Annotated in this window: 42 protein-coding genes (1 of these 42 running past the window's edge); 30 read left to right on the top strand and 12 right to left on the bottom strand. The window is 69.2% G+C overall.

Features of this window, described 5'->3' with window-relative positions; translation table 11 throughout:
- The 6 genes from F3H10_RS16370 to F3H10_RS10475 all read left to right on the top strand — a co-directional run.
- Window positions 1-182, top strand: a 182-nt coding sequence (locus tag F3H10_RS16370) for a hypothetical protein (protein ID WP_223174298.1), incomplete at its 5' end; no start/stop codon positions are given.
- A 204-nt stretch (window positions 183-386) separates the two neighbouring features.
- Window positions 387-2,381, top strand: coding sequence for an acetate--CoA ligase (gene acs / locus F3H10_RS10495; RefSeq protein WP_149784713.1), 1,995 nt, complete (start codon window positions 387-389; stop codon window positions 2,379-2,381).
- A gap of 112 nt (window positions 2,382-2,493) precedes the next feature.
- Window positions 2,494-2,931: a DUF4212 domain-containing protein gene (locus F3H10_RS10490; protein WP_149784712.1), complete on the top strand. Its 438-nt coding sequence runs from the start codon at window positions 2,494-2,496 to the stop codon at window positions 2,929-2,931.
- Window positions 2,928-4,682, top strand: coding sequence for a VC_2705 family sodium/solute symporter (locus F3H10_RS10485; RefSeq protein ID WP_149784711.1), 1,755 nt, complete (start codon window positions 2,928-2,930; stop codon window positions 4,680-4,682). Before F3H10_RS10490 ends, F3H10_RS10485 begins: the two co-directional genes overlap by 4 nt.
- 3 nt (window positions 4,683-4,685) lie before the next feature.
- A complete protein-coding gene (locus F3H10_RS10480; RefSeq protein ID WP_149784710.1) occupies window positions 4,686-5,147 on the top strand; it encodes a universal stress protein in 462 nt (153 codons plus the stop codon).
- Window positions 5,148-5,245: 98 nt separating this feature from the next.
- A complete protein-coding gene (locus tag F3H10_RS10475; RefSeq protein WP_149784709.1) occupies window positions 5,246-5,527 on the top strand; it encodes a hypothetical protein in 282 nt (93 codons plus the stop codon).
- A gap of 100 nt (window positions 5,528-5,627) precedes the next feature.
- Here F3H10_RS10475 and F3H10_RS10470 read toward each other — a convergent pair whose 3' ends face one another.
- The gene (locus F3H10_RS10470) at window positions 5,628-7,076 is read right to left on the bottom strand and encodes an MATE family efflux transporter (protein WP_149784723.1); all 1,449 of its coding nucleotides are present in this window, start codon (window positions 7,074-7,076) and stop codon (window positions 5,628-5,630) included.
- Window positions 7,077-7,421: 345 nt separating this feature from the next.
- Here F3H10_RS10470 and F3H10_RS10465 point away from each other — a divergent pair, with 345 nt between their 5' ends.
- Window positions 7,422-8,828 (top strand): M20/M25/M40 family metallo-hydrolase, encoded by a 1,407-nt coding sequence (locus F3H10_RS10465; protein WP_149784708.1) that lies wholly within the window; start codon window positions 7,422-7,424, stop codon window positions 8,826-8,828.
- Window positions 8,829-8,870: 42 nt separating this feature from the next.
- On the opposite strand, the gene F3H10_RS10460 is transcribed toward F3H10_RS10465, so the two are convergent.
- Complete coding sequence (locus F3H10_RS10460; protein WP_149784707.1) at window positions 8,871-11,597, bottom strand: heavy metal translocating P-type ATPase; 2,727 nt, start codon at window positions 11,595-11,597, stop codon at window positions 8,871-8,873.
- 311 nt (window positions 11,598-11,908) lie between these two features.
- Between F3H10_RS10460 and F3H10_RS10455 the strand changes: the two genes are divergently transcribed.
- Complete coding sequence (locus F3H10_RS10455) at window positions 11,909-12,103, top strand: cold-shock protein (RefSeq protein ID WP_095635894.1); 195 nt, start codon at window positions 11,909-11,911, stop codon at window positions 12,101-12,103.
- Window positions 12,104-12,192: 89 nt separating this feature from the next.
- On the opposite strand, the gene F3H10_RS10450 is transcribed toward F3H10_RS10455, so the two are convergent.
- Window positions 12,193-13,221: an SDR family NAD(P)-dependent oxidoreductase gene (locus F3H10_RS10450; protein ID WP_149784706.1), complete on the bottom strand. Its 1,029-nt coding sequence runs from the start codon at window positions 13,219-13,221 to the stop codon at window positions 12,193-12,195.
- Between the two features lie 128 nt (window positions 13,222-13,349).
- On the opposite strand from F3H10_RS10450, the gene F3H10_RS10445 reads away from it, so the two are divergent.
- Both F3H10_RS10445 and F3H10_RS10440 read left to right on the top strand, forming a co-directional pair.
- The gene (locus tag F3H10_RS10445) at window positions 13,350-13,940 is read left to right on the top strand and encodes a DJ-1/PfpI family protein (protein WP_149784705.1); all 591 of its coding nucleotides are present in this window, start codon (window positions 13,350-13,352) and stop codon (window positions 13,938-13,940) included.
- Between the two features lie 95 nt (window positions 13,941-14,035).
- Window positions 14,036-14,758, top strand: coding sequence for a type 1 glutamine amidotransferase (locus F3H10_RS10440; protein ID WP_149784704.1), 723 nt, complete (start codon window positions 14,036-14,038; stop codon window positions 14,756-14,758).
- 51 nt (window positions 14,759-14,809) lie between these two features.
- On the opposite strand, the gene F3H10_RS16365 is transcribed toward F3H10_RS10440, so the two are convergent.
- The 5 genes from F3H10_RS16365 to speB all read right to left on the bottom strand — a co-directional run bounded on the left by F3H10_RS16365 (window position 14,810) and on the right by speB (window position 20,134).
- Window positions 14,810-15,724: a sensor histidine kinase gene (locus tag F3H10_RS16365; protein WP_223174297.1), complete on the bottom strand. Its 915-nt coding sequence runs from the start codon at window positions 15,722-15,724 to the stop codon at window positions 14,810-14,812.
- A complete protein-coding gene (locus F3H10_RS10435) occupies window positions 15,619-17,751 on the bottom strand; it encodes a PAS domain-containing response regulator (RefSeq protein WP_223174296.1) in 2,133 nt (710 codons plus the stop codon). The genes F3H10_RS16365 and F3H10_RS10435 overlap by 106 nt, the downstream gene beginning before the upstream one ends.
- 71 nt (window positions 17,752-17,822) lie before the next feature.
- Window positions 17,823-18,359, bottom strand: coding sequence for a thiol-disulfide oxidoreductase DCC family protein (locus F3H10_RS10430; RefSeq protein WP_149784703.1), 537 nt, complete (start codon window positions 18,357-18,359; stop codon window positions 17,823-17,825).
- Window positions 18,360-18,361: 2 nt separating this feature from the next.
- A complete protein-coding gene (locus F3H10_RS10425) occupies window positions 18,362-19,063 on the bottom strand; it encodes a YqjF family protein (protein WP_149784702.1) in 702 nt (233 codons plus the stop codon).
- A gap of 63 nt (window positions 19,064-19,126) precedes the next feature.
- Window positions 19,127-20,134 (bottom strand): agmatinase, encoded by a 1,008-nt coding sequence (gene speB / locus F3H10_RS10420; protein WP_149784701.1) that lies wholly within the window; start codon window positions 20,132-20,134, stop codon window positions 19,127-19,129.
- Between the two features lie 246 nt (window positions 20,135-20,380).
- Between speB and F3H10_RS10415 the strand changes: the two genes are divergently transcribed.
- Window positions 20,381-21,496 carry a mandelate racemase/muconate lactonizing enzyme family protein gene (locus F3H10_RS10415; protein WP_188127923.1) on the top strand — a complete coding sequence of 372 codons (1,116 nt, stop codon included), beginning with the start codon at window positions 20,381-20,383 and terminating at the stop codon, window positions 21,494-21,496.
- A 9-nt stretch (window positions 21,497-21,505) separates the two neighbouring features.
- Here F3H10_RS10415 and F3H10_RS10410 read toward each other — a convergent pair whose 3' ends face one another.
- Both F3H10_RS10410 and F3H10_RS10405 read right to left on the bottom strand, forming a co-directional pair.
- A complete protein-coding gene (locus F3H10_RS10410; RefSeq protein ID WP_149784700.1) occupies window positions 21,506-22,309 on the bottom strand; it encodes a creatininase family protein in 804 nt (267 codons plus the stop codon).
- Between the two features lie 94 nt (window positions 22,310-22,403).
- Window positions 22,404-22,859, bottom strand: a complete 456-nt coding sequence (locus tag F3H10_RS10405; RefSeq protein WP_149784721.1) for a desampylase — start codon at window positions 22,857-22,859, stop codon at window positions 22,404-22,406.
- Window positions 22,860-22,995: 136 nt separating this feature from the next.
- Between F3H10_RS10405 and F3H10_RS10400 the strand changes: the two genes are divergently transcribed.
- The 13 genes from F3H10_RS10400 to F3H10_RS10340 all read left to right on the top strand — a co-directional run bounded on the left by F3H10_RS10400 (window position 22,996) and on the right by F3H10_RS10340 (window position 37,961).
- On the top strand, window positions 22,996-25,476 hold the full coding sequence (locus F3H10_RS10400; protein ID WP_149784699.1) for a DNA topoisomerase VI subunit B: 2,481 nt from the start codon (window positions 22,996-22,998) through the stop codon (window positions 25,474-25,476).
- Window positions 25,473-26,558, top strand: a complete 1,086-nt coding sequence (locus tag F3H10_RS10395; protein ID WP_149784698.1) for a DNA topoisomerase IV subunit A — start codon at window positions 25,473-25,475, stop codon at window positions 26,556-26,558. The genes F3H10_RS10400 and F3H10_RS10395 overlap by 4 nt, the downstream gene beginning before the upstream one ends.
- A 25-nt stretch (window positions 26,559-26,583) precedes the next feature.
- The gene (gene coaBC, locus F3H10_RS10390) at window positions 26,584-27,753 is read left to right on the top strand and encodes a bifunctional phosphopantothenoylcysteine decarboxylase/phosphopantothenate--cysteine ligase CoaBC (protein WP_149784697.1); all 1,170 of its coding nucleotides are present in this window, start codon (window positions 26,584-26,586) and stop codon (window positions 27,751-27,753) included.
- Between the two features lie 224 nt (window positions 27,754-27,977).
- Window positions 27,978-29,195 carry a monovalent cation/H+ antiporter subunit E gene (locus tag F3H10_RS10385; protein WP_223174295.1) on the top strand — a complete coding sequence of 406 codons (1,218 nt, stop codon included), beginning with the start codon at window positions 27,978-27,980 and terminating at the stop codon, window positions 29,193-29,195.
- Entirely contained in the window at window positions 29,192-29,497 is a 306-nt protein-coding gene (locus tag F3H10_RS10380) for a cation:proton antiporter (RefSeq protein ID WP_149784695.1), read from the top strand. The genes F3H10_RS10385 and F3H10_RS10380 overlap by 4 nt, the downstream gene beginning before the upstream one ends.
- Window positions 29,497-29,823, top strand: coding sequence for a monovalent cation/H(+) antiporter subunit G (gene mnhG, locus F3H10_RS10375; protein WP_149784720.1), 327 nt, complete (start codon window positions 29,497-29,499; stop codon window positions 29,821-29,823). The genes F3H10_RS10380 and mnhG overlap by 1 nt, the downstream gene beginning before the upstream one ends.
- Window positions 29,820-30,389, top strand: coding sequence for a DUF4040 domain-containing protein (locus F3H10_RS10370; protein WP_149784694.1), 570 nt, complete (start codon window positions 29,820-29,822; stop codon window positions 30,387-30,389). Before mnhG ends, F3H10_RS10370 begins: the two co-directional genes overlap by 4 nt.
- Window positions 30,386-31,081 carry an MnhB domain-containing protein gene (locus F3H10_RS10365; protein WP_223174294.1) on the top strand — a complete coding sequence of 232 codons (696 nt, stop codon included), beginning with the start codon at window positions 30,386-30,388 and terminating at the stop codon, window positions 31,079-31,081. The genes F3H10_RS10370 and F3H10_RS10365 overlap by 4 nt, the downstream gene beginning before the upstream one ends.
- A complete protein-coding gene (locus F3H10_RS10360; RefSeq protein ID WP_149784693.1) occupies window positions 31,078-31,587 on the top strand; it encodes a cation:proton antiporter subunit C in 510 nt (169 codons plus the stop codon). The genes F3H10_RS10365 and F3H10_RS10360 overlap by 4 nt, the downstream gene beginning before the upstream one ends.
- Window positions 31,580-33,166 carry a proton-conducting transporter transmembrane domain-containing protein gene (locus tag F3H10_RS10355; protein ID WP_149784692.1) on the top strand — a complete coding sequence of 529 codons (1,587 nt, stop codon included), beginning with the start codon at window positions 31,580-31,582 and terminating at the stop codon, window positions 33,164-33,166. Before F3H10_RS10360 ends, F3H10_RS10355 begins: the two co-directional genes overlap by 8 nt.
- Complete coding sequence (locus F3H10_RS10350; RefSeq protein ID WP_149784691.1) at window positions 33,163-35,301, top strand: cation:proton antiporter; 2,139 nt, start codon at window positions 33,163-33,165, stop codon at window positions 35,299-35,301. The genes F3H10_RS10355 and F3H10_RS10350 overlap by 4 nt, the downstream gene beginning before the upstream one ends.
- Window positions 35,298-37,076, top strand: a complete 1,779-nt coding sequence (locus F3H10_RS10345) for a Na(+)/H(+) antiporter subunit D (RefSeq protein ID WP_149784690.1) — start codon at window positions 35,298-35,300, stop codon at window positions 37,074-37,076. The genes F3H10_RS10350 and F3H10_RS10345 overlap by 4 nt, the downstream gene beginning before the upstream one ends.
- A gap of 9 nt (window positions 37,077-37,085) precedes the next feature.
- A complete protein-coding gene (locus F3H10_RS10340) occupies window positions 37,086-37,961 on the top strand; it encodes a phosphorylase family protein (protein ID WP_149784689.1) in 876 nt (291 codons plus the stop codon).
- A 48-nt stretch (window positions 37,962-38,009) separates the two neighbouring features.
- On the opposite strand, the gene F3H10_RS10335 is transcribed toward F3H10_RS10340, so the two are convergent.
- Both F3H10_RS10335 and F3H10_RS10330 read right to left on the bottom strand, forming a co-directional pair.
- Window positions 38,010-38,363: a helix-turn-helix transcriptional regulator gene (locus tag F3H10_RS10335; RefSeq protein WP_149784688.1), complete on the bottom strand. Its 354-nt coding sequence runs from the start codon at window positions 38,361-38,363 to the stop codon at window positions 38,010-38,012.
- Between the two features lie 25 nt (window positions 38,364-38,388).
- Window positions 38,389-39,162 carry an NRDE family protein gene (locus F3H10_RS10330; RefSeq protein WP_149784687.1) on the bottom strand — a complete coding sequence of 258 codons (774 nt, stop codon included), beginning with the start codon at window positions 39,160-39,162 and terminating at the stop codon, window positions 38,389-38,391.
- A 128-nt stretch (window positions 39,163-39,290) separates the two neighbouring features.
- On the opposite strand from F3H10_RS10330, the gene F3H10_RS10325 reads away from it, so the two are divergent.
- The 6 genes from F3H10_RS10325 to F3H10_RS10300 form a co-directional block, all read left to right on the top strand.
- Entirely contained in the window at window positions 39,291-40,361 is a 1,071-nt protein-coding gene (locus tag F3H10_RS10325) for a glucose 1-dehydrogenase (protein WP_149784686.1), read from the top strand.
- Complete coding sequence (gene gfcR / locus F3H10_RS10320; protein ID WP_149784685.1) at window positions 40,348-40,980, top strand: transcriptional regulator GfcR; 633 nt, start codon at window positions 40,348-40,350, stop codon at window positions 40,978-40,980. Before F3H10_RS10325 ends, gfcR begins: the two co-directional genes overlap by 14 nt.
- A gap of 43 nt (window positions 40,981-41,023) precedes the next feature.
- Window positions 41,024-41,368, top strand: coding sequence for a glutaredoxin family protein (locus F3H10_RS10315; RefSeq protein WP_149784684.1), 345 nt, complete (start codon window positions 41,024-41,026; stop codon window positions 41,366-41,368).
- 150 nt (window positions 41,369-41,518) lie between these two features.
- Entirely contained in the window at window positions 41,519-42,088 is a 570-nt protein-coding gene (locus tag F3H10_RS10310; RefSeq protein WP_149784683.1) for a DUF7110 family protein, read from the top strand.
- Between the two features lie 133 nt (window positions 42,089-42,221).
- Entirely contained in the window at window positions 42,222-42,938 is a 717-nt protein-coding gene (locus F3H10_RS10305) for a diphthine--ammonia ligase (protein WP_149784682.1), read from the top strand.
- A gap of 103 nt (window positions 42,939-43,041) precedes the next feature.
- On the top strand, window positions 43,042-43,364 hold the 5' portion of the coding sequence (locus F3H10_RS10300) for a hypothetical protein (RefSeq protein WP_149784681.1). 145 nt of this gene lie beyond the right edge of the window; only the first 323 of its 468 coding nucleotides appear in the window; its start codon is at window positions 43,042-43,044; its stop codon lies off the right edge, out of view.

Raw genomic sequence — 43,364 nt, 5'->3', positions numbered from 1 at the left:
CGACGTTCCACAACCACCTCCGGAAGGCGGAGCGAGCCCTGCTCGAGACCCTGTTCGAGGAACGCGACGCGCGGCGTTCGGCGGACGGGAGGAGTCCGTCGACCCAGGGGGTCTCGGCGGACGAGGGGGAACGGAACGGGACGGCGCCGTCGGCGTCCGCGACGCGGAGAGATCGGTCGTAGCGACTCCCCAACCCCGGCCGTAGCGACTCCCCAACCCCGGCCGTAGCGACTCCCTAACCCCGGCCGTAGCGACTCCCCAACCCCGGCCGTAGCGACTCCCTAACCCCGACCGTAGCGACGCCCGTTTCCGACGGAATCGTTCATGGTTTTTCCTATTTAGCGTGGTTGTTTATGTAGGGGTGTTCGGTGTATACGATCGTACCCATGACGGAGGAAGACGGACAACTGGAAGCGCGACTACAGGAACAGGAGGTGTTCGAGCCGTCCGACTCGTTCGTATCGGGGGCCAACGTGAGCGACCCCGAGATATACGAGGAGTTCGAGGAGAACTGGCCGGAGTGTTGGGAGGGGGCTGCGGACCTCCTCGACTGGGAATCCGACTACGACCAGGTGCTCGACGACAGTAACCCGCCCTTCTACGAGTGGTTCACCGACGGGAAGCTGAACGCCTCGGCGAACTGTCTCGATCGACACCTCGAGGAGCGCGGCGACGAGGCCGCGATCGAGTGGGTCGGCGAGCCCGTCGACGAGGAGAACCGCACGTACACCTACGAGGAGCTCCACCGCGAGGTCAACGAGTTCGCGGCCGCGCTCCGGGAGATGGGCGTCGAGGAGGACGACGTCGTCACGATGTACATGCCGATGATCCCGGAGCTGCCGGTCGCGATGCTGGCGTGTGCCCGCATCGGTGCGCCCCACAGCGTCGTCTTCGCCGGGTTCTCGGCGGAGGCGCTCGCGACCCGGATGAACTCGGCGGACTCCGAGTACCTCGTCACGTGTGACGGCTACTACCGCCGCGGCGACCCGCTCGACCACCTCGAGAAGGCCAACGAGGGGCTCGCGGACGTCGACCACGACACGACGACCGTCGTCGTCGACCGGCTCGGTCCCAACGACGACGACTTCGGCCACGACCTGACCGACGACCAGCTCGATTACGGCGACCTCGTGGCCGAGCACGCCGGTGCCGAGGTCGAGCCCGTGACCCGGGACGCCGAGGACATGCTGTTCCTGATGTACACCTCGGGGACGACGGGGAAGCCGAAGGGGGTGAAACACACCACCGGCGGCTACCTCTCGTGGGTGTCCTGGACCTCCCAGGCGGTACTGGACGTCAAGCCCGAGGACACCTACTTCTGTTCGGCCGACATCGGCTGGATCACGGGCCACTCCTACATCGTGTACGGGCCGCTCGCGCTCGGCACGACGACGATGATGTACGAAGGGACGCCCGACCACCCCGACCGCGACCGCCTCTGGGAGATAGTCGAGGAGTACGAGGCGACCCAGCTGTACACCGCGCCCACCGCGATCCGCGCGTTCATGAAGTGGGGTGAGGAGTACCCCGCCGCCCACGACCTCTCCTCGCTGCGGCTGCTCGGGACCGTCGGCGAGCCGATCAACCCGCGCGCCTGGAAGTGGTACTACAAGCACATCGGCGACGAGGAGTGTCCCGTCGTCGACACGTGGTGGCAGACGGAGACCGGCGGGATGATGATCACCACGCTGCCGGGCGTCAAGGACATGAAGCCCGGCTCTGCGGGACCGCCGCTGCCGGGCGTCGACGTGGAGATACTCGACACGAGAGGCGAGGAGATCGAGCCCGGACAGGCCGGCTACCTCACGGTCCAGAAGCCGTGGCCGGGGATGTTGCGGACGCTGTACAACAACGACGAGCGGTTCATCGATGAGTACTGGGCCGAGTACTCCGACACGGAGAGCGACGACCCCGCGGACTGGGTGTACTTCCCCGAGGACGGCGCGAAGATCGACGAGGACGGCTACATCACCGTGCTCGGCCGCGTCGACGACGTGATCAACGTCTCCGGCCACCGGCTCGGCACGATGGAGATCGAGTCCGCCATCGTCGGCGTCGAGGGCGTCGCCGAGGCCGCCGTCGTCGGCGGGAACCACGACATCAAGGGTGAGGCCGTCTACGCGTACGTGATAACCGAGGACGGCTACGAGGGGAACGACGACCTCCGCGAGCGGATCGTCACGGGCGTCGAGGACGCGATCGGCCCGATCGCCCGCCCCGAGCGGATCGTGTTCAGTCCGGACCTCCCGAAGACGCGATCCGGGAAGATCATGCGTCGCCTGCTCGAGAACATCGCCGACGGCGAGGAGATCGGCAACACGAGCACCCTCCGAAACCCCGAGATCGTCGAGGAGATCCAGGCCAAGGCGAACGACGACTGACGCGCGCTTCTCCGGTCCGGCTCCGTCCGGACCGGTTCGCGATCGACGACCACCGATCCACGACGACCACCGATTCACGAAGACTACACGCCGAAACCCCGCGGACCACGCCATGACAGATAACGACACGCACGACAGAGCGAACGCCGCCGAGACCGACGGGGGCGTCGCGACCGGAGCCGCACAGGCACATCAGGAAACCGACTACCTCGGCTCGGAGGTGAACATCCTCGACCCGAGCACGCCGTACATGCGCGATCACCTCCGCATCGTCTGGTCGGGGTTCGCCGTCTGGGTCCTCGCGGTGTGGGGGCCAGTGACGCTGACGCGGCTCGCGCCCGGCCCGATGACGAGCCAGATGCCGATCCTCGGGTTCCCGCTCCACTACTTCCTCGTCGCGTTCGGCGCGCCGACGGGCGCGCTGATCTTAGCGTTCTGGTACTCGCGCAAGCGGGACGCGCTCGACGAGAAGTACGGGATCGATCACGCCACCACGGAGACGGAGACCGGTCCTGAGGTCGCAGCGGCGGACGGAGGGTCGGAGGAATGACGGGAAGCTCCCTCCTCCTCCAGAGCGACCTCCTTCCGGAGGCCCTCGACATCTCGTTCAAGCTGGCGCCGTCGATCCTCGTGGTCGCGATGTTGGGACTGTTCCTCACGATCGGCTTCGTCTTCCGCGTCGCCGACACCGAGAACATGTGGGTCGCCGGCCGTTCCATCGGGAACGTCGAGAACGGGATGGCGATCGGGGCGAACTGGATGTCGGCCGCCTCGTACCTCGGCATGGCGGCGTCGATCGCGCTCGCGGGGTTCTACGGGCTCGTGTACGTCGTCGGCTGGACGACGGGATATTTCATCCTGCTCATCTTCCTCGCCGCGCAGCTGCGCCGGTTCGGGAAGTACACGGCGCCGGACTTCGTCGGCGACCGGTTCAACTCCGACACCGCGCGCGCCATCGCGGCGGTGACGACGTTCCTCATCGGCTTCGTCTACGCCATCGGGCAGGCGAAGGGGATGGCGCTCGTCGGCCTGTACATCTTCGGAGACTACGGGGGGCTCATCCCCGGCCTGGACGGGTACCAGGTGATGGTCGTCGCCATGATGGTCGTCACCGTCGGCTACCTGACGCTGTCCGGCATGCTGGGCGCCACGAAGAACCAGGCGGTCCAGTACGTCATCCTCATCCTCGCGTTCGTCGTCGGGCTGTTCGTCGTCGGGTACACGAACGGCTACTCCACGGTGTTGCCCCAGCTCGAGTACGGAATGTTGATCAGCGAGCTCGGCAGCGAGTTCTCCGAGCCGTTCGCCTCGTCGAGCTACTACCTCTGGGTCGCCACGACGTTCTCGCTGATCGTCGGTACCTGCGGGCTCCCGCACGTACTCGTCCGGTTCTACACGGTCGAGAGCGAGCGGACGGCCCGCTGGTCGACGGTCTGGGGGCTCTTCTTCATCTGTATCCTCTACTGGAGTGCCCCGGCGTTCGCGGCGTTCGGTACGGACCTCTACACGCAGAACGTCGGTGCGACCTACGGTGACCCCGGAATGACGAGCGCGGCCAGCGAGGTCATCGTCGTGCTGGCGGCACAGCTGTCGGGGCTCCCGGACTGGTTCGTCGGCATCGTCGCCGCGGGCGGTATCGCGGCGGCCATCGCGACGGTCGCCGGGCTGTTCATCGCCGGCTCGTCGGCCATCAGCCACGACATCTACACGAACATCATCAACGAGGACGCGACGCAGCGCCAGCAGATCCTCGTCGGCCGCCTCTCGATCGTCGCGCTGGGCGCGCTGACGACGCTGGCCGCGCTCAATCCCGCATCGTCGATCGCCGCGCTCGTGGGGTACGCGTTCTCGCTCGCCGGCTCCGTCCTGTTCCCGATGTTCTTCCTCGGGATGTGGTGGGAGAACGCCAACCGTGAGGGCGCGCTCGCCGGCATGACGACCGGACTGACCCTCTGGTCCCTCCCGATGATCAACCAGATCGTCCCCACGTACGTCGGCTCGCTCGAGGCGCCGCTGTCGGCGGGGCTGGCGACGTGGATGCCCGCCATCGGCTCGGCGCTCATCACCCTCCCGATCGTGTTCGTCGTCACCATCGTCGTCTCGATGGCGACCGACGAGCCGTCTCTGGAAACGAAGCGGATCGTCCGGCAGTGTCACAGCCCCGAGCCGATGGGCCAACAGGAGACTGCCGAGGACGTCGTCGCCGACGGCGGCGAGGAGGTAGCCACTGACGGCGGCCGTACGGTCGACGACGCGGTCGCCGACGCGGACCACGTTGACGACGCGGCCACGGAGGAGTGATCCATGTACGAACGCATCCTGATCCCGACCGACGGAAGCGACGTCGCGGAGGCCGCCGTCGACCACGCGCTCGACCTCGCTGAGAAGTACGACGCCGAGGTCCACGCGCTGTACGTGGTCGACATCGACTCCGTGAACTTCGGCCTCGGAACCGAACAGGTCGACCGGCTCAAACAGGGCCGGTTCGACGAGATGGAGGAGCTGAAGGAGAAGGCGGACGAGGCGACCGGTACCGTCGCCGAGCGCGGCGCGGAGCGCGACATCGACGTCGTGGAACACGTCGCCGGCGGCCGCCCACACAAGGTGATCGCCGACTACGCCGAGGACCACGAGATGGACCTCATCGTCATGGGAAGCCACGGCCGCGCCGGCGTCCGGCGTGCGCTCCTCGGGAGCGTCACCGAACGCACGCTGCGTTCGACGCACGTGCCCGTCCTCGTCGTCGACTACCTCGACGAGGACTGAAACCGCAACCGCGCCGGACGGTCCGGCGCACCGTCGTCACGACGCCGCTACCGTTTCGCTACCGGAACGCCGACGTACTCCGACTCACACGCTCACCCATGACCGAGACCGACCCGACTGACCCGACCGACCCGACTGACCCGACCGACCCGGACGAGGAGCGCCTCGTCGACCGCGTCCGATCGAACGTCAGCGAGAACCGGACGGGAATGCTCCAGGACCTGCTGTTCGCGGTCGTGTGGGTGACGACCGTGTCGCTTCTGTACGACTTCGCGTTCGCGAGCGCCCCGCAGTGGGTGCTGTACATGTTCATGCTCGCCGGGATCCCGGCGTACTTCGGCTTTTTCGCCTCGCTCGCGTTCGCGAAACGGGCCCAGTGAGTTCTCGGGCCCGACGGTCGATCGTCGGAGCGGATGGTTAGTCGTCGGAGTCGATGGTTAGTCGTCGGAGTCGATGGTTAGTCGTCGGCGGACCACGCGGTCAGTCGTCGGTCGGCTCCGGGGCGGGTCCGTCGGCGGATCCCTCGATGACGCCCTCCGTCCACGTCCCGCGGCGGAACCACGCCGCCCCGAGGAGGAAGGAGACGACCGCGGCCGCGGTGTACGCCCACCAGAGTCCCTCGACGCCCCAGTCGAGTCCCGTGTAGCCGATCTCGACGGCGGGAACGGTGAGCGGGCCGACCGCGAATCCGCCGAGCGTGACGCTCACGGCTCCGAACGCCAGGACCGCGGCGACGGGGATCCGGAATATCCATCGCGAGAGCATCGACAGCGCCATCGCCGCCTTGGTGTGGCCCGCGCCGCGGAACCCGCCTTGGATCACCATGAGGCCGCCGAAGAAGGCCCACGAGAGCGCGACGATCCGCAGGAAGCCGATCCCCTCGGCGATCGTCGCCGGGTCGTCGACGAAGACGCCCATCGCGACCCCCGGGAAGGTCCAGACGAGCCCGCCGGCCACCGCGAGCAGTCCCATCGTGCCCGCGGTGGCCGCGCGCGTCACCGCGGCCGCACGGTCGGGGGTCCCCGCGCCGAGGTTCTGTCCCACGCCAGTCGCGGTCGCCTGGCCGACCGCGCCGGCGACGCCCCACGAGATCGACATCAGCCGGACGCCGATGCCGTACGCGGCCGTGGCGGCCGGGCCGAACCGGGCGACGAGCGCCGCCATCGCGACCGCCGCGAACGACCGTGCCCAGCCGTCGAGCGTCCCCGGGTAGCCCACGTCGATCAGCTTCCGAAGGATCTCCGGGTTCGGCCGGAGGTCGCGGACGTACAGCTTCACGCCCCAGTCGCCCCGGATCAGGATCCAGATCCCGACCGCGGTCGCGAACAGGCGGGCGATGAGCGTCGCGATCGCGGCTCCCTGGGTGCCGAGCGCGGGGACCGGCCCCCATCCGAGGATGAAGACGGGGTCGATGACGATGTTGAGCGCGGCTGAGATGGCGACGAGCCACATCGCGGTCCGCGTGTCGCCCGCGCCCTGAAGCGACGCGCGGAACGCGAAGAACAGGAAGGTGAGCGGCAGCGTGAGGAAGATCACCTCGATGTACGCGAGCGACTCCGTGAACACCGCATCCCGCGCGCCGATCCAGTAGAGCAGCCAGTGGCGCGCGGCGAAGCCGATCGCCGCGAGGACGACGGAGACGAGCACCGCCAGCAACACGGTCTGGCCGACGACCTCGTCCGCGCGCCGGTCCTCGCCCGCGCCGACGTGTTGGGAGACCAAGGCGATGGTCGCGGCGGTGAGTCCCATCGCGGTGGAGACGAACAGCCACGAGAGCGGGAACATGAGCGAGACGGCGGCGACGGCGTCGGTGCTCACACGACCCACCCAGAACATGTCCGCGAGGTTGTACAGCGTCTGGAGGAGGTTACCGAGCACCAGCGGCCACGCGAGGTCGAACAGCTTCGGGGAGATCGCTCCCGTCGTCATGTCGACCCGGGTGTCGTCGTTTCCCACGGGAATCCTGTCCGGTCTCAGGGCCCCTTCGGACCTAACCTTTCGGGAGGCGGCGGGAAGCGAGGCCGAGGGAGCGAAGCGACGAGGCCTCGTAGCGGAGCGGGGAGGAACGACCCGCGAAGCAGGGCGGTTCGGAGAGGAAGCGAAGCGACGAGGCCTCGAAGCGGAGCGGGGAGCGAAGCGACCCGCGGAGCAGGGCGGTTCATATGAACGAAACGACCGAGGCTTCGTTCGCTTCGCTCACTCAGCCTCGCTCACCTCCCGGAGACGGGTGCCGCGACCACAAGGACGAGGACCCGTCCCGGCATCGGGGTCGGTATGGACGCGATCGCGACGACGATAGACGACCGGATCGGGGCGTATCAGGACCGCCTGTTCGAGCTACTCTCTCAGCCGAGCGTCTCAACGACCGGCGAGGGGATGGACGCCGCCGCGGACCTCGTGGTCGAGACCCTCGACGGCTCCGGACTCGACGCCGAGCGGATCGAGACGGAGCGCCACCCGCTCGTGTACGCCGAGCGAGGGCCCGGATCCGACGGAGACGAGGCGGACGGGACCGACGGGGACGGGCCGACCGTCCTCTTTTACGGCCACTACGACGTCCAGCCGCCGGGCGACGTCGACGCCTGGGAGTCGCCGGCGTTCGAGCCGACGGTCCGGAACGGCTCCATCTACGCCCGCGGCGCGGGCGACAACAAGGGGCAGTTCGCGGCCCACGCGTTCGCGGTCGACGCGCTCCTCGAGGCCGACGCCTTCCCGGACGCCACGGTGAAGCTGCTGATCGAGGGCGGCGAGGAGAGCGGGAGCGCCGGCCTCCGCGAGTACCTCGACGGCCAGCCGGCGGCGCTTTCCGACGTGGACCTCGTGTACGTCGCCGACGGTCCGCGCCACGCGGTCGCCGGCGAGGACGGCGTCCGTTCGGGCGTCCCGACGCTGATGTACGGCAACCGCGGGGTCCTCTCGGTCCAGGTCGACCTGCGGACCGCGAACACCGACCTCCACTCCGGCAACTTCGGCGGGCCGGTGCCGGGCGCGACGAACCGGCTCGTCGAACTCCTCGCGTCCATGCGCGCGGACGACGGCGACGGAATCGCGGTCGACGGCTTTCACGACGGGACCGCGATCACCGACGCGGACCGCGAGCTCGTCGCCGCGATCCCCGACGACAGCGAGGCGATCCGCGAGGAGCTGGACGTCGACCGCTTCGTCACGGACGACCCCTACTACGAGCGGCTGTTGACCCGGCCGAGCATGACGGTCAACGGGCTCTCCGGCGGGTATCAGGGCGAGGGGATGAAGACCGTCCTCCCGGCGAGGGCGTCGGCGAAGCTCGACTTCCGGCTCGTCCCGAACCAGGACCCCGACGCGGTCTTCGAGGCGGTGCGGAGCCACCTCCGCGAGCGCGAGCCGCGGGTCGAGGTGGCGAAACACGGCACGTTCCCGCCGATGAAGACGCCGGTCGACACGCCGATGGCGGAGCCGGTGTTGGACGCTTTAGCGACCGTCTGGGACGAGGAACCGGTCGAACTGCCCGTGCTGGGTGGGAGCCTGCCGGCGGCCTACTTCCGCGACGTGGAGGCGCTCGCGGACGTGCCCGTGCTCGTCGTTCCCTACGCCAACCACGACCAGGGGAACCACTCGCCGAACGAGCACCTCGACGTCGACTGCTTCGAGAACGGGATCCGGACGAGCGCGCGCGTCATCCGGTCGCTCGGCGGCGAATAAGCGAGAACGAGGCGGACGAAGGAGGGCGGCGACGACTCCGGCTCACCCGAGCAGCCGGCGGATCGGCCGCATGGGGAGGAACCGGTAGTCGTGGTCGGGGGTAAAGCGACGGAACGCCAGACTGTTCGTCATCACCGAGACCGACGAGCCGGCCATCGCGAAGCCGGCGAGCGCCGGATTCAACAGGCCGAGCGAGGCCACCGGGATCAGCGTCGCGTTGTACGCGAGCGCCCAGAACAGGTTCTGTCGGACCTTGGCGATCGTCGCCTCGGAGACCCGCAGCGCCTTGAGCACGTCGCGGGGGTCGTCGCGCATCAGCGTCACGTCGGCCGCCTCGATCGCCACGTCGGTGCCGGATCCGATGGCGATCCCGACGTAGGCGGTCGTGAGCGCGGGCGCGTCGTTGACGCCGTCGCCGACCATGGCTGCGCGGCTCCCGTCCGCCTGGATCGCCTCCACCGCGTCCGCCTTGTCCTCGGGGAGGACCTCGGCGCGGACCCGGTCGGGGTCGATACCCACCCGCTCGGCCACCGCGCGGGCGGTCCGTTCGTTGTCGCCGGTCAGCATCGACACCGCGATCCCGCGTTCCCGAAGCTCGCTCACGGTCTCGCGGGCGCTCTCGCGGACCGTGTCCGCGGTAGCGACGACGCCGAGGAGTTCGCCGGCCTCGTCGTCAGCGGCGTCTCCGTCGCGGGGCGACACCCGAGCCACGAGCATCGCGGTCTTCCCCTCGCGCTCCAGCCGCTCCATCGTCTCCTCGGCCGGGTCGGGGTCGATCCCGTTCTCGCGCAACAGCGCCCGGTTCCCGACGAGCACCTCGCCCGCGGGCGTCCCGGCACGAACGCCGTGGCCGGGGACGTTCTCGAACCCCTCGGGGTCGTCGACCTCGATCCCGCGGTCGCGAGCGCCGGCGACGATCGCCTCGCCGAGGGGGTGCTCGCTGCCGGACTCGGCGGTCGCGGCCGCCCGCAGGAGCCGGGTCTCGGGGTCGCTCACGGCGTGGTCCGGGCTCGGCTCGCGGTCGACGTCGGGATCGACGGCGACGCCGCCGTCCGGAGTCGCGGAGGGGTCGCCGTCCCCGACCGGTCGCCCGTCGGCGAACGCCACCACGTCCGTGAGTTCCATCTCGCCGTGGGTGAGCGTCCCCGTCTTGTCGAAGACGACGGCGTCGACGTCGCGGACGCGCTCGAGCACGTCGCCGCCCTTGAACAGGACGCCGTTGGTCGCCGCGATCGTCGAGCCGACCATCGTCGCGGCCGGGGTCGCGAGTCCGAGCGCGCAGGGGCACGCGATGATGACCGCGGAGGCGAAGACGACCATCGAGAACTCGAGGACGGTCACACCGCCGGCAACGGGCCCGCCGCCGACCGACCCCCACAGCGGGAGCCACTCGACGAACGCCGCGAGGGTCTCGGGGAACAGCCCCCAGAGAACCGCCCAGACCAGCGCGTTGACGATGACGACCGGGACGAAGACGCTCGAGACTCGGTCGACGAGCCGCTGGACGTCGGGCTGGCGGGACTGCGCCTCCCGGACGCGCTCGACGATCTGGCGGATCGCGGTGTCCTTCCCGACCTTCGTGGCCTCGACGAGCAGGACGCCGTTCTCGTTGACCGTCGAGCCGACCACCTCGTCGCCCGGCCCCTTCTCGACGGGGACCGACTCGCCGGTGAGCATCGACTCGTCGACCGCGGACTCGCCGTCGACGACCACGCCGTCGGTCGGCACCTTCTCGCCGGGGTGGACCTTCATCACGTCGCCGACCTCGATCTCCTCGACGGGGACGGTGCGTTCGGTTCCGTCGTCGTCGACGAGGGTCGCCTCGTCGGCGCTCATCCGGAGCAGCTCCCGCAGTGCGTCGCTCGCGCGGGCCTTCGAGCGCGCCTCAAGCCAGTTGCCGACGGTGATGAACCAGAGGATGAACGCGACCGCCTCGAAGTAGAGGTCGCCGACGAGCGAGACGCCCACGAGCGGCCCGACGAGCACGGCCGTGCTGAACAGGTACCCGGCCGAGGTGCCGATCGCGACCAGCGTGTCCATGTTCACGTCGTGGCCGTTCCGCCAGGCGCGCCACGCGCCCGAGAGGAACTCCCGGCCGAGCGTCGCCATCAGCACCGTCGCGATCGCGAACTGGACCCAGCCGAGGTCGATCCCGGCGACCGTCTCGGGGACGCCGTAGAGTCCGAGCATGCCGCCCATCAGGTACCAGAAGGGCAGCGTGAGGACGCCCCCGGCGAGCACGAGCCGGCGCTGGTGGGCGAGCTCGCGCTCCGCGGCGCTCTTCCGGGCGTCGTCGCCGGCGTCGCCGGACCCGCCGTCTCCCGACCCGCCGGCTCCGTCCCCCTCGCTCTCACGGACCGGGTCGTATCCGGCGTCCTCGATCGCGGCGTACACGTCCTCCAAGCCGGCGTCGACCGGGTTGTACTCGACGCGTGCCTCGTCGGTGGCGGCGTTGACGTCGACGTCGACGACGCCCTCGACCCCGCCGATCGCCTCCTCGTTGGTGGCGGCACAGGTCGAACAGCTCATTCCGCCGATCCCGACGGTGGCCGTCTCGGAGACCGGGTCGTAGCCCGCCTCGCGGATCGCTCCGTAGAGGTCCGCGAGGACGACCCGGTCGGGGTCGTACTCGACGGTCCCCTCGTCGGTCGCGAAGTTGACCGAGGCCGTCTCGACCCCGTCGAGGTCCTCCAACGCCTCCGTGACCGTCGACGAGCAGGTCGAACAGCTCATCCCTCCTATCTCGAGGTGTGCGGTGCGGGTGCTCATGTCGTATGTACATACGTGGTCCCTACTCATGCGGATTGTGGTTACGATAGTGCCGATCTGATCCCCTCGTGACTTTCGAATATGAAGCCAGACACGGGTTGCGGATCGGTCGATGAAACGACGGAGGGCATGGTGGACGCGTTCCGGCTCGCGGACCGGATTCACGTGCCGTTCCGAGGGGATCAGGGACACGAACCCGGGCGACGGTCCGGTCCGGATCTCGACGCTCGGGGGCCGTATCCTCGATACACGGCGGATCGCGGGATACACACCAAACACTTATTGCCCGGTTCCGCCTCTATACGGTCGCGATGGCGACAGGCAAGGTCGACTTCTTCAACGACACCGGCGGTTACGGATTCATCGAGACTGACGACGCTGACGAGGACGTGTTCTTCCACATGGAAGACGTCGGCGGCCCGGACCTCGAGGAAGGCCAGGAGGTAGAGTTCGAGATCGAGGAGGCGGACAAGGGTCCGCGCGCGAAGAACCTCACTCGACTGTAGCTCGCTCGGCAGCACCCGCTACCGGCGACACCGGACAGCTCCCGAAACGCGTCCCGCGTATATTACGAACCGTGAGCGGCCGCGCCGGCTCACGGATCGAGGGGCTCCTCCGGTCGGAACGGGAACGCCACGCCGGTCGCCTCCGCCGAGTACTCCCAGAGCCGGCGTGCGTCGGCCCGGTCGTAGGAGGCGTCGTTCGACCGGCCGATCGTCGGATGCCCGCGCATGTTCATGAACCCGCCCGGCTCGACGTACGCGCCGCCGTCGACGTCGGCCGTCGCGGCGTACAGCATGGGCTCGACGCCCACCTCGGCGTCCTGGCCGAACACGGCGTTCGCGAGCCGCATCCCGACCTTCACCAGGGGATTGCCGCTCTCGCGGGCGGTGCGCATCTGGAGGTCGGTGTCGGCGTAGCCGGGGTGACACGCGACGCTCCGGACCCCGAGGTCGCCGGCCGCGTCGATCCGGCGCTGGAGCTCGTAGGCGAAGAGGAGGTTCGCGAGCTTGCTCCGCCCGTACGCCTTCCACTTCCCGTACGACTCCTCCCAGTTGAGGTCGGTGAAGTCCATCTCGCCCTGTTCGTGGGCCCCCGACGACTGGGTCACCACCCGGGCAGCGCCGGACTCGGTCCGGCTTGAATCGGCGCTTCGCGCCGCGCTTTCCACGCCGACCCCGTCGGCCGCGGTCAGGAGGTCGAACAGCCGGCCGGTCAGCGCGAAGTGGCCGAGGTGGTTGACGCCGAACTGCGTCTCGAAGCCGTCCGCGGTCTCGCGCCGCGGGATGGCCATCACCCCCGCGTTGTTACAGAGCACGTCGACCGCGTCGTAGTCGGCGGCAAGCCCCTCGGCGAACGACCGGATGGAGTCGAGCGACGCCAGATCGCACTCGCGAACGTCGAGGTCCGGATCGGGACCGGAGCCGGGACCGGACGCCGCCGACTCCCGTATCTCCCCCGCCGCCCGTTCGCCGCGGTCGACGCTCCGGCACGCCATCACGACGGTCGCACCCTTCCGGGCGAACGCCCGCGTTCCCTCGAGGCCCAGTCCGCTGTTGGCTCCGGTCACCACGACCGTCTTCCCCTCGAGGTCGGGCATCTCCGCGGGAGTCCAGTCGGTCATGTCCGATCGAAGGGGAGCCGGAAGGAGAAACCTGTCGGCGGCGAACCACCGTTATCGAGAGGTCGGTCGGAAACGCATCGTCGTTCGTTAAAGACTTATGACGGTTCCCGACGTATCATCGAGGTACAATGACGAAGGAGATCCTGATGATCGTCGGCGACTTCGGCGAGGACTACGAGATCATGGTCCCGTTCCAGACGCTCCAGGCGGTGGGCCACCACGTCGACGCCGTCTGTCCGGACAAGGAGGAGGGAGACCGGGTCAAGACGGCGATCCACGACTTCCGCGGCGACCAGACGTACCTCGAGGAGCGCGGCCACGACTTCGCGTTGACCGCGACGATGGACGAGGTCGACCCCGCGGAGTACGACGCGCTCGTCGTCCCGGGCGGTCGGGCGCCCGAGTACCTCCGAACCCACGAGGAGGTGCTCGAGGCGGTCCGGCACTTCTTCGAGGCGGACAAGCCGGTTGCGGCGCTGTGTCACGGCCCGCAGATCCTCGCGGCCGCGGGGGTCCTCGACGGCTACGAGATGACCGCCTACCCGGCGGTCCGCCCCGAGGTCGAGGCCGCGGGCTGCTCGTGGGTCGACGAGGTCGTCCGCGACGGCAACCTCGTCACCGGGCAGGCGTGGCCCGACCACCCCGAGTGGCTCGCCGAGTTCATGGACCTCCTCGGCGACGAGGTCAGCCACGGCGACCCCGTCGCGGCCGACGACTGAGCCGGGAACGTCGCCGACGGTCCGGGACCGGGACCGCGACGACCCCTCCGAACGGGTCACAACTAAGACGCCTCGACCACGATACGATCGCATCCATGACCGCCGACGCCGACCCCCACGCCGACGAACCGACCCTGTACGTGGTCCGCAACGAGCCGGACCCGGAGAGCGAGTACCACTGCGACGCGCTCGCGTCGTGGTTCCCGGAGGCGACCGAGGTCGACTTCGTCGCGGGCGAACGCGTCCCGGTCGACGAGGCCGACGGCGTCGTCCTCACCGGGAGCACCGCGGGCGTCTACGAGGTCGACGAGCACCCGTGGATCGCCGAGGAGGAGGCGCTCGTCCGCGAACTCGTCGATCGCGAGATCCCGACGCTCGGCGTCTGCTTCGGCCACCAGGTCGTGAACTCCGCGCTCGGCGGGGTCGTCGAGGAGGTCGGAACGACCGCCGCCCTCGTCGAGGCGGAACTCGACGACGATCCGGTCTTCGAGGGCGTCTCGCCGGTCGTCGTCTCGCTTCACGGCGACGCGGTGACCGAGCTGGGCGAGGGGCTGGAGGTGATCGCCTCCGCCGACCACGCGCAGGTCTTCGGCACCCGCCACCGGAGCGCGCCGCTGTGGACCGTCCAGTTCCACCCGGAGATCGAGACGGAGCACCGCGAGCACCTGCGCGAGACCTTCGACTGGGACGAACGGGAGTTCACCTTCGAGGACCCGACGCCGGGACGCGTCTTCGAGAACTTCAAGCGACTCGTGGCCGAGTCGGATCGAGGCGGTGAGGTGGCCGGCGCGGCCGGCGCGGTCGAGACGGCGGAGTGAGCGGCGTCGTCAAACTACGGGAGATATTCGGTCCCACCACGAGAGATCCCGCTAACCGATGACTTCGACGCCGGTGATCTCGAAGCGCGCACCGCCGTCCGTACCCTCCGTCGCGTGAATCTCCCAACCGTGGGCCTCGACGATCTGCTCCACGATCCGGAGTCCGAATCCGGAGCCGTCCTCGTCGGTCGTATATCCCGTCGTGAACACCGTCTCGCGGTCGTCTTCGGGGATCCCAGGGCCGTCGTCCTCGACGTAAAATCCGTCGTCTAGTCGCCCGAGAGTAACTGTGACGTCGGGACCGCCATGCTGGCGGGCGTTCCGGAGGAGGTTCTCGAAGAGCTGGGTAAGCCGATCCGCGTCAGCCTCTATCGTCATCGGAAGGTCCCCTCCGTCCGCGTACTGGAGCGTGGCTTCGGTCGCATCGTCGGCGACGATCGACCACGCGTCGTCGACGACGCCCCCGAGCGCCACTCGGTCCAGCGGTCCGATGTCCCGCCCCTCCCGAGCCAGCCAGAGGAGGTCGTCGATGATCTGAGCCATCCGTTCGGCCGCGGACTCGATCCGAGCGAGATGCTCACTGTCGCAGTCGTCCTGAGCGAGTTCCACGCGCCCGCTAATGACGCTGAGTGGCGTTCTGAGGTCGTGGCTCACGACGCCGGCGAACTCCTCGAGCGACTCGTTGTGTCGTTCCAACTGCTGTTCCATCCGTTTTCGTTCGGTGATGTCGACGAGGACGCCGGAGAACCGGAGCGGTTCGCCGTCCGCGCCGCTCACCACGTGTCCGCGGGCGAGTACCCACCGTAGCTCGTCGTCGCCGTTCCAGACGCGATACTCCGTCTCGTAGTCGCTACACGCCGCTACCGCCGCCTCGATCCGTTCTTCGACCCGCTCACGGTCGTCCTCGTGGATCTTCGAGATGAACCGGCCGAGTTCGACGCCTCGTTGGGCCGCCTCCGGATCCACGCCGAACGTCCTCGCGAACTCCTTTCCCGTAACGAGCCGGTCGTCCGGGACGTGCCACTCCCACGTTCCGATGGCCCCCGCCTCGATGGCGTTCTCCAGTTGGGCGTGGCGTTCCGGAGCTCCCGTTCGCGTTCCTTCTGTTCGGTGACGTCCTGAACGAAGCCTCGAACGGTCCCACGCTCCCCGTCGCCGACCGGCTTTCCCCGCGTTCGAATCCACCGCTGGTCGCCCTGAGCGGTGATCAGGCGGAGGTCCTTCTCGTATGGTTTCCCGTCCTCGAGCGCGGCTTCGACCGCCCGTTCGATGGTGGCCCGATCCTCGGGATGGAAGAACTCGAGCGCGTCCTCCAGCGTCGGATCGAACTCCTCGTCGACGCCATGGATCCGCCGAGTCCCGGCCGTCCACACGAGGGACCCGTCCGCATCGAACTCCCACGCACCCAGGTTCCCCAGCCGTTCGGCCTCCGTGAAGAACTCGCGTATTCGTTCGAGTTCCCGTTCGCGTGCGGCCTGCTCGGAGACGTCCCGACCGACGCCGACGACCACGATCCCGTCCCGATTGGGGACCGTCAGGCGAGTCTTCCGGAACTCGTATGGAACCGACTCCCCCTCCGCCGTGATCGCGTCGGCACGAACGGAGGACGAGCCGGTCTCCAGCGTTTCCTCGATGCTCTCCCTGATCCGGTCGCGGTGTTCCTCGACGAAGAACGCGGTTACGTCTATCCCGTCGATCTCCTCCTCGGAGTAGCCGCTTAGCTCCGGAATGCGGTCGTTCCAGCGGAGCAGCTCTCCCTCCTCGTTCAACGCGTAGTAGACGTCCTGTAACGCGCCCAGACTCTCGTTGATGAGCTCCTGTTGGCTCTCGAGTTCTCGTTCGCGCCGGACGTGCTCCGACACGTCAGTTATGAAGCCGTCGATGACCTTCTCGCCGGTTACCGGGTCCTCGATCAGCTGTCCCTGGTCGCGGATCCACCGCACGTCGCCGTCTTTTGTGACGATGCGATACGTCGAATCGAACCGGCCCGTTGCTTCGATCCCCTCGATGTGATCGGTCCAGAGGCCCTCTCGATCGTCCGGGTGGATGATCTCCTCCGCGAGGACGACGTCGTCCTCCAATTCGGCCGCCGTATAGCCCGTGATCGACTCGGCATCGCCCTTGACGAACCGTAACGGGTACTCCGGGTCGTATTCGTGACGGTACACGTATCCAGGGAGGTTCCCGATGATCGTCTCGAGATGGAGCGTGCGTTCCTTTTGTTCCGTAACGTCGCGGACTTGTCCCACGATCCGTACCACGTTCCCGTCCTCGTCCAGAACGGGGTGGGTGTCACCACGAATCCACCGCCGTTTCCCGTCCGGACGAACGATCCGATACTCGATCTGGGACGACTCTCCCTTCGTGAGTCGCTCCATCGACACACGGGCTCGCTCCCGGTCCTCGGGATGGACGAGGTCCAGGAACGCCGTCGGGTCGGCCTCCAGCTCTTCGATCGATCCGCCCCAGATCTCCTCGTACGCCGTGTTGATGAAGAGCAGCTCGCTCCAGTCACCGCTGAACATGAACAGAACGTCGTCCGTCCGTTCGGCGACTTCCGAGAGCTTCCGTTCGGTCTCCCGCACCGCCTGCCGGGAGCGATGTTGTTCGACGGCGTTGCCGATCCGGTTGGCGAGGACCGTGTACTGACTCGTCCCGGCCTCCTTCTGGAGGTAGTCGGTGACGCCCGTCGAGATGGCCTCGCTGGCGATCTCCTCCGAGCCTTTGCCCGTATAGAGGATGAACGGCAGGTCGGGGTATCGCTCACGGACGTCCTCGAGAAACTCGATCCCGTTCCGTTCGGGCATGTCGTAATCCGAGACGACACAGTCGACGTCGCGAGCAGCCAAGACGTTCAATCCCTCGGTAGGAGCGGTTGCCGTTCGGACGGTGATTCGGTCGTCCTCGCGCTCGAGGTACGTCCCGACCATCTCACCAAACGACGGGTCGTCGTCCACGTGGAGGACCTGGATCGGTTTGGTGGATCTGCTCATGATACCGTGTGTCGAAACGTCCTAGGGTTAAGTAGGTGGGCAAGCGACGTCCCTCGTCCCTTCCGAGAACGTCAGGAGAGGAACCGGTCGCTGACGTCCTCGTCGGGCACCATACACTGGTCCTTTCGCCCGAACCAGTCGTATCGGTTGTCCGCGACGAACTCGTACAGGCGGTCGCGGATCGGCCGCGGGACGATCCGCCCGATCCCCGCGATCCGGTAGGGCCACCCGAGCAGCTCCGCGATCCGGATCGCGGCCCCGGATTTGGTGTAGGTCCGATCGCCCTCCACGAGGACGAACGAGTCGAACTCCTCGGTGGGGAAGTCGTGGCGCTCCAAGAGCGCCTGCCCCGGCTCCGACTGGAGGGCGGCGTACTTGAGCCGTCCCTCGGGGTCCCGCGGGATCAGGAACTGGATGACCCCGTTACAGAGGTTACAGACCCCGTCGAACAACACGACTGGCGTCTCGGGCGGGCTCGTGGCGTCGTCCGCGTCGTCGGCGTTGGCGTCACCCGTATCCTCCGCGTCGTCGGCGACGTTGGCGGCGCCCACGTCATCCGCGTCGTCGGCGGCGCCCGTGTCGCCGGAGTCGCCGGGTTTCGGAACCATTCTCAGTTCACCCCCGCCGACCGCTCGCTTCGCGAGGCCGTCACGTCCAGCCCGGGGCTGTAGTACCGCACCGGCTCCGCCTCCGGTCGGCGGAACCCGGCGGCCCGGAGCAGCGTGTCGGTCTCGACGCTCGCCTCCGCGGGGTACAGCGTCCACGGGTCGTGGCGCACGTCGGTGTGGCGGACCGACCCGTCGGGCGCCTCGGTGTAGAAGCGGTAGCGCTCGACGAGGAACTCGGCGAGCGGGTCCTCGGCGGCCGCGAACGGCTCGCCGGTCGGCCAGTAGGTCGCCTCGTACCGGGCCGGGCGGTCGCCGGGGTGTCGCCGTCGGCTCTCGAAGGCGACCCGTCCGTCGGCCCACTCCAGCGAGATGCGGGCGTAGTAGTAGGGGAGATGGTGGAACAGTCGCGCGCCGGCGACGCTCGCGAGCCCCTGCGCGTCGAGGCTGAAGAAGTAGACGCTCGGCACGCCGTCGCGGGTGACGTACGTCCGGACGTTCACCTCCGGGAGCCGCACGCCGAGCGAGCGTGGGAGCCCCTTCGGCCGCACGGCGACGTTGGTGAAGGGGATCACGGAGAGCCACGCCGAGCCGTCGTGTTCGTCGGGTTCGAGCCCCTCGGGGAGATGCGAGCGCAGCAGGTCCGGATCGACGGGCCAGCTCTCGAACAGCAGGTGCCGCCACCCCATCTCCAACGGGAGAACCATACGAGGGCTCCGTGACGCGGAGAAAAATACCTTCGGCTCCGCCCCTCGGCGTTCGACCTCGTCTCAGCGGGCGAACATGCGTTCTAGGAACGTGACGAGGAGGTACGCGGCGAGTCGCTCGGTCCCCTCGGTGGCGTCGTATCGCGGGGCGACCTCCATCAGATCGACGGCCCCGACCGCGTCGTGCGCGCCGAGCACCTCCATCGTCTCCAGCGCCTGGTGCGGCGTCAGCCCGCCCGGACACGGAGTGCCGGTCCCGGGCGCGAAGCCCGGGTCGACCGCGTCGACGTCGAAGGTGACGTACACCGCGTCCGTGTCCTCGGCGGCGGCCTCGACGGCGTCGGCGACGACGGGACCGATCCCGCGCTCCTCGACCTCGCGCATCGTGAACAGGTTCAGCCCGGTCTCCTCGGCGAACTCGAAGTAGTCGGGCGACTCGTAGCCGCGGATGCCGACCTGGCTGACCGAGTCGTACTCGACGCCGGGCAGCTCCGCGATCCGGGCGGTGCTCGACCCGTGGAAGTCGGTGCCGAAGACGGGGCTCTCCGAGACCGTGTCGGTGTGGGCGTCGATCTGGACGAAGCCCACGCGCTCGTGGTCGGACCCCTCCGCGAAGCCGCGGAACGCGGGGAACGTACAGTAGTGGTCGCCGCCGATCATCACCGGGAACGCCCGAGCGGCGAGCGTCGCGGCGTACGCGGTGACGCTCTCGGCGGTCGACTCGTGGTCCATTGGGAAGACGGGAGCGTCGCCGACGTCGGCGAGGGTGAACTCGTCGAAATCGACCTGGTCGCCGGTCCGCATGTTCGTCAGCGCTCCCTTGTACTCGGAGAGGTACGCCCACCACGCGCTCGCCTCGCGCACCGCCCCCGGCCCGTACCGCGCGCCCGGCCGGTTGGAGACCGCCCCGTCGTAGGGGACGCCGAAGACCGCGACGTCGACGCCGTCGAGGTCGTCAGGGTCGCGCGGCTCGCCCTTGAGGAAGGTGTCGAGCCCGGCGTACGCCAGTTCCACGTCCGCGCCCGGCGTCGACTCCCGGAACGCCGCGGCCCTGCTCGTCGGGTCGGTCACGCGCCGACCACCTCGCTCGTGGAGGGTTCGACGGTTCCTTCGGGACCGCTCCCGGCGCTTCCGGCTTCGATCGGATGGGATGCGTGTGTGTTCATTCGGTGACCCGGAGACGATCGGCTCCTGTCGGCAGTGGAACCGCCCGGGAGGTAAAGGTACCTTCCGGGGCCGACGCCGGCCGGGGACGCCGACGCCGTTCGATGCCGCCCCGGAACAACCGTTATATACGGCGGCGGTGACGGGCGACCCATGCGAATAGCGAGCCTCGAAGCCGTTCCCGTATCGATCGACGTCAAGCCGCTCGGAGACGGACTGGGCGTCGCCCCGTACGTCGCGGGCTACACCGTCGTCGAGTCGGCCGAGCGACTGGTGATCCGGCTCGAGACCGAGGACGGAACGGTGGGGTGGGGCGAGACCGTGACGAACCCGTCGCCGTCAGTCGCGGTGGACCTCGTGGAGGACGTCATCGCCGAGGAGGTCGTCGGCCGCTCCGTCTGGGAGATCGAGCGCGTCGTCGACGCGTTCGAGTACCCCTACATGCGGATAACGCCGCTCGTGAGCGGCGTCGAGATGGCGATGCTGGACGCCCTCGGGAAGTGCTTCGACGCGCCGCTCCACCAGCTGCTCGGCGGGAAGGTGACCGACTCGGTCCCGGTCGCCTTCTGCCTCGGCATCCTCGACCCCGAGGAGTCGGCCGAACAGGCCGCCGCCGCGCTCGACCGCGGGTTCGACGTGCTCAAAACGAAGGGCGGGCTGGACGCCGACGAGGACGTCGCGAGGATGCGGGCGATGCACGAGGCGACCGACGGCCGCCTCGACCTGCGGCTCGACGCCAACCAGACGTGGGGCTTCGAGGAGGCGGTCCGCGTCGGCGCGCGCCTCGAGGACGCCGGGGTCTACCCCCAGTACCTCGAACAGCCGATCCGGATCGACACGGCCGGGTCGTACGCGCGGCTCCGCAACCGGCTCAGGACGCCCATCGCGGTCAACGAGGACGCCTACTTCCCGTACAACCTCTATGAACTGCTCAAACGCGACGCGATAGACGTCGCCGTGCTGGATTTGATCCCCGCCGGTGGCGTCATGGCCACGAAACAGCTCGCGGGGCTGGCCGCCGAGTCGGGGGTCTCGCTTTCACACCACTCGTCGTTCGAGTTCGGGATCAAGACGGCCGCGGTTCTCCACCTCGTGGCGTCGACGCCGGAGTTCACCCTCGCGCCCGACCGCGTGAACTACGCGCTCGAGGACGACGTCATCGCGGACCGCTTCGAGGTCGTCGACGGCGAGATGACGGTCCCGACGGAGCCGGGGCTGGGCGTCGACGTCGACGAGGAGAAGGTCGCGGAACACCGGATTCCGATCTGAGTCGGTCGCCTACGCGTTCCGCTCGTGGACCTCTCGGAGCAGTTCCTCCATCTCGTCGCCGAGCCGCTCGTAGATCTCCTCGCCCTTCTCCGGGCTGGCCAGCTCCGGCGCGCCGATCGCGCCGGTGTGTGAGTACTCCTCGAACTCGCGGTAGACGGCGAGCGGCCCGCCCTCGACGAGGTCCCGCGTTCCGAGGTCGTACGGCTCGTCGAGCATCGACGCCTCCATCCGCTCCTCCTCGACGAGGTCGGGCCGCAGGTGCTGCATCAGCGACGTCTCGAACTCGCCGCCGTGTGCCATGCCGCCGAGTTCGCTCTCGCGGATCTCGTCGATGAAGCGGGCGGCAAGGGAGAAGTACGTCAACCCGAGGACCTCCACGTCGCCGTGTTCCTCGCCGATGGTGCTGGTCGCGGCGGAGATCAGCGACTGGTTCCCGCCGTGGCCGTTCAACAACAGGAGGGCGTCGAAGCCGTTCTCGAGCGCGCTCTCCGCCACGTTCTCGATCGCCTCGAGCATCACGTCGAAATCGAGCGTGATCGTCCCGCCGAAGGGCATGTGGTGCGGCGAGAACCCGGACCAGAACGGCGGCGTGACGAGGAGCGGCACGTCCTCCTCGACGCGCTCGGCGGCGAGGTGGGCCACGGCGTCGACGAGGATCGTGTCGGTCGCGACCGGGAGGTGGTGACCGTGCTGTTCGATGCTCCCGATCGGAACGATCAGGACCGACCCGTCCGCGTCGCCGACGTCGCCGACCTCCTCGTACGTCTTGCCGGCCCAGTCGGATCGGGCAGCCCCGATGTGTTGAGAGACCATGCGCGACCCTTGCGTGACGGGTACTTATACCATGCGGCGGTCCCGGTTCGAGTCGCGGCCGAAACGTCCGAGCGTCTCGCCCGGTACTCGAGCGTCACGCGTCCGACCGCTCGCTCCGAACCGCGACGACCTCCCGATCGAACCCCTCGTCCGTCCCGCGCCAGCGCCACGACCCGACGAACGGGTGGCCGTCCAGCGCGCAGATGGCGTACGAGTGGTCGGTCCACGTCGCTCGGGCGACGTCAGTCTCGCTCGGACGGGGCGGTCCCGCGGGATGCGAGTGGTAGAACCCGACGACTTCGAGGCCGTCGCCCTCGATCGACTCGACGACCGCGAACAGCTCCTCCGGGTCGATCCGGTAGCGCGTCTCCGGCCGCTCGGCGACGTTCTCGGTCGGGAGGGCCTCGGTGACGAGGCTCTCGGCTCGATCCGCGTCCTCGCTGTCGGGGGCGCCTCTCATCCCCGCCAGCACGCCGCACACCTCCCTCGGTTCCCCGCGGCGCGCGTGGTCGACGACCGCGTCATAGGCCGCGCGGGTGAACTCGAGCACGGTCGAGAACACGCGGGATCGGTACATAAATCCCTCCCGCCGCGTCCGCCGGGAACCGCCGGGACCGACACGATCTCCACTTTCACCTCGCTGCCGGTTCGTTTTTATTCCCCTCGGCGAAAGGTACGGGCACCGAATGACGTCCTTCCAGTCGAGTCTCGGCGAGGACGAGGGGATCGCGGAGGAGCTGGCCGAGAGCCAGCGGGAGATCTCCATCGCCGAGTTCTTCGAGAAGAACAAACACATGCTCGGGTTCGACTCGGGCGCTCGTGGGCTCGTCACCGCCGTCAAGGAGGCGGTCGACAACGCCCTCGACGCGACCGAGGAGGCCGGGATCCTCCCCGACGTCTACGTCGAGATCACGGAGGTCGGCGACTACTACCGCGTCGTGATCGAGGACAACGGACCGGGGATCACCAAAGAGCAACTCCCGAAGGTCTTCGGGAAACTGTTGTATGGTTCGAGGTTTCACAAGCGGGAGCAGAACCGCGGTCAGCAGGGGATCGGCATCTCGGCGGCCGTGCTGTACTCCCAGCTCACTTCGGGACAGCCGGCGAAGATCACGTCGCGGCCGAAGGGACAGTCGGACGCGCAGTACTTCGAGCTGATCATCGACACCGACACCAACGAACCGGAGATCAGCGTCGACGAGACCACCTCCTGGGACCGCCCGCACGGCACGCGGATCGAGTTGGAGATGGAGGCGAACATGCGGGCGCGCTCGCAGCTCCACGACTACGTGAAACACACCGCGGTCGTCAACCCGCACGCCCGGATCGAGCTGCGCGAGCCGGGCCTCGAGGAGCCCTGGAAGTTCGAGCGCGCGACCGACGAACTGCCGGCCGAGACGGAGGAGATCCGCCCGCACCCGCACGGCGTCGAACTCGGCGCGCTCATCAAGATGCTCGAGGCGACGGAGTCGTACTCGGTCTCGGGGTTCCTCCAGGAGGAGTTCACGCGGGTCGGCAAGAAGACGGCGGACAACGTCATCGACGCGTTCCGCGACCGCTATTACGGTCGCGAGCTCGCCTGGTCGCCGCCCTCCGCCCGGTCGACGGTGACGGGCGCGACGAGCGCGGACGTCGAGGACGCGATCGAGGCCGCCGTCGCCAACAAGGGCGCGGACGCGACCAGCGCGTTCGCGGACGGGGTCGCGGAGACCGTGGCCGGAAACGACCACCTCTCCCGCGCCGAACTCGAGACGATCGTCGGGAACGTCGCCGACGCGGTCGAGGACGACACCGGCCGCACGTTCGGTTCCACGGTGCGCGAGAACGCCACCCGGGCGGCGTGGCGGGTCGTCACGACGGGTGACGCGGGCGAGGACGACGGGGACGAGGCGGACGGAGACGAACGCGGGGTCGCCGCCGACGACTCCCCGATCGTGGCCGACCTGTACGTGCTCGTCGACGAGGTCACCTCGACGCGGAAGGACGACGAGGCGGTCAGGGCGATGGCGGAGGCGATCGCGTTCCGGCTCGCCGACCTCGAGGGCGACGCCTACCGGATCACCCGCGACGACCTCGATCGGCTCGTCGCGGACGCGGCGAACTTCGTCGACGAACAGCACGACGCGACGTTCGGCGAGACCGCCCGCGAGAACGTCGTCGAGGCGGTCTGGTCGCGGGCCCGAACCGTCCCCGACGACCCGCCGAAGGTACGGGAGGTGTCGGGGGACCGCGACGCCGCGGCCGACCTCCTCGAGGCCATGCGCGGCACGGACATCCTCGCGCCGCCGACGGACTGTCTCGCGCCGATCACGGCGGAGCTGGTGGAGGCCGGGCTCCGCAAGGAGTACGACGCGGACTTCTACGCGGCGGCGACCCGCGACGCCGAGGTCCACGGCGGCGACCCGTTCATCGTCGAGGCCGGGATCGCCTACGGCGGGGAGATCCCCGCGGAGGGCTCCGTCGAACTCCTGCGGTTCGCGAACCGCGTCCCGCTCGTCTACCAGCGGGGGGCGTGTGCGACCACCGACGTGATCCGCACCATCGGCTGGCGCAACTACGGGCTCGACCAGCCCGGCGGCTCGGGGATGCCGAACGGGCCGGCCGTGATAAGCATCCACGTCGCGTCGACGAACGTCCCGTTCACGAGCGAGTCGAAGGACGCGATCGCGAACGTCCCCGCGATCGAAGACGAGATCGAACTCGCGGTGCGGGAGGCGGCCCGCGAGTTGAAGTCGTACCTGAACAAGCGGCGCTCGATGCAACAGCGCCGGGAGAAACAGGACGTGCTCGGCCGGATCCTCCCGGAGATGGCCGACAAGGTCTCGGAGGTGACCGGCCGGTCTCGTCCCGACATCGACGGCGCGCTGGCGCGGATCATGAACAACGTCAGCGTCGAGCGCGAGGTCGACGACGGCACGGTCCGGCTCGTCGTCGAGAACCACTCGGACGTGAACGAGCGATTGGAGATCACGGACATCGTCTCGACCGAGCCGACCGACCTCTCCGACGGGACCGCCGTGGACATGGACGGCGAGTGGTTCGTCCAGTGGAAACCCGAGGTGGCCTCGGGCGACGAGCGGGAACTGACCTACGCCGTCGACGGCGAGGCCGACTTCGAGGTCAGCGTCGGCGGCGTCGAGACGGAGAAACTCACGGTGAACGCATGAAGACAGACGCCGACGCACGAGACGAGCTCATCGACCTGGCCGCGGACTTCTACGACCAGTTCGCGGCCGGGAGGATCCCGGAGATGGAGCTGCCGACCCGGACGAAAAGCAACATCGAGTACGACGAAGAGAGCGGCGTGTGGACCTACGGGGACCGCACGTCGGTCCGGAGCGCCAACTCGGTCAACGGCGCGCGGAAGCTGTTGAAGGCGGCGTTCACCATCGAGTTCCTCGCGGACCAGCTGGATGCGGACCGCTCCTCGACCCTGCGTGAGCTGTACTACCTCTCGGAGTCGTGGGACAACGACGAGGCGCAGTTCAACAGCCAGGACGAGTCGAACGACCTCATCGAGGACCTCGAGATCGTCACGGGCGTCACCCGCGAGGACTTCCACATGCGCCCGGAGGAGTCGGGCGCGAAGGTGATGGGTCCGCTGCGGCTCCGCGAGCAGACCAACCGCGGCGACCGCGACATCCACTGCCAGCTCGACGTGGGACAGGGCGGCTACCAGATCCCCAACAACCCCGACACCATCGAGTTCCTCGAGAACGACGCCGAGTTCGTCCTCTGCGTCGAGACCGGCGGGATGCGCGACCGGCTCGTCGAGAACGGCTTCGACGAGGCACACGACGCGCTGGTCGTCCACCTGGGCGGACAGCCGGCGCGTGCCACGCGCCGGCTGACGAAGCGCTTCCGCGACGAGCTCGACCTCCCGGTGGTGGTGTTCACCGACGGCGACCCGTGGTCCTACCGGATCTACGGCTCCGTCGCGTACGGGTCGATCAAGTCCGCGCACCTCTCGAAGTACCTCGCGACGCCGGAGGCGCGGTTCATCGGGATCCAGCCGGCCGACATCGTCGAGTACGACCTCCCGTCGGACCCGCTCTCCGACTCCGACGTCAACGCCCTCGAGTCGGAACTGGAGGACCCCCGCTTCCAGACCGACTACTGGGAGGAGCAGATCGAGCTCCAGCTCGACATCGGCAAGAAGTCCGAACAGCAGTCGCTCGCGAGCCGCGGGCTCGATTTCGTCACCGAGACGTACCTCCCCGAACGGCTCGGCGAGATGGGCGTGATATAAGCCCCCGGGGCGGGAACGGCCGACAATGTTAGCGGGGGTCAACGTCGCGCTGGGCGTCTCGGGCAGCATCGCGGCGGTGAAGGTGGTCGAGCTCGCCCACGAACTGCGCCGCCACGGCGCGAGCGTCCGCGCGGTGATGACGCCGGCGGCGACGGACATCGTCCACCCGTGGGCGGTCGACTTCGCCACCGACGAGCCCGTCGTCACGGAGATCACCGGCGACGTCGAGCACGTCGAGCTCTGCGGCCGCGACGGCTGGGCGGACGTCCTCCTCCTGGCTCCGGCGACCGCGAACACCGCCGGAAAGGTCGCGGCCGCCGTCGACGACACCCCCGTCACCACCTGTGCGACCACGGCACTCGGCGCGGACGTGCCCGTCGTGATGGCCCCGGCGATGCACGAGCCGATGTACGACCACCCGGGCGTGCTCGCCGCGCTCGACACCCTGGAGGCGTGGGGCGTGACGTTCGCCGACCCGCGGATCGAGGAGGGGAAGGCCAAGATCGCCGCGGAGTCGACGATCCTGACGGAGGTCGCCCGCGCCACGACGCCCGACGCGCTCTCGGGGACCCACGTCGTCGTCACGGCGGGCGCGACCAAGGAGCGGATCGACCCGATCCGGATCTTAACGAACCGGGCGTCCGGCAAGACGGGGCGGGCGGTCGCCCGCGCGTGTTACGTCCGCGGGGCCGACGTGACGCTCGTCCAGGACGGCCCCGAGGTCCCCTACGCCGACGTGGTCGCCGTCGAGACCGCGGACGAGATGATCGACGCCTGCCGGGAGGCGGCCGTGACCGCCGACGCGCTGATATCGGCGGCGGCGATATCCGATTTCACCGCCGACGCCGTCGACGAGAAGATCCGGTCGGGGTCGCCGTTGTCGGTCGATCTCCGGCCGACGCCGAAGCTGCTCGACTCCGTCCGGGAGGCGAACCCGGACCTCCCGCTCGTCGGGTTCAAAGCCGAGACCTCCGGCGACGACGCGGCGATGGTCGCGGAGGCGGAGCGCATCCGCGACCGAGTCGGGCTCGCGTTCGTCGTCGCCAACGACGCGAGCGTGATGGGCGACGACCGGACGCGCGTCCTGCTCGTCGGTGCCGAGGGAACCGAGCCGGAGCCGGCCTCCGGGTCGAAGGACGCCGTCGCCGGCCGGATCGCGGACCGGCTGGCGACGGTTCTGGGCCGCGACGACTGAGGGCGTCCGGGCCGAGACGAGCGGGGAACCGCCGGACCGTGACGAACGAGGAAGTTCCGGACCGCGACGAGTGACGGTTCCCGGAGACGAACGGATCGACCGACGCGACGGCGGGGCGATCCGACCGGGATACAAACTGTTTTGGGGCGGTAGGGCCACGCGTCGGGTAGACATACCCATGTGTAGCCAGACGGCCATCCCCGACGCCGAGGGAGGTGAATCCGGTGGTTGACGCCCCGAAGCGCGGTTCGGTCGTCGTGCCCGTCGAATCGACGCCGACGCTGCGCGCGACGGTCACACACCTCGTCGAATCCGCCGCCGGCGGGGAGTTCTCGTCGATCCACTTCGTCGTCTTCGCCACGTGGCGACGCGACGACCCGGACACGGCCGACCGGGAGGCGGCCGTCGACCGGCTGCTCGAGCGCGTCGCCACGTGGGCCGAGGCCGACCTCGCGGACGTCGACGACGTCGAAGTCGGCGACGTGGAGGTCGTCACCGCGATCGTCGGCGACGACGAGTACCTCTTCGGCGCGGACGACTACGTCCGCGAACTGGCGGCGTACGCCGACGAGCACGACGCAGAGACGGTCGTGTTGGATCCGGAGTACACGCCGGTCGGCAACACGACGCTGCTCCAGCCGCTCGAGTTCGCGCTCTCGAGCACCGACCTCGCCGTCCGGGAGGCCCCCGTCACCCGGCCGACCCGCCGCGAGCGGCTCCGCAAGGAGGCGACCGGGATCCGCTTCGCCGCGACGTTCGCGCTGTCGCTCGCGTTCTACCTCGCGCTCGGCGACCCGCTCTACTGGTTCGACCTCGCGAGCGGCGTCGCGAGCGCGGCGGTCGTCGCGATCACGCTCTCGCGGATCAGCCTCGACGCCGACCCGTCGCTCTCGCGGACGCCGATCCGACTGCTTCGCGGGGCGGTGTACGTCCCCGCGCTGCTGTACGAGATCCTCAAATCGAACGTCGTCGTGGCGCGGGTGATCCTCGACCCTCGGATGCCGATCGACCCGACGCTGAACCGGGTCCGCGTGATCGTCGGCAGCGGGCTCCCGATCACGACGCTCGCGAACTCGATCACGCTCACGCCCGGGACGCTGACGGTCCGGGCGCGCGACGGGAACCTCTACGTCCACTCGCTCATCCCGTGGGCCCGCGACGGCCTCTTCGACGGCTCGCTGGAGCGCTGGACCCGGTTCGTCTTCTACGGCCGGGAGGCGGCCCGGCTGCCGACCCCACGCGAGCGCGACGACGTCGGGATCTTCCAGGGACCGGACGCCACGGAGGAGTACCCCGGAACGCGGGCCGACGGCGGCTCGATCCCCGAGGAGTCGACGCGGGAAGACTCCCCTGACGCCCCGGCCGCCGACGGTCCGGTCGCCGACGCGGCCGCGTCGAACGCGCCCGCCGCCGACGGAGACGAGGAGGTGACGGCCGAATGAGCGTCGTCGACGCGTCCCTCGCCGGCGGCTACGCCGTGGGTGACTTCCTGCTCGTCGTGGCCGCCGGCTTCGTCGTCCTCGCGATCGGGATGCTCTACCGGGCGGTGAAGGGACCGACGATGCAGGACCGCGTGCTCGCGGTCAACGTGCTCGGGACCAACACCGTCGTCATCCTCGCGATCCTCGGGGCGGCGCTCTCGGAGCCGACGTTCCTCGACATCGCGTTGGTGTACGCGCTGTTGAACTTCCTGATGGCGATCGCCATCTCGAAGTTCACCGTCGAGCGGGGTGGTGTGTTGTGATCGACGCGCTCGGACCCGCTCGCCTCGCGCTGATCGTCGTCTTCAGCCTGCTCGGCCTCTTTTTCACCTTCGTCTCGATGACCGGCGTGATCCGGCTCCCGGACGTCTACTCGCGGGCACACACCGCCTCGCAGGCGGACACGCTGGGTGCCGGCTTCACGCTCGCGGCGGTCGCGCTCGCGGCCGGCTGGGAGGGTACGGGATTCAAGGCCGTGCTCCTGGTGTTCTTCATCTTCGTGACGAACCCGACGGCGGCCCACGCCATCGCGCGGGCGGCCTTCGAGGAGGGGACCGTGCCGTGGACCGAGGGGGACGAGCGCCGATGACGGGAACGATCACCCCCGTCGTCGCCGAGGTCACGGCGATAGAGGCGAGCCTCTTCGTCTTCGTCGTGCTCACGGCGCTCGCCACGGCGTTCGCGCGAGACGTGCTCGCCGCGGTCATCGTCTTCGGGGCGTACAGTCTCGGGATGGCCGCGCTGTACACGTTCTACCGCGCGCCCGACGTGGCGATGACGGAGGCGGCGATCTCCGCGGGCGTGACGACGGTCCTCCTGTTGTTGACGCTCGCGAAGACGACCCGGATCGACCACGAGGCCGCCTTCGAGGCGGTGAACTACCCGGCGGCCGGGGCGGCCGGCCTGCTGTTCGTCGGGCTCGCGATCACCATGGTCGACGTTCCGGCGGTCGGCTCGCCGGACGCGCCGGTCTGGAGCAACCCCGACGTCACCCAGTGGTATCTCGCCGAGACGTACGCCGTGACCGGCGTCGAGAACACCGTGATGGCGGTGTTGGCGGCGTTCCGCGGGTTCGACACCTTCGGCGAGGCGGTCGTCGTCTTCGCGGCCGGGATCGCCGCCCTCATCGTCCTCCGACGGGAGGTGTTCGCATGAGCGACGCTTCGGACGCCGACGCCGGCGGGCGTGACGCTGACGCCGACGCCGACACCGGCGCGCTCGCCGACGCCGGATCCGCGGAGCCGGTCGAACCACCTCGGCGGAGCGGGCGGCTCGACTCGGAGACGAGACAGGGAACGCCGTACACGGAGAGCCAGGTGATCATGTCGACGGTGAAGGTCGTCTCGCCGTTCGCGTTCACCTACGGGCTGTTCGTCACGTTCCACGGCGGCGGCTCGCCCGGCGGCGGCTTCCAGGGCGGCGCGATCATGGCGGCGGTCGTGTTCATGATCGCCTTCGCCTTCGGCATCGAGGCGACCCGTCAGTGGCTCGCCAACACGGTCGTCGTCGCGCTCGCGGTCGGCGGAACCCTCGCGTTCGCCGCGATCGGGCTGATCCCGGTCGCGCTCGGCGGCGCGTTCCTCCAGTACGACCTGTTGCCGCTGCCGATCCTCGACCCCGTGAAGTACGGGATGGAGGCCGTGGAGATCGTCGGCATCGCCGCCATCGTGAGCGGCGTGCTCATGGGGCTGTTCTTCGTGCTCGCCCGCGGCTTCAACGGCGAGGACTCCGGACCGTCCATCGGCGACCGGGACTCCTTCACCGACGAGGACGAGCCGGACGAGCCGGACGACGCTGAGTCGCCGGAGCCCGCCGACGGCGTCGCAACCGACGGGGGTGAGAGATGACGGCGCTCCCGGCCGGGTCCGCCGCGCACGCCGCGTTCGACGTGCTCGCCGGGTCGCCGGTCGCCGCCGGCACGGCGCTCGACGTGCTCGGAACCCGTCACGCGTACGTGACGTTCGCGCTGCTGCTCTGTATCGGACTCTACATGATGATCGCCAACCCAAACCTCGTGAAGAAGGTCATCGGACTCAACCTGTTCCAGACCGCGATATTCCTGCTTTTCATCGCCTCGGCGTACGTCGAGGGCGGCGCGATCCCGATCGTCTACTCGGGCGGTGAGGGTCCCTACGTCAGCCCGCTCCCGCACGTGATCGTGCTCACCGCCATCGTCGTCGGCGTGAGCCTCACCGCGGTGGCGCTCGCGCTTTGCATCCGGATCTACGACGAGTACGGCACGCTCCGAGTCGACACGCTCCGGGAGCTGTTACGCGAGGAGGGGTCGCTGCCCGCGGGTCCGGGGCTCCCCGGCGGGGAGTCGAGCGGCGAGGGAGGTGACGGCGATGACTGACGTGTTGTTGCCGCTCTCGATCGCCGTTCCCATCGTGGCGGCGACGCTGCCGCTCGCGCTGGGGCTGCGGTACGAGGACGTCGGCTGGCCGGTGGCGGCGGTCACGACGCTCGGACTGGTCGGCTCGGCGGCCGCGGTGGCACTCGAGGTGTACACGGCCGGGCCGTTCGACCACGAACTGGGCGGCTACGCGCCGCCGATCGGGATCGAGCTCGTCGCGGACGAGCTGTCGGCGGCGGTGTTCCTCCTCGTCACGCTCGTCTCGGCGGCCACGCTCGTCCTCTCTCGGGCGATCGGTCCGCGCGGGAACGCCTTCCACAGCGCCTACCTGCTCCTGACCGGCGGGCTGGTCGGCGTCTCGCTCACGGGCGACCTGTTCAACCTGTTCGTCTTCCTCGAGATCGTCGGACTCACGACGTACGCGCTCATCGCGGCCGACCGGTCGGGCGCGAGCGCGTACGCCTCGCTGAAGTACCTCGTCGTCGGGACCGTCGGCGCGTCGCTGTACCTCGTCGGGGTCGGCTACGTCTTCCTCGCGACGGGGACGCTGAACATGGCCGACGTGAGCGTCCAGATAGTCGAACAGGCGGGATACACCGACCCGCTGATCCGGGCCGGCTACGCCTTCATCGTCGTCGGGTTCGCGTTGAAGATCGCGCTCTTCCCGGTCCACTCCTGGCAGCCGGACGCCTACCAGCGCGCGCCGGACTCGGTGACGACGCTCGTCGCCGCGCTCGTGTCGACCGCCAGCGCGTACGCGCTGATCCGGGTGACCTACTCGGTGTTCACCGTCGACTTCCTCGCGGCCAACGACGCGATCACGACGGGGGTCCTCCTCGTCGCCGGCGTCTCGATCCTCGCGGGGTCGGGACTCGCAGTCATGCAGTCCGACCTCAAACGGATGTTCGCGTACTCCTCGGTCGCGCAGTTCGGGATGGTCGCCGCCGCGGTCGGGATCGCCGACGAGACCGCGTTACTGGGAGGGGTCGTCCACCTCGTCGGCCACGGCCTGATGAAGTTCGGGCTCTTCTGCGGGCTCGCGCTTCTGGCCGCGGGGTACGGCGCGCGCCGCGTCGAGGACCTCGCGAGCCTCGCGCGGGACGCCCCGTTCGCCTCGGGCGCGCTCGCCGTCCTCGGCCTCTCGCTCGTCGGCATTCCGCCGTCGGTCGGGTTCCTCGGCAAGTGGTACGTCTCGCTCGGCGCGGTCCGGTCGGCCGGCGCGACCGGCGGCGTCGTCGGCATCGCGCTCGCGGCCGTGATCCTCGCCAGCACCCTGTTCACGCTGGCGTACGTCGCCCGCGTGATAGAACAGCTGTACTTCGCGGGCGTCGACCGCGGGGACGCGGAACGCGGCGTCGCCGATCACGGCGATGCCGGCGGTCACGCCGACGGGCCGGCCCGTGACGCGGGCGACGCCGTCGCCGACGGCGGCAGCGGTGACGCCACCGCTCCCGGGACCGTCCCGACCGCCCCGCTCGTCGTCCTCGTCGCCGCGGCGCTCGTCGTCGTCGGACTCGGCTTCGCGGGGGCCGGGTTCGAGTCGCTTCTCGACCCGTACCTCTCGGAGGTGTTCGCATGACCGAAGCCATCGTTCAGGACCCACGTCCACTGCTCGCCGTCCTCGTCTCGCTCGTCGCGGCCGTGCTCGTCGTCGCGTCGTACCGCTCGCCGAACGTCCGCGAGGGGTGGACGATCCTCGCGGCGGTCGCGAAGTTCGCTATCGTCGCCTCGATGCTCCCCCGCGTGCTCGAGGGGACCGTCTTCGAGTGGACGGTGGTCGAGATCCTCCCGGACATCGCGTTCGTGCTCCGTGCCGACGCGCTCGGGATGCTGTTCGCCTTCCTCGCGTCCGGCCTCTGGATCGTCACCTCGTTCTACAGCATCGGCTACATGCGCGGGCTCGACGAGGCCAACCAGACCCGCTACTTCGCCGCCTTCGCCGTGTCGCTGTCGGCGACGATGGGGATCGCGTTCGCGGGCAACCTCGTGACGATCTTCGTCTTCTACGAGCTGTTGTCGATCGCGACGTACCCGCTCGTCGCCCACGACGAGACGCCGGAGGCACGCTCGGCCGGCCGGAAGTACCTCGCGTACACGATGTTCGGCGGCGGCGTGCTCGTGCTCGCGGGCACCGTCATGGTGTACTGGCTGACGGGGACCGTCGCGTTCACGGCGGGCGGCATCGAGGAACTGGCGAGCGCCGACCCCGGGTTGGCGATGCTCGCGTTCTTCCTGCTCGCCGTCGGCTTCGGCGTGAAAGCCGGGATCATGCCGCTCCACCAGTGGCTCCCCGAGGCGATGGTCGCGCCGACGCCCGTCTCCGGGCTGCTCCACGCGGTCGCGGTCGTCAAGTCCGGCGCGTTCGGCGTCTCGCGGGTCGTCCTCGACGTGTTCGGCCCGGAGCTCGTCTTCGACCTCTCGTTGCCGTTCGGCTTCTCGGCGGGGCTCGTCCTCTCGACGATCGGCGCGATCACGCTGACGGCGGCCTCGCTCATCGCCCTCCGGAAGGACCACCTGAAACAGCGGCTCGCCTACTCGACGGTGAGCCAGCTCAGCTACATCGTCCTCGGGCTCGGCCTCTTCGGCTGGTACGGGCTCGTGGGCGCACTCCTCCACATCCCGGCGCACGCGTTCATGAAGCTCACCCTGTTCTTCTGTGCCGGGAACCTCCACGTCTCGACGCACACCGACTACATCTCCGAGATGGCGGGGATCGGCAAGCGGATGCCGCTGACGATGGGGGCGTTCACGGTCGCCTCGCTCGGCATGGCGGGGATACCGTTACTGGCTGGGTTCGTGAGCAAGTACTACATGCTGATCGGCGGGATCCGGATGGGCGCCGAGTTGACGCCGGTCGCCTACTACCTCGTCGGCGCGCTGTTGCTCTCGGGCGTGCTCAACGTCGCGTACTTCTGGCCGGTGATCTACACCGCCTTCTTCGAGGCGGAGGACGACCACGACGCGAAGCCGCTCGTCGACTTCCCGATGGGCGGGGAGCGGCGGTCGACGCTGGCGGCGACCGACGGGGGCCGCGCAGGTGACGACGCGGCGACCGATGGGGGCCGCACAGGTGACGATGAAGTCGACGAATCCGACGACGATGAGCCCGACGTCGAGGACGTCGTCGAGAGCGCGGAGGTCGGATCCGATGCCGACGCCGACGGCGCGGACGCCGAGGACACCGACCCGGAGATCCCGGAGGACTCCGACATCCCCGACGCGGAGACGGACGACCTCCCGACCGACGAGGAGGGCGTCGTTCGGCCGGACTTCGACACGAGCGATCGGGACTTCTCCGAGCCGGCAGAGCGCGTCGACACCGGGGACTACGCGGTCGACGCGAGCCCCTCCGACGCCGACGTACCGTTCGGCGTGGGTCGCGGCGGGGCGGGCTCGACCGGATCGTCGGACGTCGAGAGCGACGATGACGGCGAGGGCGACATCGACGACGACGGAACCGTTTCGGACCACGATGCCCGTCACGCCGACCACGACGACGCCCACCACGGCGGCCCGCCGCCGGGCGGCTGGGAGCATCTGCGCGGGCTCGCCGCCCTCCGGGGCCGCGAGTCCACGTGGTTCACCCTCGCGCCGATCCTCACGGCGATGAGCCTCGCCGTGTTGCTCGGCGTGATCCCCTACGAGATGGGCTTCCTGGAGCTGATCGAGCTCATCGTCGACACGCGGCTCCCCGAGGAGGTGGCTCGTCCATGACCGTCCCGACGGCCGCGTTGACCGCGGTCCCGCCGTACCTCGTCGTCGCCGTCGCGTCGCTTCTCGTGCTCGCGCTCCCGCGCGCGGTCGGCCACGGCCTCGCCGCGCTGGCGACCGCGTTCGTCTTCGCGCAGGCGGTCCTGCTCGGCGACGGCGGGACGGGCGCGCACCTCGCGACGCGGTTCCTCGGCTTCGACGTGGTCTTCTTCAACGTGGACCCGTTCTCGCTGCTGATGGGCGTCGTCGTCGGGTTCCTCGCGACGGCGGCCGTCCTCTACGCGTACGGGTCGGACGCGCCGAAGTGGGTCACGTCGCTCGCGCTGATCTACGTCGCCACCACGGTCGGGACGATCTACGCCGGCGACTGGCTCACCCTGATCTTCTTCTGGGAGCTGATGGCGGTCACCTCGACGCTTCTCGTCTGGCAGTACGGCGGCGCGGCGGTGCGGGCCGGCTACCGCTACGCGCTCTTCCACGGCACGGGCGGGACGATACTCCTCGCGGCGGTCGTCGTCCACTTCGCGAACGCCGGGTCGTTCCTGTTCTCCGCGACGACCGGGATCCACCCGGCCGCGACCGTTCTGGCCGCGATCGGGATCGGGATCAACTGTGGGTTCGTCTTCCTCCACTCCTGGCTGCCCGACACCTACCCGCGCCCGCACGTCGCGGCGTCGGTGTTCCTCTCGGTGTTCACGACCAAGACCGCGGTGTACGTGATGTACCGGGCGTTCCCCGAGGGCGGCATGTGGCTCGCGTACCTCGGCGGCTTCATGGCCGTCTACGGGGCCTTCTTCGCGCTGTTACAGTACGACCCGCGCCGGCTGCTGTCGTATCACATCCAGGCGCAGGTCGGGTACATGCTCGCGGGACTCGGGCTCGCGACCGCCGTCGGCGAGTTCGCCGTGGTCGGCGGCTTCGCGCACCTGTTCAACAACGTGCTGTACAAGAGCCTGCTGTTCATGGCGGTCGGCGTGGTGATCTACCGGACCGGTCTCGAGGACATCCGGGAGATGGGCGGGCTCTGGCGGGTGATGCCCGTCACGTTCCTCGTGTACGTCGTCGGCGCGGCCTCCATCACCGCCGTCCCCGGATTCAACGGCTTCATCTCGAAGGGGATGGTGCTCGACTCCGCCCACGAGATCCACGAGTACGTGTTGCTGTTGGACAGCGGGCTGCTCTGGTGGCTGCTCGTCCTCGGCGGCGTCGGGACGTTCATGTCGTTCATCAAGCTCGGCTACTACGTGTTCTTCCACGGGTCCGCGTCGATCTCGCCCGACGACGCCACGCCCTTCCAGACGGCGGGAATGGCGTTGGCCGCGGGCGCGTGTGTCTTCCTCGGCGTCTTCTACGGCCAGCTGATCGAGTTGATGCCCTTTACCGAGGTCATCCGCGGCGAGGAGGTCTACTTCCACCCCTACAGCACGAGCCACCTGACGGAGAGCGCCGCGCTGCTGGTCGCGGGCTTCGTCGGCTTCTTCGCGCTGAAGCGGCCGCTGGGCTGGCTCGCCCACCACATGCGCGACGTCGACGCGGTGTTGTTCCCGGCCGCCTTCTACGCCGGCCGGTGGTCGGTGTGGGGCGTCACCGAGTCGTGGGCCGCCGTCGACCGCGCGACGATGCGAGTCGTCGGGGGCGCGAAGTGGGTCGCGATGAACCCGCGGCAGCTGCTCGCGAACGCCGGCGTCGACGCCGAGATCCGGGCGGGGATCGGCCGGAGCGTGCTGTTCCTGACGCTCACGGCGGCCGTGGCCCTCTTCGCGCTGCTGTTGGGGTGATCGCCCCGGATGCCGGTGGAGTTGGACGCGCTCGTGTTGCCGGCGTTCGAGGACCTCGATCCGCTGCCGTCGGCGGGCGAGGTCGGCCCGTGGCGTGACGCCTACGACCTGACGGAGCGGACCGACGTCCCGGGAGTCGCCGCCCCGCTGCGTCGCGACGGGGCCGGGCTCGGCGTCGTCCCCACGGGGATCGGCAAGACCGCGGCCGCGACGACGACCGCCGCGCTCTGTGCCGACGACGCCGTCGATCTCTCCGACGCGCTCGTCCTCTCGGTCGGGATCGCGGGAGCGCCGCCCGACCTCCCGATCGGGTCCGTGGTGATCGCCGACGAGATCGTCGACTGGGACGACAAGTGCCGGTTCGATCCCGACGACGGACCTGCCGGAGCCGACGCGGATGCCGGAGACGACGCGGACGCCGAGGACGTGCCGATCGCGCCCGACCCCTACACGGAGGGCCGGGGCGTCGTCGACCTCGAGCCCGACCTCGTCTCGGACGCGGTCGAGTCGGCGGCCGGCGTCGATCTCGCGAGCGTCGAGGAGGCGCCGGAACCGGCCGTGACCGTCGGAACCAACGTCTGTGCGGACGAGCTGTGGCACGGACGGACGGTCGCAGACCACGTGTCGTGGCTCCTCGAGGCGCTCGACCGGGGACCGTACCGCGCGACCGAGATGGAGGACGCCGGGACGGCCGCCGCGCTCCGGCGGTTCGGGCTCGCGGACCGATACCTCAGCGTTCGGGGGATCTCGAACCACGACCGGCCGGAGCCGGGCGAGTCCTCGCGCGAGTCGTTCGAGACGTCGCTCACCGAGGCGGGACTCGAGACCGGGCTCGCGAACGCGGTACGCGTCGCGCGGGCCGTCGTCGACGACCGACGGGCGTGAGGCGGGGGAGAAGAGAACGGAACGGTCGGGAGAAACGGGACGACCGGTTCAGTACTCCTCGTACGCGAGGTTCATCAGCCACTGCGAGAACGCGTCGGACTGCGGATCGATCTCCTCCTCGCCGATGAACGGCGAGAGCATGTCGCCGGCCATCAGAAGCGAGAAGTCGAGGTCCCGCGGGGCCGGCTCGAGGTAGTAGGTGTTGTGACCGTCGTACACCGTGTTCTCGCGCTGGATGAGCCCCGACTCCTCCAAGGCCTCCGCGATGCGGCTTCCCTTTCGCGAGGAGACGTCGAGCTCCTTCCAGAAGTCGCTCTGGTGGATCCCGCCGGTCTCGCGGATGAGCTCGAGGCCGGCGCGCTCGTCCGCCGACAGCTCGGACTCGAGTTCGGACACGCTCATACCCACACAGGCGCCGGCGAGTCGCTTAAAACTGGCTTTCCGTCCGGAAGTCCGCCGGAACTCCGATCGACTCCACCGGCGTCTCGCAAGGGGGACCGTCCGCGAACGCCACCGCCGGGACCGACCCGGTCCGGATCCGGGTGAACGAACGCGTCCCGTAGCCGTCGCCGTGGAGACACGCGCCGTACGCGTGGTCGGCGAGGACCTCGCTCGCGCGGTCGAGCCACGCCTCGCCGGATCCTCCCGGCTCCGGGACGAGCGCGCCCGCGATCCGGCGGGCGCTCTCCGCGCGTTCCCCGCCGAACTCCGCGCGTCGGTCGGGTATCGCGAACCGGGCCTCGCCGTTGACCACGCCGCCGACGTTGCCGACGACGTGGACGCCCGGGTCGAGGCGAGTGACGGCCAGCGACCCGTCGTACGAGAGCATGAAGGCCGCCGCGTCGCCGGCGAGCACGAGGTTGAACCCGTCGTAGTCGCGGTCGGCGACCTCCCGCTCGACCGCGCGCACGGCCGCCTCGGCGGACGGCTCCCGGAGACAGTCCTCGACGAGCAGGCCGCGTGAGCGCTCCCCTTTTCGATCACGCTCGAGCCACCGGTTCGTGACGGCGACGACGACGCCGGCGTCGTTCACGCCGATCCAGGTCCCGCCGGCCTCGGCGTCGCGCGGCGCGAGGAACCGCCGCTCCGCTCCGCGGACGGTCGGCGGCTCGGAGGCGCGTTCGAGCGACTCGTCACGGTTGGCGGCCAGCGCGACCGGTACGTCCGGGAAGGCTCGCCAGGCGAGCGTGAGCGTACACACGGCTTCGAGTGGGGGCGGGCGAATCAAAAAGTCGCCGCCCCGGGGACGACCGACCGGGGCGACCGGCGCCGATCAGGTTTACTCGCGATAAAAGAAATCTTTTGGTGACTGGGGCTCTCGACTCCAGTATGAAGGCGATCGCCGTGTACGAGGACGGAACCGAGCCGGTCGTGATCGAGAAACCGCGTCCGGAGCCGGAGGCGGGCGAGGCGCTGGTCCGCACGCTCCGGGTCGGCGTCGACGGGACCGACCACGAGGTCATCGCGGGGGGCCACGGCGGCCGACCGGACGGCGAGGACCACATGGTCCTCGGACACGAGGCGGTCGGCGTCGTCGAGGACCCGAACGACACGCCCTTCGAGGTCGGCGACGTGGTCGTCCCGACGGTCCGCCGGCCGCCCAATGGCGCGAACGAGTACTTCGCCCGCGGCGAGCCGGACATGGCTCCCGACGGCGAGTACCACGAGCGGGGGATCGTTGGCGCACACGGCTTCATGGCCGAGTACTTCACGAGTCCCGCGGAGTTCCTCGTCGAGATCCCGCCCGAACTCGCCGAGTGGGGGTTCCTCGTCGAGCCCGCCTCGATCACGGAGAAGGCGGTCGAACACGCCTTCGCGAGCCGGTCGGCGTTCCACTGGGAGCCCGACTCGGCGCTCGTGTTGGGGAACGGGTCGCTTGGGCTGCTCACCGTCGCGATGCTCGACGCCGACCTCGAGCGTGTCTACTGTCTCGGTCGGCGCGAGCGACCCGATCCGACGATCGACGTCATCGAGTCGCTCGGCGCGACCTACGTGAACTCGAACGACACGCCCGTCCCCGCGATCCCGGACGCACACGAGCCGGTGGACTTCGTCTACGAGGCGACCGGCTACGCTCCCCACGCCTTCGAGAGCATCGAGGCGCTCGCGCCCAACGGCGTCGCGGCGCTGCTCGGCGTGCCCGGCGACTGGGAGTTCGAGATCGAGGGAGGACGGCTCCACCGGGAGCTCGTCTTACACAACAAGGCGCTGGTCGGCAGCGTCAACTCCGGGTACGAACACTTCGAGTCGGCCGTCGAGTCGCTCTCGGGGCTCTCGGAGGCGTTCTTCGCCGATCTGGTCACCGGCGTCTACCCGCTCTCGGAGTTCGAGGCCGCCTTCGTGGATGACGACACGACTATTAAAACGGCGGTCGAATTCGCCGCGTATGAAGAACGTTGACGACCTGATCGACAGCGCGGCCGAGCTCGCCGAACGCGGCCTCTCGAAGGGCGAGATCGCCGACGAGCTGAACGTCTCCCGCGAGACGGCGAGCTGGCTCGTCGAGCGCGCCGGCGGCAACGACGCGAGCGCGACGGAGCCCGACGGCGACACGACCGCCGACATCCACGTAGACTGGTCGGCGCTCGGCCGCGACTCCACGCGGCTCACCTACGCCGCGAAGGCGATGGCGGACCTCCTCGCGAAGGAGGGCGAGTCGGTCGACCTCACGGTCGGCATCGAGAAGGCGGGCGCGCCGCTCGCGACCGCGGTCGCCCGCGAGCTCGACACGGACCTCGGGACGTACGCCCCGGCGAAACACCAGTGGGAGGAGGGCGACATCGCCGACCACGGCGGCGGCTTCTCCCGGAACTTCGCCGCGATCCGCGACCGCGACTGCTACGTCGTCGACGACATCATCACCTCGGGGACCACGATGCGCGAGTCCATCGACGCGATCCGCGAGCACGGCGGCGAGCCGGTCGCGTGCGTCGTGCTCGTCGACAAGGTCGGCTACGACGACATCGACGGCATCCCCGTCTACTCGCTCGTCGACGTCGTCAGCGTCGACCGCGAGTGAGTCGGCCGGAACCCCTTTGACTCGTCGTCGCCTATCGGGGCCCATGACGTTCCAGCCCGAAAGCGACATGGACCCGGACGCGGTGCGCGAGCGGGTCGACGAGGCGATCGCCGAAAACGACGTGGTTCTGTTCATGAAGGGGAACCGCCTGATGCCGCAGTGCGGCTACTCACAGCGAGCCATCGAGCTGATCGGCGGGCACGTCGAGGAGTTCGAGACGGTCGACGTGCTGCCCGCGCTCCCGGCCTACCGCGAGGCGCTCGCCGACCACAGCGGCTGGGAGACGATCCCCCAGACGTTCGTCGACGGGGAGTTCGTCGGCGGCAGCGACGTGCTTGCGGAGCTCGATGAGCGCGGCGAGCTGGCCGCCGAGCTCGGCGTCGAGTAGCCGCGCGTCCGGAACCGACCGCCCCCTCATTCTCCACGGCTTCTCCGAAGAGTAGCCCATATAAGCCTACGTCACCTAGGTGGGGTAGGTGCAGTCGTTTACCGCCCGCGTCGCGACGACCGGTCCGACCCACACCCACCCCAGTAAACAATGACAGGCCGCGTGTTCCGACTCCATTCGACGCTCGAACTGCCACTCGAAGACGTAGAGGCGTACTTCGACGAAGACCCCGAACTCCCCGCGGAGATCGACGACATCGACATCACGCGTCGAAACAACACACTCATCATCAAGGCCCTGTCCGACGACGAGAGCATCAGCAAGTACACGCCGACCGCCCAGCTGAAGGCGTCGGTCACGGAGACCCGGGTGTACGAGGAGGAGCCCCCGCGAGCGGGCGGCCCGCAGTGGATGGACGACGAGGAGGAGGAGATCCCCTCCGAACTCGTCGAGTTCGCGTGTTTCAAGGGCGACCGCGAGACCGTCCTCCAGAACACCGCGCTCCAGTACCCCATGTTCCTCGTGCTTCGCGAGCTCGCCACCCGCGCCGAGAAGGGGACGCTCACGGCCATCACGGAGGCCGACGGCGACCTCGAGGCGACCCGGATCGTCGAGGGCGAGTCGCGCCCGGCGAGCATCGAGGTGGTCGAGAGCCCGCAGGGTGCCGGCGACGGCGACGGCGGCGTGAACTGGCGCGACAACGAGTTCATCTCCGATTAAACGGGAACGACGCGAGCGAGACGACACGGCGGCGCGTTTTTCGTTCGAACGCCGGACGAACGGACCGTATTCTTTCCACCGAGTGCGTCCGCCTTTCCTCGACGTTTTAAGCATCGACCGCCCTATCGACGGTATGACGGACGACTGGGTGAGTCTCTTCTCGGGCGGAAAGGACTCCTCGTGGGCGCTGTACCGAGCGATTCAGGAGGGGCTGAACGTCTCTCGACTCCTCACCGTTCACCCCGCCGGCGACTCCTACATGTATCACACGCCGGCGACGCGTCTGGCCGAACTCGCCGCCGAGAGCGTCGGGATCGACCTGATCGAGGTCGAGCCGGACGACTTCGGGGCCGACGACGTCGACGACGCGGCCGCCCAGGGTGACGCCGAGTTGGAGCCGATGGAGGCCGCGCTCCGGGAGTTGGCCGCGACGGACGGGACCGATCTGGCCGGCGTCACCGCCGGGGCCGTCGAGAGCGAGTTCCAGACGAGCCGGATCCGGGCGATGTGCGACCGGCTCGGGATCGACCTCTTCGCGCCGCTTTGGGGCGAGGACCCCGTGGCCCTCGCGGAGGCGATGTTCGAGGCGGGCTTAGAGATCCGGATCGTTCAGGTGGCCGCGTACGGGCTCGACGAGTCGTGGCTCGGGCGGCGCTACGACGCCGACGCCCTCGACGAGCTTCTCGACCTCCGGGCGGAGTACGGCGTCCACCCGCTCGGCGAGGGCGGGGAGTTCGAGACGTACGTGGTCGACGGCCCCCACATGGACCGCCGGATCGACCTCTCGTACGAGACGGTCTGGGAGGGCGACCGCGGCCACCTCGAGGTGACGGACGCGACGCTCGTCTAGACGTCCGTCCGCCGATCGGATCGGCCGAACCGGAGAACGACCGGTGGCCGTTCGTCGCCCGCAGGTGTGTCATTTTTTACCACGTGGCTCCTTCGTCGGTGACATGGACTTCGACCGGTACCGCGAGGGGGTCGTTGCGAACCGACGAAAACACGGATTCGACGTCGTCGACGGGGGGATCGACGGGTTCGATCGGGTCTGGAGTACACGCGAGGAGGACCCGACGGTCGGACACGTCTCCGTTTTCGCCACGCTCGTGGACGCGACCGACGCCGACGCCCCCGGCGTCGCCGCCGCCGCGGATCGGTTTCGGGAGTTCCTCGCCGACCTGAGCGACGGAACGAGTTCGGCCACGCCGATCGGGTACGTCGCGTTCGTGGTCGACTCCGCCGACGACGACCTCGTCTCGGCTGCCACCTCCTACAC

Origin of the sequence: Halorubrum aquaticum, from assembly GCF_900113615.1 — an archaeon.
GTDB lineage: Archaea > Halobacteriota > Halobacteria > Halobacteriales > Haloferacaceae > Halorubrum > Halorubrum aquaticum.
This window is presented reverse-complemented; position numbering and strand designations above follow the sequence as displayed.

Coding starts and splice junctions, on each gene's coding strand:
- acs (WP_149784713.1), top strand. CDS start 387: ATGACGGAGGAAGACGGACAACTGGAAGCGCGACTACAGGAACAGGAG.
- F3H10_RS10490 (WP_149784712.1), top strand. CDS start 2,494: ATGACAGATAACGACACGCACGACAGAGCGAACGCCGCCGAGACCGAC.
- F3H10_RS10485 (WP_149784711.1), top strand. CDS start 2,928: ATGACGGGAAGCTCCCTCCTCCTCCAGAGCGACCTCCTTCCGGAGGCC.
- F3H10_RS10480 (WP_149784710.1), top strand. CDS start 4,686: ATGTACGAACGCATCCTGATCCCGACCGACGGAAGCGACGTCGCGGAG.
- F3H10_RS10475 (WP_149784709.1), top strand. CDS start 5,246: ATGACCGAGACCGACCCGACTGACCCGACCGACCCGACTGACCCGACC.
- F3H10_RS10470 (WP_149784723.1), bottom strand. CDS start 7,076: ATGACGACGGGAGCGATCTCCCCGAAGCTGTTCGACCTCGCGTGGCCG.
- F3H10_RS10465 (WP_149784708.1), top strand. CDS start 7,422: ATGGACGCGATCGCGACGACGATAGACGACCGGATCGGGGCGTATCAG.
- F3H10_RS10460 (WP_149784707.1), bottom strand. CDS start 11,597: ATGAGCACCCGCACCGCACACCTCGAGATAGGAGGGATGAGCTGTTCG.
- F3H10_RS10455 (WP_095635894.1), top strand. CDS start 11,909: ATGGCGACAGGCAAGGTCGACTTCTTCAACGACACCGGCGGTTACGGA.
- F3H10_RS10450 (WP_149784706.1), bottom strand. CDS start 13,221: ATGACCGACTGGACTCCCGCGGAGATGCCCGACCTCGAGGGGAAGACG.
- F3H10_RS10445 (WP_149784705.1), top strand. CDS start 13,350: ATGACGAAGGAGATCCTGATGATCGTCGGCGACTTCGGCGAGGACTAC.
- F3H10_RS10440 (WP_149784704.1), top strand. CDS start 14,036: ATGACCGCCGACGCCGACCCCCACGCCGACGAACCGACCCTGTACGTG.
- F3H10_RS10435 (WP_223174296.1), bottom strand. CDS start 17,751: ATGAGCAGATCCACCAAACCGATCCAGGTCCTCCACGTGGACGACGAC.
- F3H10_RS10430 (WP_149784703.1), bottom strand. CDS start 18,359: ATGGTTCCGAAACCCGGCGACTCCGGCGACACGGGCGCCGCCGACGAC.
- F3H10_RS10425 (WP_149784702.1), bottom strand. CDS start 19,063: ATGGTTCTCCCGTTGGAGATGGGGTGGCGGCACCTGCTGTTCGAGAGC.
- F3H10_RS10415 (WP_188127923.1), top strand. CDS start 20,381: ATGCGAATAGCGAGCCTCGAAGCCGTTCCCGTATCGATCGACGTCAAG.
- F3H10_RS10410 (WP_149784700.1), bottom strand. CDS start 22,309: ATGGTCTCTCAACACATCGGGGCTGCCCGATCCGACTGGGCCGGCAAG.
- F3H10_RS10400 (WP_149784699.1), top strand. CDS start 22,996: ATGACGTCCTTCCAGTCGAGTCTCGGCGAGGACGAGGGGATCGCGGAG.
- F3H10_RS10395 (WP_149784698.1), top strand. CDS start 25,473: ATGAAGACAGACGCCGACGCACGAGACGAGCTCATCGACCTGGCCGCG.
- coaBC (WP_149784697.1), top strand. CDS start 26,584: ATGTTAGCGGGGGTCAACGTCGCGCTGGGCGTCTCGGGCAGCATCGCG.
- F3H10_RS10380 (WP_149784695.1), top strand. CDS start 29,192: ATGAGCGTCGTCGACGCGTCCCTCGCCGGCGGCTACGCCGTGGGTGAC.
- F3H10_RS10370 (WP_149784694.1), top strand. CDS start 29,820: ATGACGGGAACGATCACCCCCGTCGTCGCCGAGGTCACGGCGATAGAG.
- F3H10_RS10365 (WP_223174294.1), top strand. CDS start 30,386: ATGAGCGACGCTTCGGACGCCGACGCCGGCGGGCGTGACGCTGACGCC.
- F3H10_RS10360 (WP_149784693.1), top strand. CDS start 31,078: ATGACGGCGCTCCCGGCCGGGTCCGCCGCGCACGCCGCGTTCGACGTG.
- F3H10_RS10355 (WP_149784692.1), top strand. CDS start 31,580: ATGACTGACGTGTTGTTGCCGCTCTCGATCGCCGTTCCCATCGTGGCG.
- F3H10_RS10350 (WP_149784691.1), top strand. CDS start 33,163: ATGACCGAAGCCATCGTTCAGGACCCACGTCCACTGCTCGCCGTCCTC.
- F3H10_RS10345 (WP_149784690.1), top strand. CDS start 35,298: ATGACCGTCCCGACGGCCGCGTTGACCGCGGTCCCGCCGTACCTCGTC.
- F3H10_RS10340 (WP_149784689.1), top strand. CDS start 37,086: ATGCCGGTGGAGTTGGACGCGCTCGTGTTGCCGGCGTTCGAGGACCTC.
- F3H10_RS10335 (WP_149784688.1), bottom strand. CDS start 38,363: ATGAGCGTGTCCGAACTCGAGTCCGAGCTGTCGGCGGACGAGCGCGCC.
- F3H10_RS10325 (WP_149784686.1), top strand. CDS start 39,291: ATGAAGGCGATCGCCGTGTACGAGGACGGAACCGAGCCGGTCGTGATC.
- gfcR (WP_149784685.1), top strand. CDS start 40,348: ATGAAGAACGTTGACGACCTGATCGACAGCGCGGCCGAGCTCGCCGAA.
- F3H10_RS10315 (WP_149784684.1), top strand. CDS start 41,024: ATGACGTTCCAGCCCGAAAGCGACATGGACCCGGACGCGGTGCGCGAG.
- F3H10_RS10310 (WP_149784683.1), top strand. CDS start 41,519: ATGACAGGCCGCGTGTTCCGACTCCATTCGACGCTCGAACTGCCACTC.
- F3H10_RS10305 (WP_149784682.1), top strand. CDS start 42,222: ATGACGGACGACTGGGTGAGTCTCTTCTCGGGCGGAAAGGACTCCTCG.